Consider the following 57,671-nt stretch of genomic DNA (forward strand, 5'->3'; position numbering starts at 1 on the left):
GCATCCGGCCGGCGGTGCAGGCGCTGCAGGACCTCGGCATGCACCGCAAGGTGCAGCTGATCGTCTCCGGCGGCATCCGCAACGGCGCCGACGTCGCCAAGGCGCTGGCGCTCGGCGTCGACGCGGTGTCGATCGGCACCGCGGCGCTGGTCGCGCTCGGCGACAACGATCCGCGCTGGGAGGCCGACTACAACGCGCTCGGCAGCACGGCCGGCGCCTATGACGACTGGCATGAGGGCCGCGACCCGGCCGGCATCACCACGCAGGACCCCGAACTGATGAAACGGGTCGACCCGATCGCCGCCGGACGGCGGCTGGCGAACTACCTCAAGGTGATGACGCTCGAGGCGCAGACCATCGCCCGCGCCTGCGGCAAGAACAGCCTGCACAATCTCGAGCCCGAGGATCTCGTCGCGCTCTCCATCGAAGCCGCCGCCATGGCCGGCGTGCCGCTCGCCGGCACCAGCTGGATCCCGGGGAAGAACGGCTTCTAAGACACCAGACCACAGGCATCCCAATCCGCGAGGAACGACAAAATGGGGAACGATCTCGCCGCATTCGCCAGAGAAAAGGGCGTCAAATATTTCATGATCTCCTACACCGACCTGTTCGGTGGGCAGCGCGCCAAGCTGGTGCCGGCGCAGGCGATCGCCGACATGCAGAAGAACGGTGCCGGCTTTGCCGGCTTCGCCACCTGGCTCGACCTGACGCCGGCGCATCCCGACATGCTGGCGGTGCCGGATCCGGATTCCGTGATCCAGCTGCCCTGGAAGCCGGAAGTCGCCTGGGTCGCCGCCAATTGCATCATGGACGACAAGCTCGTCGGCCAGGCGCCGCGCAACACGCTTAAGCGGCTGATCGCGGAAGCGGCGAGCGACGGCATGCATGTCAAGACCGGCGTCGAGGCCGAATTCTTCCTGACCACGCCTGACGGCAGCGCGATCTCCGATCAGTACGACACCGCCTCCAAGCCCTGCTACGACCAGCAGGCGGTCATGCGCCGCTACGACGTGATCGCCGAGATCTGCGATCACATGCTGTCGCTGGGCTGGGGCGCCTACCAGAACGACCACGAGGACGCCAACGGCCAGTTCGAGATGAACTGGGCCTTCGACAACGTGCTGGCGACGGCCGACAAGCATTCCTTCTTCAAGTTCATGGTGCGCTCGATCGCCGAGAAACATGGCCTGCGCGCGACCTTCATGCCCAAGCCTTTCCCGGGGCTGACCGGCAATGGCTGCCACGCCCATATCTCGGTATGGGACGAGACCGGCAAGACGAACGTATTCGCCGACAAGTCGATGGAACTCGGCCTGTCGGCCAAGGGCAGGCACTTCCTTGGCGGCATCATGAAGCACGCCTCGGCGCTTGCCGCGATCACCAATCCGACGGTCAATTCCTACAAGCGCATCAATGCGCCGCGCACGATCTCGGGCGCGACCTGGGCGCCGAACACGGTGACCTGGACCGGCAACAACCGCACCCACATGGTGCGCGTGCCCGGCCCCGGCCGCTTCGAACTGCGCCTGCCGGACGGAGCCGCCAACCCCTATCTGCTGCAGGCGGTGATCATCGCCGCCGGTCTCGACGGCATCCGTTCCAAGGCCGATCCGGGCAGGCGCTACGACATCGACATGTACCAGCTCGGCCATACGGTGACCGACGCACCGAAACTGCCGCTCAACCTGCTCGACGCATTGCGCGAATTCGACAACGACAAATCGCTCAAGGCGGCGCTGGGCGAGGAATTTTCGTCGGCCTACCTAAAGCTGAAGCACCAGGAATGGAATTCCTATGCTTCGCATTTCACGCAGTGGGAACGCGACCACACGCTGGATATCTAGAGCATCGGACCAAAAAAGCGTGAAGCGAATGTCGGCACATACGGCGGTCCAGGAACAGTCCAGCGTGAGGCGAGCGGCCTCGGAATGACGTCATGAAATACTCGATCTTCTCGCTCGCCCGCGCCGCTTTCTCCGGCCACAAGAATTGGACGACCACCTGGCGGGATGCGGCGCCAAAAGACCGTTACGACGTCGTGATCATCGGCGGAGGCGGCCACGGGCTGGCGACGGCCTGGTTTCTCGCCAGCGAGTTCGGCATCCGCAACGTCGCGGTGCTGGAGAAGGGCTGGATCGGCTCCGGCAATGCCGGGCGCAACACCACCATCATCCGTTCCAATTACGGTCTGCCCGGCAACACCGGCTTCTACGAATTGTCGATGAAGCTGTGGGAAAGCATGGAGCAGGACCTCAACTACAACGCGATGGTCAGCCAGCGCGGCGTCCTCAACCTCTATCACTCCGACGCACAGCGCGACGCGTTCGCGCGGCGCGGCAACACGATGCGCATCAACGGCATCGACGCCGAGCTGCTCGACCAGGCGGCGCTCAGGAAGATGCTGCCCTTCCTTAACTTCGACAATGCGCGCTTCCCGGTGCAAGGCGGTCTCTTGCAGCGGCGCGGCGGCACGGCGCGGCACGACGCCGTGGTGTGGGGCTACGCGCATGCGGCGAGCGCGCTCGGCGTCGACATCATCCAGAACTGTGAGGTCACCGGCTTCCTGCGCGACGCCAACGGCAAGGTGACCGGCGTCGAGACCTCGCGCGGCCGCATCGGCGCCGGCAAGATCGGCATGGCGGTCGCCGGGTCATCCTCGCGCGTCGCGGCGATGGCGGGACTGCGCTTGCCGATCGAAAGCCACGTGCTGCAGGCCTTCGTCTCGGAGGCGATCAAGCCGCTGCTGCCCAACGTGATGACCTTCGGCGCCGGGCACTTCTATGTCAGTCAGTCCGACAAAGGCGGGCTTGTCTTCGGCGGCGACCTCGACGGCTACAATTCCTACGCCCAGCGCGGCAATTTGCCGGTCATGGAGGATGTCTGCGAAGGCGGCATGGCGCTGATCCCGATGATCGGCCGCGTGCGGCTCCTGCGCCAATGGGGCGGCATCATGGACATGTCGATGGACGGCACGCCGATCATCGACAAGAGCCCGGTCGATGGTCTCTATCTCAACGCCGGCTGGTGCTATGGCGGCTTCAAGGCGACGCCGGGTTCCGGCTTCGTCTTTGCCCATCTCATCGCCCGCGATCAATCGCACAAGGAAGCGGCGCTGTTCCGGCTCGACCGGTTCCAGCGCGGCGCCATGATCGACGAGAAGGGCCAGGGCGCCCAACCGAACCTGCACTAGAGATGAGCATGATGGCATCCAAAAACCGCTCCACACTTTTTGGCATCATGCTCTGAGGCCCTCGGAACCATGCGGATAGTCTGTCCCTTCTGCGGCGAACGCGAACTCGGCGAGTTCACCTATCTCGGCGACGCCAAGCCGAAACGCCCCGCGGCCCATGCCGGCGAGGACGCGGTCTACGAGTATGTCTACCTGCGCGACAACGTCGCCGGCGTGATGGACGAGCACTGGTATCATGGCGGCGGCTGCCGGGCGTGGCTGAAGGTCACCCGCAACACGCTGACGCATGAAATTTCTTCCGTTCAGCCGGCAGCGGGCGCCGGTGCGGCAAAGGTCGGTGCGTGATGATTGGCGGCGCGCAGACACACCGGCTGGCGGACGGCGGACTCATCGACCGGTCGGTTCCACTGAGCTTTAGCTTCGACGGCAAGACGCTTGTCGGCTTCCAGGGCGACACGTTGGCTTCGGCGCTGGTCGCCAACGGCATCAAGCTGGTCGGCCGCTCGTTCAAGTATCACCGCCCGCGCGGCATCCTGACGGCGGGTTCGGAGGAGCCCAACGCGCTGGTCGAACTGCGCAGCGGCGCCAGGCGCGAGCCGAACACCAAGGCGACGACGGCCGAACTCTATGAAGGCCTCGAAGCCGCCAGCCAGAACCGCTGGCCGTCACTCAATTTCGACCTGATGTCGGTCAACCAGCTGTTCGCGCCGATCTTCGTCGCCGGCTTCTACTACAAGACCTTCATGTGGCCGGCGAAGTTCTGGGAGTCGGTCTACGAGCCGATGATCCGCCGTGCCGCCGGCCTCGGGCGCGCGGCGGGCGTTTCCGATCCCGATCACTACGACAAGGCCTGGGCGCATTGCGACGTGGTGATCGCCGGTTCCGGCCCGGCCGGCCTGGCGGCGGCGCTTGCGGCAGGCCGCAGCGGCGCGCGCGTCATCTTGTGCGAAGAGGATTTCGTCCTCGGTGGCCGGCTGCTTGCCGATGGCGGCACGATCGACGGTCTGCCGGCGGCCGAGTGGATAGCGCGCGCGCTCGGCGAACTCGCGGCCATGCCGGATGTCCGCATCATGCCGCGCACGACGCTGTTCGGCGTCTATGACGGCGCCACCTATGGCGCGATCGAAAAGGTGAACGACCATCTGCCGGTCCCGCCGGAACACCAGGTGCGGCAGCGGCTGTGGCGCATTGTTGCGAAGCGGTGCGTGGTCGCTGCCGGCGCGATCGAACGGCCGATCGTCTTTGCCGGCAACGACACGCCGGGCGTGATGATGGCGTCGGCCATGCGCAGCTACATGAGCCGCTACGCGGCAACGCCGGCGCGACGCCTCGCGCTGTTCACCAACAATGCGGATGGCTGGCGCACGGTCGAAACGGCGCTCGGCGCGGGACTGCAGGTCGCAGCGGTGATTGATGCGAGGCCCGACGTTTCGCCCGCGCACCGCTCGCTTGCCGGCAAGGCAGGCTTCCCGGTGCTGCACGGCTCCGTCAGCAGCGTCGATGGCGGCAAGGACGGCGTGCGCAAGATCACCGTCTCGCTGACCGGCGGCGCGCGGGCCGAAGTCGAGGCGGACGGGCTTGCGGTCTCCGGCGGCTGGAACCCGGCGGTCGGGCTCACCTCCTATCATCGCGGGCGGCCTAAATGGCGCGACGACATCGCCGCCTTCGTGCCGGACGGCGCGCCGCCCGGCATGGTTGCCGCGGGCGCCGCCAACGGCGCTTTCGGCCTTGGGGCCTGTCTGCGCGAAGGCTTTGAAGCCGGTGCGGCTGCGGCCCGCGATACAGGACGCGGCGGCGATGCCGGATCCATGCCCGTCGCCAGTGACGAGGCTTTTTCGCTTACTCCGCTCTGGCACGTCGCCGGCAAGGGCAAGGCCTTCGTCGACCTGCAGCACGACGTCACCGCGTCCGACGTCGAACTGGCGCAGCGCGAGGGCTTTGAATCGGTCGAGCACCTGAAGCGCTACACCACGCTGGGCATGGCGACCGACCAGGGCAAGACTTCCAACGTCGCCGGTCTTGCCATCATGGCGGCGGTCACCGGCAAGTCCATTCCGGAGACCGGCACGACGATCTACCGGCCGCCTTATGTGCCGGTCGCCATCGGCGCTTTCGCCGGCCATCACCGCGACGAGAATTTCCATGCGATCAGGCTGACGCCGTCGCATCACTGGGCGGCAGAACAGGGCGCGGTGTTCGTCGACACCGGTCTCTGGAAACGCGCGCAATGGTACCCGCGCGCCGGCGAGAAGGACTGGCTGGAATCGGTGACCCGTGAGGTCAAGGCGGTGCGCGGCGGCGTCGGCTTCTGCGACGTCTCGACACTCGGCAAGATCGACGTGCACGGTCCTGATGCCGGCGCCTTCCTCGACCGCGTCTACATCAACAGTTTCTCGAACCTTGCCGTCGGCAAGGCGCGCTACGGGTTGATGCTGCGCGAAGACGGCATCGTCTATGACGACGGCACGACCTCGCGACTGGCCGATGACCACTATTTCCTCACCACCACCACCGCCAAAGCCGGGCTGGTGATGCAGCATCTCGAGTTCTGCCGCCAGGTGCTGTTCCCCGACCTCGACGTGCAGCTCACCTCGGTCTCCGACCAATGGGCGCAGTTCTCGATCGCCGGGCCGAAGACGCGCGATCTGCTGAAGGAGGTCGTCGATCCGGTCGAGGACCTGTCCAACGAAGGCTTTCCGTTCATGGGCGCGCGTGAAGTCGTGTTGCGCGGCGGCATCAAGGCGCGGCTGTTCCGCATCTCCTTCTCCGGCGAGATGGCCTTCGAGATCTCGGTGCCGGCGCGCTATGGCGAGGCGCTGGTGCGCAACCTGATGATTGCCGGCAAGCAGTTCGGCGTGACACCCTATGGCACCGAGGCGCTTGGCGTGATGCGCATCGAGAAGGGCCATGTCGCTGGGCCCGAGCTCAACGGCACCACCACGGCGGGCGACCTCGGCCTCGGCAAAATGATGTCGACCAAGAAGGATTTCGTCGGCCGCGTCATGGCCGGCCGCGAGGCGCTGATCGCGCCGAACCGGCAGGTGGTCGTCGGCATCAAGCCGACCGACAAGGCGCGGCGCCTGCGCTCCGGCGCGCACATCATTCCGAAGGGCGAAGTCCCCGGTCCCGGCAACGACCAGGGCTATGTCACCTCGGTGTGCTTCTCGCCGATGCTCGACCAGTGGATCGGGCTCGGACTGGTCGAGCGCGGCCGCGACCGTATCGGCGAGATCGTGCGCGCGCATGATCCGCTGCGCGGTGAGGACTACGATGTCGAGCTTTGCCATTCCGTCTTCTATGATCCGGATGGAGGGCGCCAGCGTGGCTGAGTTTTCCTGGGACGTTCATAGCCCCCTGGAGCGCGCGCTTGTTGCCGGCCCCTATGGCGCAAAGGGCGATGCGGGTGTGTCGCTGACCGACATCCGCAATTTCGAGCTCATCCAGGTGATGGCGCGGCGAGGCAAGGCGGCAGCGATGCTCAATGCTGCGAAGGCGCGCTTCGGTATCGCCGCGCCGGAAACGCCGAAGGCGGTCAGCACGCCCGACGCGACACTGATCTGGTCCGGGCCGGACCAGTTCTTTGTGCTGTCGAAAGGCGGCAGGCACAGTATGGACGCGCTCGTTCCAAGCTTTGCCGGTTCGGCCTCGCTGTCCGACCAGTCGCATGCGCGGGTACTGGTCGGCGTCTCCGGCGCGAAGGCCCGAACAATGCTGGCCAAGTTGGCGTCGATCGACCTGCACCCTGACGCGTTCCCCGTCGGCGCCGCAGCAGCAACATCGATCGACCATACGAGCGTGACGCTCTGGCGCGGCAAGGACCGGGACGACGGCCAGGCCGTCTTCAACCTGCTGGTGTTCGCGACCTTCGCCGAGAGCCTCTGGCACACAATGCTCGACTCCGCCGCCGAATATGGTGCGGCGGTGGCGCTTGCCGAAGAACTTGGCTGACGCCCGGCCAGCCGGGTTTCGCGCGCCTCTGTCCCCTTGGTACGGGATCATCCGCCACCGGCTTGCGCCGATGGCGGATGACACGACGTCGCCACCTTCTTATTCCGCGGCCAGCGCCAGCTGCGGCCTTTCAATGCCTTCAATATCGGCCGGCTCCGGTGTCTGCTCTTCGGCCTCAGCCTTCTTGGGCTCGCGGCCGAAGAACAGGGCATAGCCGGCCGGCAGCACCAGGATGGTGAGCACCGTGGCGACCAGGATGCCGCCCATCATGGCGTAGGCCAGCGGTCCCCAGAAGACGGCGCGCGAGATCGGGATCAGCGCCAGCACGGCGGTCAGCGCCGTCAGCATGATCGGCCGAAAGCGGCGCACGGCAGCACCCACGATCGCCTCCGATCGTTCCATGCCTGCTGCGATGTCCTGGTCGATCTGGTCGACCAGGATGATCGAGTTGCGCATGATGATGCCGAGCAGCGCGATGACGCCGAGAATGGCGACGAAGCCGAATGGCGCGCCGCTGATCAGAAGCGCTGCGGCGGCACCGATGATGCCGAGCGGGCCGGTGGCCAGCACCAGCATCGCCTTGCCGAAATGCTGCAACTGGACCATCAGCAAGATGACGATGATGGCCAGCATGATCGGCGCCTTGGCCGCGATCGAGGCCTGGCTTTCGGCCGAGTCTTCGGCGCCACCCTGGATCTCGATCTTGTAGCCGGGCGCCAGGCCTGCGCGCAGGTCCTTGATGTCGTTGTACATCTTGGTGACGACGTCGTTCGACTGCACGCCGTCGGGCAGCGTGCCGCGCACGGTGATCGTCGGTAGGCGGTCGCGCCGCCATTCGATGCCCTGCTCCATCACGGGCACGACCTTCGCCACCTGCGACAGCGGCACAGAGCCGCCGAAGTCGGTCGGGATGTAGACGGAGTCGACGGAGGACAGCAGATGGCGGGTGGCGTCCGGCTCGCGGGCGACGATCGAGACCGTCTCCTCCCCGTCGCGGAAGTCGTCGAGCGGCGCGCCGGCCATGGTGGCCTGCAGCATCTGGCGGATGCGTTGCGAGGTGACGCCCAGCGCGCGGGCGCGGTCCTGGTCGATCACCAGCTTCATCGCCGGCACCGGCTCCAGCCAGTCGTCATGAACGGCGCCGAGCAGCGGATTGGCCTGAAAGCGCTCCTTCACTTCGTCGGCGATGCGGCGCACTTCCTTGCGGTCCGGACCCATGACGCGCATCTGCACCGGCCAGCCGGTCGGCGGGCCGAGAAACAGGCGATCGACCTTGGCGCGGATCGAGGGGAAATCCTCGGCGAGAATGCCGCGCAGCTTGAGGATCAGCCGTTCGCGCGCCGGTTCGTCCTTGGCCATGACCAGGAGCTGGGCGAAGTTCGGATTCCTGAGCTGCTGGTCGAGCGGCAGGAAGAAGCGCGGCGCGCCCTCGCCGATATAGGTTGCGATGAAGCGCTTGTCCTGGTCGTCCATCATTTTGGCTTCCAGCGCCTTGGCCTGTTTTTCGACCTCCTTGATCGAGGTGCCTTCGGGCAGCCAGAGATCGACCAGGATCTCCGGTCGCGAGGACTGCGGGAAGAAGTTCTGCGGAATGAACTGGAAGGCCCAGAGGCTGGTGCCGAAGGTGACCAGCGTCATCAACAGCACGATAATGCGATGGCGCACGGCCCAGGTAACCGTCGCGCGCAGGCGGCGGTAGAAGCCGGTGTCGAAGACATCGTGATGCGAGCCGGCGTGCTTGCGCTGCTTCAGAATCATGTGGCCCAGCCACGGCGTGAAATAGACGGCGACGAACCAGGACACGACCAGCGCGATGCCGACGACGTAGAACAGCGTGCGCACATATTCCCCGGCGGTGGAGGCGGCGAAGCCGACCGGGATGAAGCCGGCGGTGGTGATCAGCGTGCCGGTGAGCATCGGGAAGGCGGTTGAGGAATAGGCGAAGCTCGCCGCCTCGATCTTGACCAGTCCCTCCTCCAGCTTCCGCTCCATCATCTCCACGACGATCATGGCGTCGTCGACCAGCAGGCCGAGCGCGATGATCAGCGCGCCGAGCGAGATGCGCTGCAGGTCGATGCCGATCTCGTACATGATGGCGAAGGTAGCGGCCAGCACCAGCGGAATGGCGATGGCGATCACCAGGCCGGAGCGCCAGCCGATCGACAGGAACGAGACGACGAGCACGATCAGCAGCGCCTCGCCGAGCGCCTCCATGAACTCGTTGACGGCATCCTTGACGACCTCGGGCTGGTCGGAGATCTGGTCGACAGCAACGCCATAAGGCAGCCCCTCCTCGAAGCGCTTGTAGGTCGCCTCGACATCCTTGCCGACGTCCCTGACATTGAAGCCCTTGGCCATGACGACGCCGACCTGGACGCTCTCGTGGCCGTTGAAGCGGTATTTGCGCTCGAACGGGTCCTCGAGGCCGGAGGTAACTGTGGCGATGTCGCCGAGCCGCGTCACCTGGTTGCCGGAGCGCAACCTCAGTTCTCGGATGTCGGCGGCTTTGGTGACGTCGCCCTCGACCGAGATGCGAACGGAGCGCAGGCCGGTATCGACCGAGCCCGCCGGGTCGACGGCGTTCTGGCCCTTGATCGCGTTCTGCAGGTCGAGGATGGTCAGGCCACGCTCGGCGAGCGCCTTGGACGAGACGTCGACATAGATCTTCTCCGGCTGGTCGCCGATGATGACCGCCTTCTCGACACCCGGCGTCGTCAGCAGCATGTCGCGCGCCTGAATGGCGAACTTCTTCAATTCCGGATAGGTGAAGCCGTCGCCGCTGATCGAATGCAGCGTGATGAACGTGTCGCCGAACTCGTCGTTGAAATAGGGACCAAGCAGGCCCTGCGGCAAGTCGCTGGCGATGTCGCCGACCTTCTTGCGCACCTGGTAGAAGGCGTCCTTCACCTCTTCAGGATTGGTGTCGCCCTTGACCTGCAAGGTGATGATGGCGCTGCCGGCGCGGGTGTAGGAGCGCACGAAGTCGAGATGCGGCGTTTCCTGCAGCTTGCGCTCGATCTTGTTGACGACCTGGTCTTCCATGTCCTGGATCGAGGCGCCCGGCCAGATCGCTTGCACCACCATGATGCGGAAGGTGAAATCCGGGTCTTCCTTCTGGCCCATGCGCATCAGGCCCAGCGCACCGGCAACGATGATCAGGCCGAACAGGAAGCGGGCGATGCTCGGATGTCCGATCGCCCAACGCGAGAGATTGAAGGGGCGCTTTTCAGTGCTGCTGTCGGTGGTCATGGCACAAGTCCAGTCCAATTGGTCGACAAGGCACGCTTGCCGTTTAGTCGTGATGTCTCTGTCGGGTTTCCGGGCGACAGGGCCCTGCGGCGGAGAGACGCGCAATCGCCCTGGAAGCGGCATGGACGCGGGGGAGCCATCATGCCGGCATCTTGGCGATCGGGCGCCTGTCGCCCGGAAACCGTGGCCTGCCCGGCCCTCGGCGAGGCAGGCATTTCTTCGTCGCTAGCGCACGCTGCTGGTTGCCGCGACGTCGTCGCTCGCCGAGGCGGATTGCTGCTCTGCATCGCCCGAGAGTTTGACCTTGAGATTTTCGGTCATGAACTGGGTACCGGCCGCCACCACCACGTCACCCTGCTTCAGGCCCTCCGCGACCGAGACACCGTCGGCGGTGAAATTGGCGACCCTGATCGGCCGCGGATGCACCGTCTCCGAGGCGCGGTCGACCGTCCAGACGATCTGCTTGCCGTCCTTTTCGGTCATCGCGGTCAGCGGGATCGACACCAACTGAGCCTTGCTGCCGACGGTCGCCTCGACATTGGCGGTCATGCCGAGCAGGACCCGCGGGTCGTTGGGCAGCGAGACACGAACCGCGAACGTGCGCGATTGCGGATCGGCGCTGCCGGCAACCTCGCGGACCTTGCCGTCGAGGACGAGCGCGTCGTCCGACCAGAAGCTCGCCTTGACCTCCTTGCCCGGCTTGAAACCAGCAATATCCATCTCCGGCACCGCGATCAGCACCTCCTTCTCACCGTCGACAGCCACCGTCATCACCGGCGTGCCGGCGCCGACCACCTGGCCGATATCGGCCGAGATGGTAGTGACGATGCCGTCTTCACTGGCCTTGAGATCGGTGTAGCGGACCTGGTTCTGCGCCTGGGCCAGGGTCGAACGGGCGGCATCGCGCGTCGCCACCGCCTGGTCGTAGGTGAGCACAGCCTGATCGAGCTGCGACTTCGGCGCGAAATTCTTGGCATAGAGCTGCTCGGCGCGCTTTCTGGCGAGATCGACGGTCTCGACCTGCCGTTCGGCCGCGTCGACGCTCGCCTTCGCGCTCTTCACCGACAGCTCGTAGTCGGACGGATCGACGCGGGCGAGCACGTCGCCGGCATTGACATGCTGGCCAATGTCGACGAGGCGCTCGGTGACCTTGCCGGCGATGCGGAAGCCGAGATTCATCTCGGTACGGGCGCGCACCGAGCCGGAATAGTCGAGCTGGCGGGTGGTCTGCGCCTCACCGATCTCGACGACCTTCACCGGCCGGATGACTTCCAGAACTTCCGCCTTCTTCTCTTGGCTGCAGCCGGCAAGCCCGAGCGCCGCTACGATGAGGCCGGCGACCGGCAGCCTGCGGAGGACGAAACTGGACAAAGACACCTTAGCACTCCCGAAGTGGAGATGATTGTCGAACCGGCACCCGGCGGGCGGCGGCTATTTCAAGGCTCTGATGGCAAAATCGATGAGGTCGTCGGGCATTGCCCGGTTGGTCTTGGCCAGGCATTGCGCGACCATCTGCGGATGGCACAGGATGACGGTGGAAGCGCCAAAGCAGCGGGAGGCAATGACCGGATCCTGCTCCCTGAACTCGCCGGCCGCGATGCCTTCGCGGATCACCTCGGCGAGGAGGTCGTGGATGCGGTCGACATGCTTGTCGATGACGCCCCAGTCGCGCTCCAGCGCGACGATGACCATCTCATGCACCTTCTGCTCGTCGAGCATGACCTCGAGCGTCATCTTGTACTGCGCGTGAACGTAGCGGCGCAGCCGCTCCTCGGCGCTGAGCGGCAGGCGCGAAATCTCGTAAGCCATGGCGTAGCTGGCGCCGAGCATACGGCCGCATACGGCCTGGTGGATTTCGACCTTGGAGGCGAAGAAACGGTAGATGTTGGCCGGCGACATGCCGAGCTCGCGGGCAATGTCGGCGACGTTGGTCTTGCCGTAGCCGTAATGCCTGAACAGGCGCTCGGCGCAGTCGAGAATGCGCGTCACATTCTCCTGTCTGGCAGGATCGGCCACGATGTTGGCGGCTTCTGACATCGCTCTCTGTCGTTTGATGAGTGACGAATTTAAATTTTCGTCACTCTTAAATCGAAAGAGGCGCGGAGTCAACGCGGATTCGACGTACGCGTATAATTGGTGACAGATGGTGACAGGCGGATGCGAAGGAGGAAGCTAATCTCTGGGCGCGGCGATCCTTCGCGCCCCCCTCTGTCCTGCCGGACATCTCCCCCGCTTGGGGGGAGATCAGCGGCCTCGATGCCGGCGCTATTTCCTCCGACGTTGGGGATTGGCGAAGACGGAGATGACTGCCAATCTCCCCACCTGTGGGGGAGATGTCCGGCAGGACAGAGGGGGGCGCTGGCCCGCCAACGTCGAAGCCCTTGGCATCGCGAAGCCTAGGCGCTCTTCGCCATTTCCCGCAGCCGGAACTTCTGAATCTTGCCCGTCGAGGTTTTCGGAATCTCAGCGAACACCACCGCCTTCGGCACCTTGAAGCGGGCGAGCAAGCCGCGGCAATGCTCGATGATCTCGGCCTCGCTCGCGGTCTTGCCGGGCTTCAGCTCGACATAGGCGAGCGGCACCTCGCCCCATTTCTCGTCGGCGCGCGCCACCACGCCGCAGGACGCGACGGAAGGATGTTTGTAGAGCGCATCCTCTACCTCGATGGACGAGATGTTTTCGCCGCCCGAGATGATGATGTCCTTGGAGCGGTCCTTGAGCTGGATATAACCGTCCGGGTGCATGACACCGAGGTCGCCGGAATGGAACCAGCCGCCGGCAAAGGCCTCGTCGGTTGCCTTGCGGTTCTTCAGGTAACCCTTCATGACGATGTTGCCGCGGAACATGACCTCGCCGATGGTCTCGCCGTCGGCAGGCGTCTCCGCCATCGTCTCGGGGTCCATCACCGTCAGACCCTCGAGCGCGGCATAGCGCACGCCCTGGCGCGCCTTTCTTGCCGTTCGGGGCCCTTTTTCCAGTTCGTCCCACTCGTTGTGCCATTCGTTGACGACCGCCGGCCCGTAGGTCTCGGTCAGCCCATAGAGATGGGTGACGGCAAAGCCGGCATCGGCCATGCCGGAGAGCACGGCTTCGGGCGGCGGCGCGGCGGCGGTGTTGAAGGTGACGGTCTGCGGGAACTGGCGCTTGTCCTCGTCCTTCGCATTGATCAGCACCGACATGACGATCGGTGCGCCGCAGAGATGGGTGACGCCATTGTCGGCGATGGCATCATACATCGGTTTCGCCCGCACCCAGCGCAGGCAGACATGGGTGCCGGCCTGCACGGCAAGCGTCCAGGGGAAGCACCAGCCGTTGCAGTGGAACATCGGCAACGTCCAGAGATAGACCGCGTGCTTGGCCATGCCGGCATGGATTGTGTTGGCATAGGCCATCAGCGCCGCGCCGCGATGATGGTAGACGACGCCTTTCGGATTGCCTGTTGTCCCGGAGGTGTAGTTCAGCGAGATGGCGTCCCACTCGTCGTCGGGCAGCGACCAGGCGAATGCTTCGTCACCTTCAGCGACGAATTCCTCGTAGTCGAGCGTGCCGATCCGCTCGCCTTTGGGATAGGGCGCATCGGCCGCGTAGTCGGGATCGTCGTAGTCGATGACCAATGGCTTGGCCTTGGCCAATGCCAGCGCCTGGCTGACGATGCCCGAGAACTCGCGGTCGACGATCAGCAGCTTGGTGTCGGCATGGTCGAGTTGGAAGGCGAGCACGGCAGCGTCGAGCCGGGTGTTCAGCGAATGCAGCACCGCCTTTGTCATCGGCACGCCGAAATGCGCTTCCAGCATGGGCGGGGTGTTCGACAGCATCACCGTCACGGTGTCGCCTTTGCCTATCCCACGTTTCGAAAGCGCCGAGGCGAGCTTCAGCGAACGGCGCCAGAAATCGCGATAGGAGATGCGCCGGCTGCCATGAATTATGGCGACATGATCGGGATAGGTCTTGGCCGCCCGCTCCAGATAGGTCAGCGGCGTCAGCGGCTGGTGGTTGGCGGCGTTGCGGTCGAGATCCTGTTCGTAGGGATTGGCCATCCCGTCCTCCCCAGAGTGCTTTTCGTGCTTTCTAGCCGCATGGCGGCAATCATGCCATCCCCCGCGAACGGCGGGAAAATGCTATGATATGGGCGTCTGGCAGAATGCCTCGTTTCGACCCAATCCTGCAGACCGACAAATCATGCCGATAACGCCGATTTGACTTTTGTCGAGAGCCGTGACTAATGTCAGCCGAGGAGACGGCATGGCGATCCGACCGGCAGAACAGCTCATCCACAAGGCCGCCTGGCTTTACTATGCCCACGGCCTTCGCCAGGACGAAGTGGCGACCCAGCTCAAGATTTCGCGGGCGTCCGTCGCCATGTATCTGCGCAAGGCGCGCGAGACCGGCATCGTCAACATCTCGACCTCGACGCAGCTGTTCACCGATGACGTGACCGCGCGTAGGCTGGAGGACGCCTTCGCGCTCGACGCCGTATGGATCGCGCCGGAAAATGCCTATGTCGCCGATCCCTCGACCGACATAGCAGTGCTGGCGGCGAGCGTCTTTCTGGAACTGGTGAAGAAAGGCGATCGCATCGGCGTCGCCTGGGGCCGCACCGTCTATACCATCGCCGACATCATGTCCTATGCCGATTTGCAGGACGTCACGGTGGTGCAGCTCTGCGGCAATCTCGGCGCGCCCTATTCCTACCGGCCTGACCAGTGCACGATGGAGATCGCGCGCCGGCTGAACGCCAAGGGCCTGAATTTCTACGCGCCCCTGGTGCTCTCGACCGAGGAACTGGCACAGGGCCTGCGCGCCGAGCCGGTGATCCGCGACCAGCTTGACGGCATCAGCAACTGCGACCTGGCGCTGTATTCCGTGGGCACGGTCGATTCGGACAGCCATGTCGTGAAATGCGGCGCGCTCAATCCCGCCGAAATGCGCGACTTGCGCAGCCGAGGTGCTGCCGGCGTCATCGCCGGGCAGATCATCGACCAGAAAGGCGAAGCGCTCGACTGCAGCTACAACCGACGCGTCATTTCCGCCGAGCTCGCGTCGCTGCGCGCCATCGAGAAGCGGCTGATGGTGGTGCAGGAGGACAGCAAGTTCGAGCCGCTGCTGGCAGCTATGACCGGTGGACTCTGCACGCATCTGGTGATCGGCGCCCGCATGGCCGAACGCCTTCTCGAGCACGCCGGAATGGCCAGCAAGAAGGCTTCCTAGAAGAATCACCCTCGCCGCTTCTGTCATCAGGACGTCGCGGCCTATGTTTCATGAGCAGCAAGAAGACGGACATCGGACGGAACGAAATGAAGAACCTTTGGAACGACGCCGACGCGGAAAAGATGGTTGCGGACTATGGCAGGAAGGGTGTCGGCCGCGACCTGGCTCTGCGCGTCTACACGACCCGCCTTCTTGGCGGCGAGCCGCGGCTGGTGCTGCATGGCGGCGGCAATACCTCGTGCAAGACCAGGGCCACCGACCTCATCGGCGACGAATGGGACGTGCTCTGCGTCAAAGGCAGCGGCTGGGACATGGCGGTCATCGAGCCACAGGGACTGCCGGCGGTGAAGATGGGCGCGCTGCTGAAAGCCCGCGCTCTTGCCAAGCTTTCGGACGAGGACATGGTGGCGCTGCAGCGCTCCAACCTCATCGACCCTTCCTCGCCAAACCCGTCGGTCGAGACGCTGCTCCACGCCTTCCTGCCGCACAAATTCGTCGATCACACGCATTCGACTGCCGTTCTCGCCATTGTCGACCAGGAAGACAGCAAGGCGCTGGTGAAGACGGTGTTCGGCGAGAAGATGGGCTATGTGCCCTACATCATGCCAGGCTTCGACCTGGCCAAGGCAGCCGGTGATGTCTTTGACGCCGACTCGAGCGTCGAGGGTCTGATCCTCGACAAGCACGGCATCTTCACCTTCGGCGACGATGCCAAACAGGCTTACGACCGGATGATCCACTATGTGACGGTCGCCGAGGACTATGTCGCGAAGAACGGCAAGGCCAAGGCGGCAAAGGCGGCGCTGCCGGCGAAACTGGCCAGGCCGAGCGATATCGCGCCGATGCTGCGCGGCGCGGTGGCTGTTGCGCGCGGCGAAGGCCGCTTCGACCGCATGATCAGCGATTTCCGCACATCCGATGCGATCGTCGATTTCATCAATTCGGCCGGGATCGCCGAGCTGGCCGCACGCGGCGTGTCGACGCCGGATCTTTCGATCCGCATCAAGACCGGGCCGATGGCCGTGCCGGCGCCAGACGCCGACGCGCTCGGCGACTACAAGGCCGTCATCCGAAGCCATGTCGAGGCTTTCGCCAAGGATTACCGCGCCTATTTCGAGACCAATGACGCGCTCGACAACGTCAAGCGCACCATGCTCGACCCGATGCCGCGGCTGACGCTGGTCCCGGGCCTCGGCATGTTCGGTCATGGCCGCACATTGAAGGATGCCAAGATCGCCTCCGACATCGGCGAGATGTGGATCGAGGCGGTGCGCGGTGCGGAGGCCATCGGCAATTTCCAGCCGCTCTCCAAGGCCGACCTCTTCCCGCTCGAATACTGGTCGCTGGAGCAGGCCAAGCTCGCCTCCAACAAGCCGAAGCCGCTGACCGGCCAGGTCGTGCTGATCACCGGCGGCGGCGGCGCGATCGGCGCCGCGACGGCCAAGCTCTTCGCCGCCAACGGCGCGCATGCGGTCGTCGTCGACCTCGATCCCGCCAAGGCCGCGGAGGCGGCAAAGGCGGCCGGAAACAATTCGATCGGCGTCGGCGCCGACATCACCAATCCGGCCGAGATGCGGGCTGCCTTCGACAAAGCGGTCGCGGTCTATGGCGGCGTCGACATCCTGGTCTCCAACGCCGGGGCTGCCTGGGAAGGACGGATCGGCGAGCTCGACGACGCCACCCTGCGCAAGAGCTTCGAGCTCAATTTCTTCGCCCATCAGTCGGCGGCGCAGAATGCGGTGCGCATCATGCTGGAACAGGGCACCGGCGGCGTGCTGCTTTTCAACACCTCCAAGCAGGCGATCAATCCCGGGCCGAAATTCGGCGCCTACGGCCTGCCGAAGGCCGCAACGCTGTTTTTGTCCAGGCAATATGCGCTGGACTATGGCGCGCATGGCATCCGCTCCAACGCGGTCAACGCCGATCGCATCCGCTCGGGTCTGCTGACCGACGCCATGATTGCCAGCCGCTCCGGCGCGCGCGGCGTGTCTGAGAAGGAATACATGTCCGGCAACCTGCTCGGACAGGAGGTGACGGCCGAGGACGTGGCGCAGGCCTTCCTGCATCAGGCGCTCGCCGATCGCACCACCGCCGACGTGACGACGGTGGACGGCGGGAATATTGCGGCGGCGCTGCGGTAGGCGTCGAAGCAGCACCCCAGCAAAAGAGCGGCCTCGAGCCGCTCTTTTCTTTTGCCTGCCTCATTCGACAGCATTGTGCTGCCTACCCTGCGCTGGCCAGGTCAAAATCCCGCTTCAATCTTTTCCTTGGGTTCTTCGGCTTGAAGGCTCAACGGAATCTCGTATACGAGTATACGAGATCGATCGATTCGATTTCCAGCCCATCAACGTGACTACTGTGGAGATATCGATGGCGGCGAAAAGACTGCGGATTGGCGTGCTCTTTGGTGGCCGGTCCGCCGAGCACGACGTGTCGGTGCTTTCAGCGACCAATGTCATGCGCGCGCTGGAGCCCGCCAGATATGATGCCGTTCCGATCTTCGTCACCCGTGAAGGGCAATGGCTGCTGAGCCGCTTCGAAGACGGAGTGCTGGCGAAACCTTCGAGCGGCTCGGAGGTCTGTCTTGTGCCGGGCGGGCATGGACGGATGCTGGAGATCCCGGCCGACGGGCCGCCTCACGAACTGCCCAGCATCGACATCCTGTTTCCGGTCCTGCACGGTCTTCATGGCGAGGATGGTGCGGCTCAGGGGCTGGCGGAAGTGGCGCGCGTGCCGCTTGCCGGCTGCGGCATCCTGGGATCGGCCACGGCGCTCGACAAGGACATCGCCAAGCGGCTGCTGATGGCAGCGGGCCTGCCTGTCGCCCGGTCGATCACGATCCTGCCCGAAGCCACGCCGGCCTTCGCCGAAATCGCCAACGCGCTCGGCACGCCGATGTTCATCAAGCCGGCGCGCCAGGGCTCATCCGTCGGCGTCAGCAAGGTTGCGAGCGACAAGGACTACGAGGCGGCGCTGGCCGAGGGGTTGAGGCATGACGGCAAGCTGCTGGCGGAGGAGTTCATCCGCGGCCGCGAGATCGAATGCAGCGTGCTGGAAGACACGCAAGGCGGTCTCTTCGTCTCCCGTCCCGGCGAGATCGTGCCGGCCGAAAGCCACGGCTTCTACAGCTACGACGCCAAATACATCGACAAGGACGGCGCGGCACTGAAGGTGCCTGCCGAACTGCCCGGCGCAATCGAAGCAGAGATCCGCGAGACGGCGGCAAAAGCGTTCCGGGCGCTCGGCTGCGATGCAATGGCTCGCGTCGACTTTTTCGTGAGGCCAGACATGACGTTCCTGATCAACGAACTCAACACCATTCCCGGCTTCACAGACATCAGCATGTACGCCAAGGCAATGGCGGCAAGCGGCGTCAGCTATCCGGAGGTCATCGACCGGCTGGTGGCCCATGGACTGGTGCGGGCCGGGCGGACGGGCTGAGAGCAGGACGTGGCTCAGGCCTTCCTACGCTTCAGGCAATTGGCCGAGCGTATGACTTGCGGTGCCCAGCGGCTACAACATAGCGGCGTCGTTTGGGGCGCCAAACCTGCCCGAAAGTACCGGCACGCGTAGGAGAAATTGTACCTATTTTGCGATCTAAGCGATTTGTGTTTTTGGGTAGCGCCCGTATGTAGCCTGTAGGCACTTTTGATAAAGACTGAATATCTCGTCCTGCGTCATCCCTTTGACATCTGAACTGGTCGAAAAGATGAATTTCGCCAGATCGAGAGCTACGCGCTGATGTGTCCCGACACCTGTTTCGACGATGGTTGCCTCGGCCATTGATTCTCTCCGCCTTAATTTTGATCACCATAATCAAACGTGGGGCCTAGTTACAAGAGAACGCTGCAGACCACTCGAGAATTCAGTACTAGCTGTCAGCCTTCTCAGGCACATGGCGAGGGATAATCCGCATCTGATCGGCGATATCGGGCTGACAAAGAAAGAGGTCGAGGCCGAGATCGCGAAACTGCCCTTCTGGCAGCAATGAGGCCGCAACATTCGCCTTAGAAAGACAGAGAGCGGCCCGCGGGACCGCTCTCTTCATTTGCGACTGCCCGAACTTTACTTGGTGTTCGGGTTCGGCATCCAGGCCGGCATGGCGACATCAGCATGGGCGAACTGCGGCAGCTTGGCCGACAGATCCTCCATGTTCTTGATGTCCTTGTCGATCAGCTCCTTCTGGGTGATCAGCGTCGGCGGCACGATGACATTGTGGCCGGGATCCTCACCGGCGAGCAGCTGCGCCAGCGCGCGCACCGAGACCTGGCCGACGACGGCCGGGTTGGTGGCGGCGGTGGCGGCCCAGGCGCTGTCGGGCTCGCGCATCGCGGCAATATCTGATGTCGAGATGTCGGCCGAGTAGATCTTGATGTCCTTGTTCAGGCTGGCCTCGTCGACGGCGATCTTCACACCCTTTGCGAACTCGTCATAGGGCGCGAACATCACCTTGATGTCGGGATGCGCCTGCAGCACCGAACGCGCCTGGTTGGCGACGGAATTGGCGATCGGGTTGTCGAGCGTGCCGAACATGGCGACCTCGCTGATGCCCGAGTGCTTCTTCTTCACGTCCACCCAGGTCTCGTTGCGGCGGTCGAGCGGCGCGATGCCTGCCACGTAGACGTAGCCCGCCTTCCAGCTCTCGCCATTGTCCTTGACCGCCTGCTCCAGCGCCAGGCGCGCGAGGTCGCGGTCGGACTGCTCGATCTGCGGGATCTTCGGGTTCTCGACATTGACGTCGAAGGCCACGACCTTGATGCCGGCATCAACGGCGCGCTGGGCGGCGTCCTTCATCGATTCCGTCAGGCCGTGCTGGATGATGATGCCCTGCACGCCGAGTGCGATGGCCTGGTCGACCATGTCGGCCTGGAGCGCCGCGTCCTGGCGGCTGTCCAGCACGCGCAGATCGATGCCGAGCGCCTTGGCCTGCGCCTCGACGCCGGAGAGGTAGGCCTGGAAGAAGTCGCCGGTCGAGAGATAGCGCACCAGGGCGATCTTGACGCCGGGCTTGTCGAAGGGCGCCGGACGATCCGCTGCCAATGCGGTGCCCTGCATCAGCAGTGCCGCGCCTGCAAGGCCGAGTGCGGCCTTCCCGAAAAGTCTTCTTGTGATGCTCACTTCGTTTTCCTCCGTTGTTTTGTTCAATCTGCCCCGGTCGAAAACTATCTCTTGCCCCTGCCGGAAAGGGCGAAGGTGAAGACAAGGGCGACGACGAGAACCGCGCCCTTGACGAAATCCTGCGTGTAGTAAGGGGCGTTCATCATCGTCAGGCCTTGCAGGAGGACGCCGACGAAGACCGCGCCGACGGCCGTGCCGAAGGCGTTGGGCTTGGCGGCGCCGAGCACCGCGTAGCCGATGAGTGCGGCGGCGACAGCGTCGAGCAAGAGATTATTACCCGAGGCGATATCGCCGCGTCCAAGCCGGGCGGCGAGCAAAATCCCGCCGATCGAGGCAAAAACTCCCGAAATGACATAGGCCCAGATCTTGTATGCCTTGACAGGCGCGCCGGCGAGTTCGGCCGCGCGCTCGTTGGACCCGACCGCGTACATCATGCGGCCGAAACGGGTGTATTCGAGGAAGAACCAGATCACCACCGCAAGCATGATCAGCACCACCACCGAGACCGGGATGAGGTTCGGGATGAAGAAGTCGACGCGGTGACGGCCGAGCGCCAGGAAGGCCTCGCTGAACTTGCCATTGGCGACCGAGCCGTCGGGCATGGTCATCCCGGTGGCGATCGAACGGCCCTCGGTCGGGATGCGCTGCAGGCCAAGCAGCAGGAACATCATGCCGAGCGTCGCGAGCAGGTCCGGCACGCGCATGTAGACGATCAGCCAGCCATTGATCAGGCCGACGGCGACGCCAATGACTAGGCAGGCAATGACGGCGACGATGGCGTTCTGCTCCAGCACCACCATGGCGTAGGAGGCCGCCATCATGGCGCTGGTGGCGACCGATCCGATCGACAGGTCGAAACCGCCGACGACCAGCGTGGCGGTGACGCCGAGCGCCAAAATGCCGGTGATCGCCACCGACTGGAAGATGAAGACGGCGCTCTGCGGCGAGACGAAACCGTCGGCGGCGATCGCGAAATAGGCGATCAGCCCGAAGAGCAGGATGATGAAGCCATAGCGGATGGCATAGTCGCGCAATGTCATCGAACGCTCCCGCGCAGTTGCCCTCTCCGCCAAACTGGAACTCATGCCTGCACTCCAAATCTCGTCATCCGGCGATGTCACGCGGCGCTGTGAAGCGGCCCGCCGGCCACCTCCGCCAGTAGGCGGTCGAGGTCGATATCGGCATTCCTGTGCTCGCCGACAATCGTGTGTTCGGACATCACCAGGATGCGGTCGGCGGTCTCCAGCGCCTCGTCGAGCTCGGTGACGAAGAGAAGCGTAGCGCGGCCGTCGGCGCTTGCCCGCAACTTCGCGGCGATGTCGCGCCTGGCCGAAATGTCGACGCCCTGGAACGGCTCGTCGAGGATGAACAGCCGCGAGGCCTGCGACATCCAGCGCGCCACCATCACCTTCTGCTGGTTGCCGCCCGAAAGCGCCGAGAGCTCGTCCTTCTCGGAGCGGCAGACGATGCCGAGCTCGACGATCTGGCGGCGCGCCACAGCCCGTTCGGCGCGCTTCTTCATGACTCCGAGGCCCGACATGCGCTTGAGGAACGGCAGGCTGATGTTGCGCTCGATGTTGAAGCCGCTGACGATGCCGCTGGCTGCGCGATCCTTGGCGACGAGGTAGACGCCGGCGGCGATCGCCTCGCGCGCCGACTGAGGCGCGTAGGACTTGCCGTCCATATGCATGGCGCCGGCAAGCGGGCTGCGCACGCCGAACAAGGTTTCGGCAAGCGCTGTCTTGCCGACGCCGACCAGGCCGGTGATCGCCACCACCTCGCCGGCGCCGAGCGTCATCGAGATCGGCTTCGATCCTTGCGCGATCTGCAGGCCTTCGGCGCGGAAAACTGCGCGCGCCGAGCTTCTGGCAACGACCCGGTCGAGATGGATCTTGCGGCCGAGCATGGCGTTGACGGCGCCTTCATAGTCGAGCGGCTTCGTGTCGAAGACGCCGGAGATGACGCCGTCGCGCATCGAGACGATGCGGTCGGCAAGGCGCCTGATGTCCGACATGCGATGCGAGATGTAGAGAATGGCGACGCCCTGCCCGCGCAGCCGGTCGATCAGCGAAAACAGCCGGTCGGCTTCGGCGCTCGACAGCGAGGAGGTCGGTTCGTCGAGGATCAGCACCTTGGGCCGATGCGCCATCGCCCGGGCGATCGCCACCATCTGGCGGTCAGCCAGCGAAAGGTCGGCAACGCGTGCCCTGAGATCGATCGCCAGTCCCATGCGGTCGGCAACGGCCCTGGCCTCAGCACGAACATTGGCGGGCTTGAACAACAGCGAGGCGCCCTTGCCGCTCAGCCTGTCCAGCGTCAGATTGGTGGCGACGTCGAGATCGGCCACCACGCCGTCATTGATGTTCTGATGCACGGTGACGACGCCCGCGCGGATGGCCTCTGCCGGCGTCTTCGGGTCAAAGGCCATACCGGCGAGCCGCATCGTGCCGCCGTCGCGGTCGTAGACGCCGCTGACGATCTTGACCAGGGTGGATTTGCCGGCGCCGTTGGCGCCCATCAGCACGATCACCTGACCGGCAAAGATCTCGAGCGAGACGCCGCCAAGCACCTCGTTGTGGCCGAAGGATTTCCTCAAGCCCTCCACACGGAACACGGCGTCTGCGCCCATTCGTTCCTCCCTGACGTCGACGCTATGGGCTCGCTCGTCAATTGTCAACACGATTGACAATTGACAAAGCGCTACCTAGCTTGGCCCCGCCGCCATGGCTCCGCTATCGTTGGAAAAGATGAGCAGGAGGGTGAGGATGACCGAGACGAAGCCTTTTGAAGCATTGTCGGTGGAGACGCTGGCGAGCCGCCTTGGCGAGAACGAAGCGCTGACCGAGCGGATCGGTAGCGATGCCGGCCAGTGGAAGGTGCGCGAAGTCGGCGACGGCAATCTGAACCTCGTTTTCATCGTCGAGGGCGACAAGGGCGCCGCCGTGGTCAAGCAGGCGCTGCCCTATGTACGGCTGGTCGGCGACAGCTGGCCGTTGCCGTTGAAGCGCTCCTTCTTCGAATATCATGCGCTGACCAGGCAGGAGGCGCGGGCGCCGGGCTCGGTACCGGCGATCTACCATTTCGACGAGACCCAGGCGCTGATCGTCATGGAGTATCTGTCGCCGCACATCATTCTCAGGCGCGCGCTGATCGAAGGACGCGAGCTGCCGAACATCGCGCTCGACATCGGCTTGTTCATGGCCCGCACGCTGTTTCGCGGCTCCGACCTGTCGATGGCGGCAAAGGAGCGCAAGGCCGATCTCGCTTTGTTCGCCGACAATGTCGAGCTCTGCGACATCACCGAGAACCTGGTGTTCTCCGACCCCTATTGCGATGCCAGCATGAACCGGCACACCAGCCCGCAGCTTGACGGCCTGGTGGCCGAGCTGCGCGCCGACCGCAACCTCAAGGTCGAAGCGCAGCGGCTGAAGCACCTTTTCGCCGCCAATGCCGAGACGCTGCTGCACGGCGACCTGCATTCCGGTTCGATCATGGTCACCGACAACGAGACCCGTATGATCGATCCGGAATTCGCCTTCTACGGCCCGATCGCCTTCGACGTCGGCATGCTGCTCGCCAATTTCTGGATGGCCTTCTTCTCTCAGCGCGGTCATGAGGAAAAAGGCAGCCGGGACTCGATGCGAGCCTACCTGCTCAAGGTCACCGCCGAGACCTGGGCCATTTTCCGCGCCGAGTTCTCGCATCTGTGGCGGACAGAGCGCACCGGGATGCTCTACCAGAGGAGCCTGTTCGAGGATCAGGGCGACCGGCTCGGCTCGGAGCAGGCGCTCGACCACATGCTGTCGGGCATCTGGACCGACCTGCTCGGCTTTGCCGGCATCGAGGTGCACAGGCGCATACTCGGCCTCGCGCACAACGCCGATTTCGAGACCATTGCCGAGCCGGATCTGCGCGCCACATGTGAGGCCAAGGCGCTGCGCTTCGGCCGCCATATCGCCGTCAACCGGCGCCGGATCCACAGCATCGACGAGGTCAACAATCTGGCCGCGCTGATCGAACAGGAGAGCGGAATTTGAACGTCGGCGACCGCCACTACCGCACGATCTGGCTGAGCGACGACAAACGCTCGGTCGAGATCATCGACCAGCGCTGGCTGCCGCATGAGTTCCGCATCGAGAGGATCGGAACCGTCGCCGGGATCGCCACGGCCATCCGTGACATGTGGGTGCGCGGCGCCCCGCTGATCGGCGTCACCGCCGCCTATGGCGTCGCCATCCAGATGAGGGACGATGCGTCGGACGAAGCACTCGACGCGGCGTGGGAAACCCTGCACGAGACGCGGCCGACGGCGATCAACCTGCGCTGGGCGCTGGACGAGATGAAACGCTTTTTGAAACCGCTCGCGCCCGAACAGCGCGCCGAGGCCGCCTATCGGCGCGCCGCCGAGATCGCCGACGAGGATGTCGGGCTGAACCGCGCCATCGGCGAGAACGGGCTTGCCATCATCAAGGAGATCGCCGCGCGCAAGCAGCCGGGCGAGACCGTCAACATCCTGACCCATTGCAATGCCGGCTGGCTGGCGACGGTCGACTACGGCACTGCTACCGCGCCGATCTATCTGGCGACCGAGGCCGGCATTCCCGTGCATGTCTATGTCGACGAGACCAGGCCGCGCAACCAGGGCGCCCAGTTGACGGCCTGGGAGATGGCCGGCCACGGGGTGCCGCACACGTTGATCGTCGACAATGCCGGCGGCCACCTGATGCAGCATGGCGACATCGACATGGTGATCGTCGGCACCGACCGCACCACCGCCAATGGCGACGTCTGCAACAAGATCGGCACCTATCTCAAAGCGCTCGCCGCCGCTGACAACGACGTCCCCTTCTACGTCGCGCTCCCCTCGCCCACCATCGACTGGACGGTCGGCGACGGGCTTGCCGAGATTCCGATCGAGCAGCGCTCCGGCGACGAAGTCTCGCTGGTCTGGGGCAAGACGGCCGACGGCAAGGTCGCGCAGGTGCGCGTCTCGCCCGACGCGACGCCGGCGGCCAACCCCGCCTTCGACGTGACCCCGGCGCGGCTGGTGACCGGCCTGATCACCGAGCGCGGCGTGGCGAACGCCTCGCGCGAGGCCCTGAAGGCGATGTTTCCCGAGCGCGGCTGAGCGTTTTCGGCGAAATTTGTCACCGGTTACCGGGCAAACGCGCGGCAACGCGCCTCATGGCCGGCATTTCCATCATTCCGTAACAAGAGTTGCTTCGGCGAAGGTTGTGGTCCAGCGGGATTCCGGCCAGAAGCATCCGGCCGGCCGACGAGCGGACGGCCTATGGAACACAGGCTCGAAACCAGCTTACGGGAGACTACTGGGTGGCTCGCATCACATTGAGACAATTGCTCGACCATGCCGCCGAACACGGCTATGGCGTGCCTGCCTTCAACATGAACAACATGGAACAGGGGCTCGCCATCATGGAGGCGGCCGAGGAGACCAAGTCGCCGGTCATCCTGCAGGCCAGCCGCGGCGCGCGCGCCTATGCCAATGACGTGGTGCTGGCCAAGCTGATCGATGCGCTGGTCGAGATCCACCCCGACATTCCGGTCTGCATGCACCTCGACCATGGCAACAACGAAGCGACCTGCGTCACCGCGATCCAGTACGGCTTCACCTCGGTGATGATGGATGGCTCGCTCAAGGAAGACGGCAAGTCGCCGGCCGACTATGCCTATAATTCCGGCATCACCCGGCGCGTCGTCGACATGGCGCATTGGGGCGGCGTCTCGGTGGAAGGCGAGATCGGCGTTCTCGGCTCGCTGGAGAGCGGCGGCGGCGAGCAGGAAGACGGCCATGGCGTCGAAGGCGAAATCAGCCACGATCAGTTGCTCACCGACCCGGTGCAGGCCGAGCAGTTCGTGCGCGACACGCATGTCGACGCGCTGGCGGTCGCCATGGGCACCAGCCACGGCGCCTACAAATTCTCGCGCAAGCCGGACGGCGCGGTGCTGGCCATGAACGTGATCGAGGAGATCCACCGCCGCCTGCCCAACATGCATCTGGTCATGCACGGCTCGTCGTCGGTGCCGGAAGAGCTGCAGGAGATCATCAACAAGTATGGCGGCCAGATGAAGCCGACCTGGGGCGTGCCGGTCGAAGAAATCCAGCGCGGCATCAAGCACGGCGTGCGCAAGATCAACATAGACACCGACAACCGCATGGCGCTGACCGGCGCGATCCGCAAAGTGCTGACCGAGAACCCCAGCGAGTTCGACCCGCGCAAATATCTGACGCCGGCCATGGCCGCGATGAAGAAGCTCTGCAAGGAGCGCTTCGAGCAGTTCGGCACCGCCGGCAACGCGCCGAAGATCAAACCGATTCCGCTGTCGGACATGGCCAAGCGCTACAAGTCGGGCAGCCTCGATCCGAAATTCGGCTAGGCGACCATCTCCCGCGACCGGCTGACCTCGGTCGCGGGAAGCCTATCCGCTTCCTTGGCGGCGCGCATCGCTGCCCGGTGAAGAGGCGTTTGCGAAGTCGAAGGACGTCGCAGCGGAACCATCGGCGGTCAAGCTAAGTTGAACAGTCCAGACGCAACGGAGGGCGCGGCTGCGCTGCCCTGACGGACGATGTTCGACCCGCTTTGCTGCGACATGCCGCTTCACCCGACCTGGCCGGACCTCGTCGCGCGGCTGCTGCTGACATTGCTGGCCGGTTTCCTGATCGGCCTGAACCGCGAGGCGCGCGGCCATTCGGCAGGGCTGCGGACGACCATTCTCGTCGGCCTTGCCGCCGCCGTTGCCATGGTGCAGGCCAACATGCTGCTCGACGTCGTCGGCAAGGGTCCGGATTCGTTCGTGCGCATGGATGTGATGCGCTTTGCGCTCGGCGTGCTCACGGGCGTCGGCTTCATCGGCGGCGGCGCCATCCTGCGCCGCGGCGACCTCGTCACCGGCGTCACCACCGCCGCGACCATGTGGATCATGACGATGATCGGGCTCGCCTTCGGTGGCGGCCAGTACGGCCTCGGCGCGACCGCGACGGTGCTGACGCTGGTGACGCTGCAGGCGTTGAAATGGGTCGATCTGCAGATTTCCCGCGACCACAAGGCGATCGTCTCGGTCTCTTGGCCGAAGAGTTCACCACCCGATCTTCAAGAAATGGTGCAGCCACTCGGTTACACCGCCCGCTTCGTCGGCATGGAGCACAATGCCAGCCGCGACAGCTTCGTATATTCCTTCAAGCTCGAGTGGAAGCAGCCCGATGCGCTCGAACCGGCGACGGCCGTGCTCGCAGTGATCGGCCAACATTGCGCGGTCGAGCGGTTCGAAATGATCGGCGAGAAGCCGTCCTGAGCCAGCCCCAAATTCGCCCAAGCTACTCGGCCGGGTTTGGCGTTTCGGCGTCGGCGCGAACGAGCTTGATATCCGCGCCAGCCGCCCAGGCACCGATATCCTCGCGGCGCAGTGCGGCCGCCATCATGTCGGGGAAATGGTCCGGCGTGCAGGCAAAGACCGGGATGCCGAGCGCCGCCACCGAACCGGCCATGGAAGGATCGTATCCGGGCCGGCCCTGGTCGGTGAGCGCCAGCAGCACCACGACATTGACGCCCGACCGCACCAGCGTGGCCAGTCGGCGAAGCAGTTCCTGGCCGTTGCCGCCTTCGTAGAGATCGGTGATCAGTATGAAATGAGCCTTGGTCGGCCGCTCGATGCGCTCGGCGCAATAGGCCACCGCCTGGTTGATGTCCGTGCCGCCGCCGAGCTGGACGCCGAACAGCACCTCGACCGGATCGCTGAGCTCTTCCGTCAGGTCGACGATGGCGGTGTCGAAGCAGACCAGCTTGGTGCGCACCACCGGCAGCGAGGCCATGACGGCAGCAAAAATCGAGGCGTAGATGACCGAGCTCGCCATCGAGCCTGACTGGTCAACGCAGAGCGTCACTTCGTCGAGATCGACCAACCGGCGCTGGCGGCGCATGAAGCCGACCAGCTTTTCCGGCACCACGGTCTTGTGCTCCGGCTGGTAGTGGCGAAGGTTCGCGGCGATGGTGCGCGGCCAGTCGATGTCGCGTTGCCGCGGCCGGTTGGTTGCGCTTGGAGCGGTCGAGAGCGTCGCGTATCGCCTCGGCTGTCTTCTGCTCGAGCCGCTGCATCAGCTTGGCGACAATGTCGGAAATGATCGAGCGGGCGATGTCCTTGGTCTTGTCCGGCATGGCCGAGCGCAGCGAGACCAGATCGGCAACGAGATTGACGTCGGCCTCGATCGCCTTGAGGAATTCCGGCTCCATCAGCATCTGCTTCAGGTTCAGCCGCTCGAAGGCGTCCTTCTGGACGATCTGGACGACCTGCTCGGGGAAGAAAGAGCGAATGTCGCCCATCCATTGCGCAACACGCGGCGCCGAGCGGCCAAGCCCCCCGCGCCGCTTGCGCGGGTCGCCGGCGGTGTCGCCGCTGCCGTCGCCGTAAAGCGCATCGAGTGCCGCCGAAAGCTCGCGGTCTTCCGCCGACAGCGCCGACGAAGTCTCATCGTCGGCACCGATTGCCAGCCGCCAGCGGCGCTCCCGCGGCCCTTCCGTCGGATCCAGTTCCGGCCCGATCGTTTCCTCATCCATTGTGGGCCTCCCCTGCAAGCAGCCTGCCCAGGAGACCAAAATGCCGGCGCCAGGCTTCACCACCATCCGGCGCCGGGGTCAGCCCGGCGGGCAGGCTTGCTCTTTTGCCAAGCACGGCTTCGATCAGGCGCCGGCGCTCCATGCTGTCCAGGTTGGAAAAGACGCGGCGCAGCAACGGCAAATGCGCTACGAATGCCTCCTCGTCCAGCGAAGCCAGCCAGGCATCGACGGCGCCGCGCAGGCCTTCGTCATAGATCAGTCTCTGGCCGGCACCGCTGAAAAAGCCCTCAAAGAAGGCGGCGGCATCGGCGATCGGCGTTCCGGGCGACAGGCGCATCCCCAGCAGGTCGGCCGCGGCTTCAGCGGACAGCAGACCGGCCTCGTAGAGCAGATGCGCGGCGCAGCCGGCGACGAGCGCCGTCGAGCGCGACGAATCGAGCACGGCCGCCAGGCCAGTGCGCCAAGCCTCCAGGACATGCTCGTCCGGCTCCACCAGCCTGATCGCCTCGTCGGCCTTGCGCATCGCCCCCATGAGCGCGCCGGCAGCCTGCGCGTCGAGATCGCGGGCGGCGTAGGGCAGCGCGATCGAACCCTCGATGATCAGCCGCTCCAGCAGGCCGGCGAGGCGCTCCGTCTCTGTCTTGCGCGCTTCGCCGTAGCGGATGATGTCGGCGAGCGGCGGCACCGAGGCCAGGAGTTCCAGACATTCGCTGCTGTGCGCCGCTTTTTCCTCGAGCGCAGCGAGGCCGGCCGCGGAGGCCTCGCTCAGCGCGGCGGTGATGGCGCCCTGGACCAGCGTGGCAAGCGTATCGAGCGTCAAAGCAGCGCCGATCATCTGGACGAGGCGGCCGTTGGCGGCCTTCTCGATCGTCGGGCCATAAACCAGGTTCTCCACCAGGCGAACGGCATATTCCGGCTGCCAGGCCAGCATCCAGCGCTCGCGGAAGGTGCCACGGCTGCGGCCGGTATCCGTCAGCCTGCCCCAGTTCACGCCAAGCACGTTCAGCCGGTGCAGCAGCGTCGATCGGAAGAGCCCGCTTTCGCTGCGCAGGTCGACGGAGAGTTCCCGCTCCAGCGCTTCGGGTTTCAGCCGGGCCGCTTTCTGGCTCCTCTGCAAATCGTCGATCAGCGGCGCGAGCGGCGTATCGGGCGGAATCTCGCCGACATCGGCGCGAAGCAGCAGTTCCGCCTCGACCATCTTCCACAGCAAGGCTTCGCCGTTGAAGAGGGCGGCGATCGATGCGTCCCGCAGTTCCTCGAAACCCGGCTTCGGCCGTTCGCGGATGGCGGCCAGCGCCCGCGCCAGGCGCTCGGCTTCGATCAGTGAGGCCGTCGAGATCATATGGCCCTTGGCCCGGAGCACCGCGGCGATCCGCGCGAGCCACAGGACCGAGGCGTCGTCCTGCCCCCGCGTCTGCCACAGGTGCTTGCACCAGCCGGGGGCGACGACGCCGGCGCCGTAACCATAGCCCAGCGCCAGGCGCGGTCCCGTCCATGGCGCGAAGGTCATCATGGTCTTGCGCCGGCCGATGCCCTTGAGCAGCGCCTGGTCGCTTTTTTGCGTATGCGCCGTCTGCAAGGCCGGCACATGCCAGGCGCCGCAGACGACCGCCAGCGGGCCTTCGAATTCCTTGCGCGCGGCGGCGATCTCCAGCCGCATATGCGCTTCACGCATGGCCTCGAATTTGCCGATCGAGGCCTCGCCCTCGCGCAGCGTCGTCATCGCATCGGCGATGGCCGCGAAGATCGGGCCGGGCTCCGGATTCTGCTCGATGATGTCCGACCACCAGCTTTCGCCGTCTTCATAGCCAGCGGCGCGCGCCAACATGCCGATCGGATCATGGACGGGCGATATTTCTTCGCCCGGTGCCGTGCCATCAGCTTCGGCCGCATCGGCATCTGCCGGATTGTCAGGCGCCATCTCGGCCAGGCGCGCCGCCGACGGCAGGTCGATGAAGCGCAACGCTGCCTTGTTGGCGACGGCCCAAAGCGCTGCCTGATACTCCGGCGAGAATTCGGCGAAGGGCCAAAAGCTGGTCGCGGCGGGATCGTCCTCCGGATAACAGAGCAGCGCCACCGGCGGCTTCATGTCGGGGCTGGCGAGCAGCGGCAGCAGCGGCGAAGCGTCCGTCGGCCCTTCGATCAGCACGGCGACCGGCTGCAATTCCTGCAACGCCTTGACCAGGCTATCGGCGGAGCCTGGCCCATGATGGCGGATGCCGAAATAGCTGATGCCGGCTTGCGTCATGCTCAGATGGCCGCATTGAGCGCCGCATAATAGCCGGCATAGTCCGGCCGCTTCTTCAGCACCGTCTCGAGATATTCCTCCAGCACTACCTTGTCCTGGACCGGATCCTTGACGATCGCGCCGACGAGGCTGGGCGCAAGGCCCTCCGCGTTGAGCTTGCCGCCGTCGAACCACGCTGCCTGGCTGAGGCCGCCGATCATGGTGGCAATCGCCTCGGCGGTGGAGAGCGAGCCTGACGGCGTCTTCAACGTCACCTTGCCGTCTGATGTCGCGCCGGAGCGCAGCTCGCGGAAGATGGTGAGCACGCGGGCGATCTCCTCGCCGACATTCTTCGGCACCGGCAGATCCAGCCCCCCTGCCATCTCGCCAACGCGCCTGGAGACGATGGAGACTTCTTCCGCCATGTCGTCCGGCAGCGGCAGCACCACGACGTTGAACCGCCGCTTCAGCGCCGAGGACAGTTCGTTGACGCCCTTGTCGCGGTTGTTGGCGGTGGCGATGATGTTGAAGCCGCGCTGCGCATAAATCGAGGTGTTCAGCTCCGGTACCGGCATCATCTTTTCGGACAGCACGGTGATCAGCGTATCCTGGACGTCGGAGCCCATGCGCGTCAGCTCTTCGAGGCGGCAGAGCTTGCCTTCCTGCATGGCGCGGTAGAGCGGCGTCGGCACCAGCGCCTCCTGGCTCGGGCCCTTCGCCAGCAGTTGGGCATAGTTCCAGCCGTAGCGGATCTGGTTCTCGTCGGTGCCGGCGGTGCATTGCACGATCAGCGTCGAGTTTCCCATGATGGCGCCGGCGAGATGTTCCGAGACCCAGGATTTTGCCGTTCCGGGAACGCCGAGCAGGAGCAGCGCCCGGTCGGTCGCGAGCGTCGCGACCGCCGTTTCCATCAATTGCCGGCGGCCGACATATTTCGGGGTGATAAGCGTGCCGTCGCTCGCCTTGCCGCCCATCAGATAGGTCAACACGGCTCTCGGCGACAGGCTCCAGCCGGCAGGCTTCTGGCGGTCGTCGCCGCGGGCGAGCGCCTGCAGTTCGGAGGCGTAGAGCTGCTCGGCCGGAAGGCGGATGGCTGCGTTCATGCGATCTTCTCCGGGTTGATCATCTGACGATTTGGGAAGGATTTTCGGCCAGTGCCGCATTGAGGCGCAGCAGGCCAAGCGATGGCGAGGCGGGCGGCAGGCCGGCTGCAACTAAATCTTCGATCAGTCTCGTCGCAGCTGTTGCGGTAGCAAGAAAGCCCATTATCTCGAGGAAGTCGTGAACTCCTTGCCGCATGGCATCGTCGTTTCCACCAATGATGGAACGCAACGCTGGGAGCACTTGCCCATTCGTCAGGTCGTCCCAGTCCAGCCAGCCAGCGTCGAGGTTTTCCGCCAGATTGAGCATTCCGAGGTAGTTCGCCTGCTTAAGGATCAACCGGACCAGCACACGTTTTCGGCGATTGTCCAAGCGCGGCGTCAATTGAAGCGCGCGAAACACATGCTTGCCACCTTCGGCGACAAGCATGTCGGCCATATGCGCCACCGCAGTGTCGCTGCCGGAGGCGGCTACCATGCGCGAGAGCAGGATATCGGCATTGTGGTCGGTGCCGAACTGCCAGCCCGTGATGAAGTCGACCTCCGTGACCCCGAACCGGGCAGCGAGATCGACCAGATTGCAGAGCTCGAACAACTCGGCGCGCCGCTGCTCCTGCGCGTGCGATTTGGTCTTCACCGGGCCGAATGTGGTGCGGCGGCGGATGAAGCCGGCCTTGCCTTCCTCAATGAAGCCGGCAAGTTCGGTGACTGGAACGTCAGGCCCAGCCTCGCCATGTTCGCCCAGCATCGCCAACATGCGGCCCGCCAGTTCGCGGACTTTGCCGGAGCGGTCGGTCGCAAGGCTTTTCAGGAATGGCGCATCGTCGGGACCGAGGCCGATGCGGATGAGCTCGACCAGCGACAGCCTGACTTCGGCCGATTCAGCCGATGCCTTGGCTTCGATCAGCAGCCGGGCGGCGGCCGGATCGCTCCGGCGCATCGCGGCCAGCGCGACGCGCCGAGCGGCGGGGTAGAAGTCGGCCCAGTTTCCGGCGCTCAGCTTCTCATGCGAGCCTTGCCGTTCCTGTTCGGCGCTTGTCTGCCAATCGATCCACGGCGCATAGACGTCCGGGGCGTTCTGATCAGATGCCGCGGGTATCCAGTCCATCGGATGCGTGACGTAGCCGCGGCTGGCCACTAGCTTGATCACCAGCGTCTTGCGCCTGGCATCCGCTGCTTGCCTCAGCGCCGCCCGCAGCAACGGGCGCAGCCGATCGGGAAGCATCGGCAGCGCGAGCACGGGCAATGGCGGGCGACGCTTCAAGGTCTTGGGCGCGGCCGGCCGAAGCGCGACGTCCAGCGCCTGCGCGGCGATCGCCAGAAGCCGCCGCTCCTGTTCGTCCGAAGTCGAGGCGGCGGCGACATGCTTCCATTCGACCGGGGCCAGTTCGAAAACGGCGCCACCCGAAATCCAGCCGTCGCGCAGCCTCGCCAGCCCTGCCTGCTCCAGCTCGTTCATGACAGATCGAGCCTCCCGATGTTGCTTTGCGATGCCAGCAACTCGAGCCTGGCGCCATTCCAGAGTGCGGCGGTGGCTGTGAGTTCGATGCCGAGCAGGGTCTGGTTGACCGTGCCCTCCACGGGCAGGGCGATGGCGCTCGGACCGCTTCCCGCCTGCCACCAGGCACCGTCTCTTTCATCCGTCAGAATGGCGCCAGCCGGCAGGATGACCGGGCAGTCGGAGAGCCAGGGCGCATTGTCCTGGAAGGTCGAATACGCCTCCAGCGGATCGCCGGCAGCGCCCTGGCTAAAAACGGGCCACGCTGCCCCTGAGGTCACATCCCCCAGTCGTTCCGCCACCAGCGCCCGCAGCGGATTGCGGGAGGGATAGAACACGAGCCTCGCCTTGAACCGATCACCGGGCGCAAAAGCGCCAGACCGCCGGCCGGCCGAGGCTGGGAAGAAGTCGAGCAGGACGGCGAAGCGCGGCGTCAGGCTCTGCAGATCGAGCAGCCAGGTCGCGTGGCTGACCAGACCATCGCGGCGGGTCTCGATCTTCTCGCCGAGCACCTCCCAGTCGCTCTCGACCTGCACGGCATCCGGATTGGCGAGGATCTGCTCGCGGGTCTCCGACGTTGAAACCAGGCGTTTCAGCTCGGCGTCGTCGGGCGCGGCGCGCCATGCCTTGGCAAGCAGCACCAGTTTGCCGAGCTCACGGATCGCGGCATCGGGCCGTTCCTCGCTGCGCAGCGCCATCAGCCGCGCCGGCAGCTCGTCGATGCGGCCCGCAAGCGCGGTCGCCTTGAGGTCGACAAGCCGTGCGGCGATGCGACGGCAGCGCTCGCTGCACGCCTCGACAAACCCGGCAAGGCCGAGCCGAAGCTGGTCGGCAATCCACTGGTCGAGCTCGTCGAGCGCGGCCGAGACCGCGCTGCGCGTGTCCTCGGCCCGCTTGCGCTGAGCTGCCTCGCGGCGTTCGGCAGCTGCGGCGTCTTCAACGGGATCGCTCTGCTCGGGCCGCGACGCCTCGTCGATGCTTTTGACTTGCGAATCGGCCGCCGTCTGCGTCGGCTGCGGACTGGGCTTGCGACGCCGGCCAAGCCAGTCAGTTACCCACTCCGGCGTCTGATCAACACGATCGAAGCTGACGGGCGCCGTGGCGCAGATCCACGCCAATGCAAGAATGTGCTTGCACGGAAACTTTCTCGACGGACAGGTGCATTTGTTGCCGTGATCGCGGAGGTCGAACACGACGCGGTAGGGATTGGACCCCGAGCCCTGGCATTCGCCCCAGACGAGCCCCAGCTGTTCGTTCGTCTCGAGCCGGGGCCAGTTCGATCGCTTGGTCAGCTTGGCCGCGGCGGCGAGCGATGCCTGGTCGGGCGCGAGCGCCTCGATCGTTTTCAAGTCCAGCTGCAAGCCGCGCCCTCACCCCCGAAGCATGACGTCGCAAGATAGATAACTGTTTGCGGCGCGCTGGTGTAGCTCCAGCAACGGCAAAGTTGGCACGTTGTCTAACGTTTCGTTGCCGTGGCGAACTGACGGGCCAACCGATGATACGCCTTCACGCGCTAGCAGCCGTCGACCGAGCGGGGCTGGCTGATGAGGAATTTTCTGACTCAAAGAAAAAGGCCGGGCGCGAAAAGCGGCCCGGCCAAAAATGAAGGTCATAACCTTCAGAGGGGAACATCGTCCGGCGCAATGGGAGGAGAACGCCAGACGATGCCCTCTATTTGGGGCGTGAGCGGTGTATTTTCCACGAACGAAATTCCAAAAACTGACGCGAAGGTGAAAAAAAATCGCTCGCAGGAAGCAAATCTTCAGCCGGCGGCCGCGGCGCTCTCGAGGAGATCGGCATAGTGCCGCCGCGCCACGTCGGGATGGGATCTCAGCCGGCTCTTCAGCACATTGGTGCCGACATTGCGAAACAGCGGGTTGTCCGGATCACTTGCCGGGCCGCGCGCTTCAGCCGCCAGTTCCTCCGGCAAATCGAGCAGCGGGATCGTCGCGTCGAGCCGGGCGCTGAAGAAGAACGGAACCGAAATCCGCTCCACCCCGGCCGGCGGCGTGATGACGCGGTGGACCGTTGCCCTCAGATAGCCGTTGGACGCCAGTTCGAGCAGTTCGCCGATATTGACCACCAGCGTCTGCGGGATCGGATCGACGTCCACCCAGCGCCCGTCATACTCGACCTGCAGGCCCTTGTTCTCGTCCTGCAGAAGCAGGGTCAAGAAGCCGCCGTCCTTGTGCGCGCCGACGCCCTGGTCGTCGCCGTTGGCATCGCGGCCTGGGTAGCGAACGATCTTCATGCGGTGATTGGGCTCGCCGCGGTAGATCGGATCGAAGGCATCCTCCGCCTGGTCGAGGGAGAGCGCAAAAGCCTTGAGCAGGCGGATTGCCACCTCCGTTGCCTTGGCCTGCCAGGCAAGCAGCGCCGGCTTCAGGTCGGGAAGTGCTGCCGGCCACTGGTTCGGGCCCTGCAGGCGCGTCCAGGCAGGCACGCCGGGCCCTTGCGGGATCGGCGCGCGCTCGACGCCTATGTCAAGCTGCTCACGCCAGTCCGCCTTGCCCTTGGTCAGTTCGCCGCCGGCGCGCGTATAGCCGCGGAACTGCGACGACTTCACCATTTCAATGGCGAGCTTGTCTGCCTCCGGCAAGGCAAAGAAGCGCCGCGCGGCGCCGAGCACGGCATCGATGTCCGGCTGCGTTATGCCGTGACCGCTGAGATAGAAAAAGCCGACGTCGCGGGCAGCGGTGCGCAGGTCGACGAGAAAGGTTCGCCGTTCCGACTCGCCCTGGTCGAGACGATCGAGATCAAGCACCGGGACTATTCGCGCCATGGCCAGGCTCCTTTGCGGGACTTATCCTGCACGATGACATGGGCACCACCGCAGTCCAAGCGACGCGCCGACCAAACTCGATGCCGATGGCGCAAAGTCGGCATTCTATTTCGGCTCATCGAGCAAATTGCGTTCGAAATCGCCCTGGCCGGGCGCCAGCAGGTTCAGAACGTCTCCACCCATGGCCTGAGCTCGACCTCGAAGCTCCAAGCGCTGCGATGCTGGCGATGGACCGAGAGATAAGTCTCGGCGATCGCGTCCGGCGAGAGGCGGCGATCCGGCCGGTCCGGCTCGGCAGCCTGCCCGCGCGGCTCGATCTGGCCATCGATGATGAAATGCGCAACGTGGATGTTCTTCGGGGCGAGTTCACGCGCCATCGACTGCGCCAGCCCGCGCAAGCCGAATTTCGGCATGGCAAAACCGGCCGAGCCGGAAAAGCCCTTGAGGCTTGCGGTAGCGCCGGTGAACAGGATCGAACCGGAGCCGCGCGTCAAGAGCCGGCGCGCCGCCTGTTGGCCAACCAGGAAGCCGCCATAGCCGCCGACGAGCAGCGCCTGCTTCACCGCCTCGGGGTCGAGCTCGGCGATCGGGCCGCGCGTACGCCCGCTGGCGTTGAAGACGGCGATTTCCAGCGGACCGGCTTTGTCCGCAGCCTCGAACAGGCGTGCGACGGAGGCGGCGTCCGCCACATCGGTCTCGACCGCCTGCGCGCCGGTCTCATCGACCAGCGCGGCAAGCTTGTCGACATTGCGTGCGGCAAGGACGACGCGAAAGCCTTGCTTGCTGAGGAGCCGTGCCAGCGAAGCGCTGAGGCCCTGCCCGGCGCCTGCAATCACTGCAACATTGGCTGCCATGGGTTTCCTCCTTGCGATGACATTGCGGGCGGTGCCGACCTTCACAAGCTCGCGCCTTGCGCGACAGGAAGCAAGAAAGGCGCCAATCCATTTCCGGTATCTGGCGCAAAAGAGCCGCCGACCCATGCGACGATCGCCGGCGATCGCGAAGGACTTGCCTGTCGGACCGATCCGTCCGACATCTGCTCCAGCGGCGATTCGAGGAAGCGATCATGGAAGCAATCTGGGCCGTCGGCCTGATGACCGGCACGGTGCTTGACGGCAATATCGACGTAGCGCTGATCAAGACCGACGGCGAGCGCATCGCCGATTTCGGCACCTATACTCTAGCCCCCTACCCGCAACCGATCCGCAGCCTGCTCGAGGAGACGCTGCGCCAGGCGCGCGCCTGGAATTTCGACGGCCCGGAACCGGCGATCTTTCGTGAGGCGGAAGAAGCGCTCACACGCGCGCAGTCGGCGGCGGTCAAGAGCCTCGTCGCGAGCTATGGGCTGACCACGGCCGATATCGGCGTGGTCGGCTTCCATGGCCAGACCGTGCTGCATCGCGCCCCCCAGCCGGGACGCATCGGCCGCACGCGCCAGTTGGGCGACGGCGAGCTGATGGCCGCCCTGCTCGGCACCAAGGTCGCCTATGACTTTCGTTCGGCCGATGTGGCGGCCGGTGGGCAAGGCGCGCCACTCGCCGCTTCCTATCACAGGGCGCTTCTGCGGGAGGCGGACGCCAGCGGCGATACCGCCGTGCTCAATCTCGGCGGCGTCGCCAACATTACCTGGTGGGATGGAAAGGACAACATCGTCGCCTTCGATACCGGGCCGGCCAACGCGCCGGTCAACGATTTCGTCAAGTCGAAGGGTCTCGGCGAGATGGACCGCGACGGCAAGCTTGCGGCGGTCGGCACGGTCGACGAGGCAAGACTTGGGCGGCTGCTGCAGCATCCCTATCTCACGGCACCCTATCCGAAATCCCTCGACCGCTTCGACTTCACGGCAGCCATGGCCGAGGGACTGGGCGTGGAGGATGGCGCCGCGACGCTGACGGCCTTCACCACCTCCGCCGTCGGCAAAGCGCTCGACCTGTTGCCGCGCCGGCCCAAGCGGCTGGCGGTCAGCGGCGGCGGCCGCCACAATCCGACGATGATGGCGATGCTCGGCCGCCGTGCCGGCGTCGAGGTGGTGCAGGCCGAGGCGCTCGGCTGGAAGGGCGACGCGGTGGAGGCCGAGTGCTTCGCATTCCTCGCGGTCCGGGTGCTGCGGGGCCTGCCAATCAGTTTCCCGAGCACGACCGGCGTGCCGCGGCCGATGAGCGGGGGAAGGCTCGCAGGTTAATCAGACAGTCTCTTCTGCAGGAAGATGCGGCTGCGGCCGACGGGAAAATCGGCGAGCGTGCCAAAGGGCTGGTAACCCTGGCGCTGATAGGCCTTGGCGGCGATCGGGTTGAAGGTGTCGATCCAGGCGCCCTGGCAGCCACGCGCCAGCGCTTCGCGTTCGGCTGCCTCCAGCATGGTGGCCGCCATGCGCCGGCCGCGCAGCTCTTCGTCAACCCAGAGCCACTGCACGAAGAGCCAGCCCCAGGCGGTGTAGCCGGAGACGCCGGCGACGATCGCCCCATCAGCGTCGCGCACGAAGATCGCCAGCGCTTTCCGGTCCGAGGCGCCGACATCGCCATCGTTGAAAGCCGTCAGCCTCTCGGCAAGAAAGGCGAGGTCCTGCGGCAAGGGCTCGGCGGTGATTTCGAGCGTCGTCTTCATCGGGCTTCGGTCCGGTTCGCAAACCAGCCTTAGCCAAGGAGCGAATGGGGGCGCAAGCCTATTGCCGGGCACCCGCTGAGCGCCATGCCGCGGCCGACGCCGCCACCAGCATCAGCAGGGCGGCGATGAGGGCGCAATTGGCGAAGCCGAGGCTCGTATAGAGAGGGCCGAAGCCGGCAGTGCCGACGGTCACGGCGAGATAGGTGACCGCGCTGTTCAGGCCCATGATGGTGCCGCGCCGTGCCGGATCGAGCGCCGTCAGCCGCATGACCAGAACGTTGAGCCCGAAATGGTTGGCAAGACCCCAGACCGCTATCGTTGCCATGAGCAGGCCGAAGCTGCCGCTGAGCAAAGCCATCGCGACATAGACGGCTCCGACCAGCAGATAGGCAAAGGGCATGACTCGGCGAGCGCCCAAACGGTCGATGACGCTATCGAGCAGTGCCGCCGCGCCGAAGCCAAGACCATAGGCGACTGCCGCCAGGCCGTTGGCGCTGACAGGTTCGCCGAGACGTTCGTGCAGATGGTCGCCGAGATAGCCATAGACGCCGTAAAAGGCGGTCATGAAGGCGCCGCAAGCAATCAGCAGCGGCAGGATGCCGGGCACGGCCAAGGCGCCGAGGGGTGAAGGGGCCGGGCCGCTTTTTCTGGCGTCGCGCAGCGAGCTGACGGTCAGGCCGGCGACAGCGGTTCCGGCCAGCAGCGCAACGGCAGCGAACACAGCGCGCCAATGGATGAGATCGGCAAGCACCGCCGATAGCGAGACGCCGGCGACCATCGACAGCGTCCAGCCGGTCAGCACGACGCCGATCGTGCCGCTTTCGCGGCCGGGCGGCGCGATCGCCGCGGAGCTGGCATAGATGGCAGGCATGGCGATGCCGGCGGCAACGCCGGCGACGAGCTGAGCCGCGACCAGCGCCGCCACGGTCGGCGCCAGCGCGCAGGCGACCAGCGCCAGTCCGAGCAACAGCAATGCACCCTGCAGCATGCGCCGCGCGCCGATCCTGTCGATGTAGCGGGCAAGGAACAGCGCGCTTGCCGAGGTGCCGAGACCGAATGCGGCAGAGGCGGTCATCACCGCCGGCACGCTCGCTCCGAACGATGCCGCGACGGCAGGCGAAATGGGCCCGAGAACCAGCGAGTTTGAGCCGATGACGGCGATGCAGCCGGTCAGGAGATAGGCTGCCGCTGGGATCGGCGCGCGCGGGGTGACCGAGAGAATTGCTGATTGATCACTGTTCGACATATCGTCATAATGGCCGAATTTCATTAGGTCTCAATGAGGAATTTGGCGATGGACGAAGAAACAGATGGCATTCAGCGGAACAGGCTCGCAGCCCGCGACATCGACCCTATCGACCGAAAAATATTAGGTGTGCTCGTCGATGACGCCACCATCAGCTATGCCGAACTCGGCGATCGCGTCGGCCTGTCGCCGCCTGCGGCGCATGAACGGGTCAAGCGGCTCAAGCGCAGCGGCGCCATCCGCGCCACCTCGGCGATCATCGATCCTCGGGCGGTGAAGAAGCCGCTGCTCGCCTTCGTGCATATCGACACCAGGGGCTGGGGCAAGACGCCGGAGCTGATGGCGGTCTCGGAATATCCTGAAGTCGAGGAGATCCATACGGTGGCCGGCGACACCTGCATGCTGCTCAAGGTGCGCACTGAGGACACACGGGCGCTCGAAGGTCTGCTCGCTCGGCTCTACGAGACGCCCGGCGTCACCTCGACGCGAAGCTATGTCGTGCTGTCGACCTATCTCGAACGGCCGGTGCAGCCGGAGATCACGGCAGATTGGCCAGCGCCACGTCACATGGCGACGCCGGTTTACTGAGATCGCGTCGATATTCAGGCGATGCCGGCGCCGCTTCCTGCGCCTGGCGCCCCGAGCCAGCTTGGCCTGTGCACGCACAAGCAGCCAGACTGCAGCGACATGCGTGATCATCAGCAGCGGCACATAAAGCATCGGGATTGCATAGGCGGCGCCCAGCTGGCCGGCCAGTTCCGGCAGGCCGAGTTGACTGCCGTGAAAATAGTCGACCGCAATGTCGACCATCCCGACGAGATTGAAGGCGACGACCGAGGGCCAGAAGATCGACGGTCTTCTCACGCAAGCCAACGCCAGCATGGCTAGGAGCCCGGTTGCGAAATCGCCGTAGGCGGCGAAGACGGCGAAACCGGCGGGCAGGTTCGGACCGACCACGCCCGGAAGCAGGAAGACCAGCCCGAAGAAGCGGAAGCTGTGCAGCGTCGCGATCGCCCGCTGCGCCTGGATGGGCTCCATCGATCGGAGTCTCGGCCAGGCATACACGCCGAAACCGAGGAGCCACGGCACATAGCCAAGAACGAGATGGATCATAAATATCGTCGCCGGTGACATTTTGCTTTCTCCCGGATGAGCGTGATTCCTGCAACATAGGAGTGCTTCCTCCCGACAACTATCCGCGATAATGTAGATTGGTCATGAAGCAGAACTTCACAGTCAGGCATGGCGCTCTGGATGGCGTCGAGGCGTTCCTGAGCGTCGCCAGGCACCGGAATTTCCGCAAGACAGCCGCGGAACTGCGGGTGACGCCGTCCGCGATCAGCCAGGCAATAAGAACGCTCGAGGCCCGCATCGGCGTCGCGCTCTTTCTCCGCACGACGCGCAGCGTCGGCCTGACCGAAGCCGGCGAGCGCTTTTTTGCGCGCGCACGACCCGCCTTCGAGGAACTGGTCGCCGCAGCCGAGATCGCGCGCGAATTCGGCCAGCGACCGACCGGGCTGTTGCGCTTATCGGTGCCACGTGCGGTGCTCCCGGTGTTGCTGGAGCCGCTCGTCGTCTCCTTTTGCCAGGCCTATCCCGAGATCGAGCTGGAGATTGTCGCAAGCGGAGAACTGGTCGACCTCGCCGCGGAGGGATTCGACGCCGGCATCAGGATGGGCGAACTAATCGCCCCCGACATGGTGGCAGTGCGGTTGACGCCGTCATTCCCGCTCGTGGTGGTCGGCAGCCCGGATTACCTGCGTGGACGGGGTCGACCGGAACGGATAGAGGATCTGCGCGGTCACGCCTGCCTGCGCATGCGCCGTACCGACGGCTCGGTCGCGCCCTGGCGCTTTGTCGACGGCAACAAGGCGATCGAGGCAATCGTGTCGGGACCGCTCATCGCGCATGACTATTCCACGCTTCTTGGCGCTGCGATCCGGAGCGTGGGCCTGGCGCAAGTGCCCAGTCCGGTGGCCGGTTCAGCGATCGCCGAGCGGCGCTTGGACGCGCTTCTGAGGCCGTTCGCCGTCACCTCACCAGGCGTTTTTCTCTATTACCCGCAAAAGCATCAGGTCTTACCCAAGCTGCGGGCTTTCATCGATCACGTCAGGCAACGCGGCGACACTCCGGAAAGGCGGACGCGCAACGGGAAGTCGCGGCGGCCAGCAACGGAGTAGAATTCATTGCGGTGCGCGCCATGGACGCCCGCGCAACCGGCTGCAAGCGGCTCACCAGGCGGCGGTCCGGCGCCAGTGCTCCTCAGGGCGCGCCCTGCGCAACGGGCCGGCTACTTGCCGCAGTGATGGTCGTTGATCTTGTTGATGGCGTTCGCGTCCGGTCCCGTTCGCTGATAGGAGCAGGGTTCGCCGCCTGTCGTGAACAGCTGCTGGTCGTAGTAGCGCGGGCCGCCGAACAGGATGTCGATCAGGTCGCCCTCCGCGGGAACATAGCGCTCGGATTGAAGGCGATGGTCGCGGCTTCCAGCTGAGGACGGTGCCGATACACCGCAGCCGATCCCCACAGTGAGGGCGGCGATCACGACGGATTTGGTCATCATAGGCAGTGCCTCCCGGCCATACAGATATCCGCACAATATCCAAAGCGCGACAAAGGTTCCCTGATGATGCCTGTCTACTCGAAGGAATAGGTGAAGCCTTCCGCCGAAGCGCCAACGGTAACCTTCGTCATCTTCTGACCCTCGAGCGAACGATTGAGGACGCCGCGGCTCAGCTCCGGCAGCAGCGTGTTGGTGAGGATGGCGTCGATCATGCGCCCGCCGGACTCGATCTCGGTGCAGCGCGCCTTGACCAGGTCCATGACGCCGTCGCCGATGACCAGCTCGGCATCGTTGGTGACCTTGAGGCGCCGCGCGATCTTGCCGAACTGGTGCCTCGTGATCGCCTCGATCATGGAATCCGACAGCGGATAGTAGGGAATGGTGACGACGCGGCCGAGAAAGGCCGCTGGAAACACTTTCAGCAGCGGGGCGCGCAAGGCGGAATCCAGATCGTCGATGCCGGTCCGCACGGTGCCGTTCTTGGTGCGGTCCATGATCACCTCGGAGCCGACATTCGAGGTGAGCAGGATCAGCGTGTTCTTGAAGTCGATGCGGCGGCCCTCGCTGTCGTCCATCATGCCTTTGTCGAAGACCTGGAAGAAGATCTCGTGCACGTCCGGATGCGCCTTCTCGACCTCGTCGAGCAGGATCACCGAATAGGGTTTCCTGCGCACCGCCTCGGTCAGGATGCCGCCCTTGCCGTAACCGACATAGCCGGGCGGCGCGCCTTTCAGCGTGGAGACGGTATGCGCCTCCTGGAATTCGGACATGTTGATCGAGATCAGATTCTGCTCGCCGCCATAGAGCGTCTCGGCCAGCGCCAGCGCGGTCTCGGTCTTGCCGACGCCGGAAGGGCCGCAGAGCAGGAAGACGCCGACCGGCTTTTCCGGGGCGCCGAGGCCGGCGCGGCTGGTCTGCACGCGCTTGGCAATCATCTCCATCGCGTGATCCTGGCCGACCACGCGTTCGGACAACGTAGCGGCGAGCCTAAGTGCCTTCTCGGTCTGGCTTGACAGCATGCGTCCGGTCGGGATGCCGGTCCAGTCCTGGACGACCGCGGCGACGGCGTTGCGGTCCACCGAAGGCAGGATCAGCGGCGTCTCGCCCTGCGCCGCGGCAAGCTCGGCCATCAGTTCGCGCAACCGCGCCAGATCGGCGGCCGAGTCCGGCGTCGAACCACCGGCGATTGCCTCGGCAGCAGGTGCTTCGACCTTGGCCGCTGCAGCCTTTGTCGCTTCAGCCTTTGTCGCTTCAGCCTTGGATTTCTTGGCCTTGTCAGCCTTGACCTTAGGCGGCTTGGCGTCCTTGCTTTCGGCGGCTTTCTGCTCCGGCGCCTTCACTTCGGCCACTTCCGCGCCTTCCGCTGCCACGGCGGCATCCTCGCTCGCGGCCGCATCGAGCGGCACACCCTCGCCGCGCAATTTTGCGCGCAGATCGAGAATCTCGCTCACCAGCGCCTTTTCACGGTCCCAGCGCTCCTGCGCGGCGGCCAAAGTCGTCTCGGCTTCCGCCAGCCCGGCTTCGACCCTGGCCTGCCGGTCGGCCACCTCGATGCCGATCGCCGCCTCGCGGCCGATGATGCCCTGCTCGACCTCGAGCGCCTGGCGGCGGCGCAAAATGTCCTCGACTTCGGCCGGCGTCGCATGCTGCGAGATGGCGACGCGGGCGCAGGCGGTATCGAGCAGGCTGACCGCCTTGTCAGGGAGCTGCCGCGCCGGGATATAGCGGTGCGACAGCGAGACCGCCGCCTCGATCGCCTCGTCCAGGATCTGCACCTTGTGGTGCTGCTCCAGAACGCCGGCGACGCCGCGCAGCATGAGCACGGCCACCGCTTCCGACGGCTCGTCGATCTTGACCACCTGGAAGCGCCGCGTCAGCGCCGGGTCTTTCTCGATATGCTGCTTGTATTCGGCCCAGGTGGTCGCCGCGACGGTGCGCAGCTCGCCGCGCGCCAGCGCCGGCTTCAAGAGATTGGCCGCGTCGCCGGTCCCGGCCGCGCCGCCGGCGCCGATCAGCGTATGCGCCTCGTCGATGAACAGAATGATGGGAACCTCGGACGCCTGCACCTCGTCGATAACCGCCTTCAGCCGCTTCTCGAACTCGCCCTTGACGCTGGCGCCCGCCTGCATCAGCCCGACATCGAGCATGCGGACACTGACGTTCTGCAAGGTCGGCGGGACGTCGCCCTGGGAAATGCGCAGGGCAAATCCTTCCACCACCGCCGTCTTGCCGACGCCGGCCTCGCCGGTCAGGATCGGGTTGTTTTGCCGGCGTCGCATGAGGATGTCGACGATCTGCCGGATCTCGGGATCGCGGCCGACGACCGGGTCGATCTTGCCGTCGCGGGCGCGCTGGGTGAGGTCGGTGGCGTATTTCGCCAGCGCCGAATCCCCGCCCGGACCACGCTTCATCGGCTTCTCGTCGGGAGCTGCGGCGGCAGGCGAGCCGGCTTCCAGAGAACCTTCGGTGACATCGGCGAAGCGGGCAATGACGCCGTCGGCATCGATCTTGTCGAACTCGGCGCTGATCTTGGACAGCAGACCTTCCAGCACCGGGGTCTTCAGGCAGGCGAGCAGGATATGGGCGCTGCGCACCTCTTCCGCCCCGAACTCCAGCGTCGCCAGGTTCCAGCCTTCCTGGATGGCGTGAAATATGTGGTCGGAAAATTCCTCGATGGAGGTCGCGCCATAGGGCAGCTTGTCGACCGCGCGGGTCAGGTCGGCAGTCAGTCGGCTGGGATCGATGCCGGCGTCAGCGACGATCATCTGCACGTCCGAACGCTCGGACAGCACAAGTTGCTCGATGAAATGGACGAGTTCGACATAGGGGTTGCCGCGCAGCTTGGCCGTGTCCGCCGCCGCCTTGAAGGCGCGCACCCCGGTGGGATTGAGCTTGGCGACCAGTTCCTTGCGCTTGAAGCCCTGCGATGCCCGGCGCTGTTCCATCGAACCTGCTCCCGAAAATCTGCCCACCGATACCCTGCCATATATGCGGCGGCTTGACAAAGCGTGTGACGAACAAGGCGACCGGATGCGGTCCGGGCCGCGCTTCCCGGACACGCAGCCTCGCCTGTCCTGCAGCAAACACCGGATTGCCGTGCCCGCTATGCGAGGCATTTCACATACCGGGTCCGGCAATCGCGCGATGGGTTTCCGGCAGAGAAACCGGGCGTTTAGGTTCCGTTAGTTTTTGGACAGCTGGTCAATTGTGGTAGAGTGAGGCCGTGTGATAACGTTGCGTCACATAGGGGTCTCAGGGCCGCTGGCTGGGGGTAGGTGTGATCGATCTCGCACTCTGGCTGAATCCTCTGAACGGTGAGAATCCGTCGGGAGAGGACTTGCGCAATGACCCGGCCTTTCATGAGCTGGAGCGCCTGACCGAACAGCAGAAGAAGGTCGAATACGAAGGAAACAACAAATCGGAAGTCGATGTTCCGGTCGACTGGTCCGTCATAATCACCAAGGCTGAGGAATTGCGTTCGCACGGCCGGGACCTGCGCCTTCTCGTCCTGGTGGTGCGTGCCCTTGCCAACGAAGACCAGTTGGGCGGGCTCGCTGAAGGCCTGACGCTGATTGCCCAAACCTTTGACAGGCATTGGGATACGATGCATCCGGCGCTGCGCTCAGGCGCGACGCCGCGCGAGGCTGCCTTGCGGCGCATCAATGCGCTGATCGACCTGCAAAACAGCCAGGACGGGCTGCTCAAGGATCTGCGCGGCATGGTCTTCTTTGCCCCGCGCACGGTTGGGCCGATCAAAGGCGAGGATCTGGAAAAGGGCAGCCTCGAAGAACAGGTCATGCTGCAGGAGGCGGCTTCGGGACTGAGCGCGGCCGAAAAGGCGGCGCTGACCAGCACCCACAGCCAATTGGTCAACCGGGTGCGCACCGGATGCAAGGCACAGATGGACCAGGCCGGCGAGGCGATGACGTCGCTGATCGCCGATGCCCGCGCGGCGATCGCGGCGCTCGAGGCAGTGGAGATCGCGCTCAACGCCCGCATCGAAGGCAGCGGATCCACCGTTCCGGAATTAAAGCGATTCCTGCAGCGCCTGCTGACGACGCTGGAGCGGAACTCAGTCGCCGGCGCCGCGGCGAATGGAGCCGCAAAGCCCTCTCCGCAGCCGGTGGAAGCGGCAGCGCCGGCCCGAAACGGAGCCGCAGCGATGGGAGCCGAAAGGATGGCAAGTGTGGCCAGCTCTATGGAAGCGAGCACCGGACTGCCCGACCGGATCACCTCGCGCGACGACGTCGTCAAATGCCTCGACCTGGTCGTCGCCTTCTACGACCGCACCGAGCCGTCGAGCCCGATCCCGCATCTCGCCCGCCGCGTGCGGCGCATGGTGCACATGGATTTCGTTGAACTGATGGAAGATCTCGCCCCGTCGGGGCTGAAGGAATTCCGGCTGCTTGCCGGTGTCCCCGATCCCAAGAAGCCGGCCTAGAAGGATGAAAGGTAAAAAGCATGCCTGCAGAGAGCAAAGCCAAGGTCATCGAAAGAAACCGCGCCCCGCGCGTGCAGATCGCCTACGACGTTGAAACCTACGGCAGCCCGACGACCATCGAACTGCCGTTCGTCATGGCCGTGATGGCCGATCTTGCCGGGGCCTCACAGACCAAGGAAGCGTCAAGGTCGGTGCTCGACCGCAAATTCGTCGAAACCGACGCCAATCGTTTTCCCAAGTTCATGGAGGCAATGGGGCCGCGCGTGAAGGCGCGGGTGAAGAACACGCTGCCGCAAGCCGAGGGCGCCGAGCGCGACGAGGAGCTGGCGGTCGATCTCACCTTCTCCAAGATGGGCGATTTTGCTCCGGACAAGGTCGCCGAGCAGGTCCCGCAACTGGCCGAGATCCTCAAGATGCGCCGTCAGCTCGAAGAGTTGCTCGGCTTCATGGACGGCCGCGTCGACGCCGAAAAGCGTATCGCGCAGCTTCTGAACAACGAGCCGCTGCTGAGCAAGATCGCCAGCCAGGCGATGGATGACGGCAAGGGCGAGGAGTAAGTCATGGCTGAACAGCAAAAGACCGCAGCCGCCACAGCCGAAGCGGAAGCGATAGACCTCGGCGAATTCAGCGGACTGCTGGAAAAGGATTTCAAGGTCAAGAAGGACGACAGCGAAAAGCTGCAGCAGCTGGTGCGAAACCTGGCGCTCGCGGCGCAGTCGCGCTCGGAGACCACGACCATCTCTTCCAATGCGATCAAGTCGATCAAGTCGCTGATCGCCGGCATCGACAAGATGCTGACGACGCAGGTCAACGAGATCATGCATGCGCCGGAAGTGCGGGAGATGGAAGGCACCTGGCGCGGCCTCTGGTATCTGGTCAACAACACCGAGACGGATACGAAGCTCAAGATCCGGGTGATGAACATCTCCAAGGAGCAGCTGGCCGACACGCTCGAAGACTATGAAGGCCAGATGTGGGACCAGAGCCCGATCTTCAAGAAGGTCTACACGGACGAGTATTCGATGCTGGGCGGCGAGCCGATCGGCTGCATCATCGGCGCCTACGAATTCTCCAACCATCCGCGCGACGTCGGGCTGCTGCGCAACATCTCCGGTGTCTGCGCCTCGGCGCACACGCCCTTCATCGCCGCCGCGTCGCCGCGCCTGTTCCGCATGGACAGCTGGCAGGAACTGCCGAACCCGCAGGACCTGCAGATGATCGTGAACAACCCGGCCTATGCCTCGTGGCAGTCGCTGCGCGAGAGCGAGGACGCCCGCTATATCGGTCTCACCATGCCGCGCGTCCTGGCACGCCTGCCCTACGGCACGGAAACTGTTCCGGTGAAAGGCTTCACCTTCGAGGAGGAAGTGGGCGGCGACCACAACAAATATGTCTGGATGAACGCCGCCTTCCCGATGGGGGTGAACATCAACCGCAGCCACAAGCTCTATGGCTGGGGCACGCAGATCCGCGGCGTCGAAAATGGCGGCACGGTGCTCAACCTGCCGGTGCACGCCTTCCCGACCGACGACGGCTCGATCGCGATGAAATGCCCGACCGAGGTCGCCATCGACGACCGGCGCGAGGCGGAACTGGCCAAGCTCGGCCTGATGCCGATCCTGCACCGGAAGAACACCGACCTTGCGGCCTTCATCGGCGCCCATTCCCTGCAGGACGACGAGACCCGCGCCGGCCGCCTCGTCGATCCCGACGCGCAGGCGAATGAGCGGCTCAGCGCCAACCTGCCCTACCTGTTCCCGGTGTCGCGCTTCGCGCACTACCTCAAGGCGATTGCGCGCGACAAGATCGGCTCGTTCAAGGAACGCACCGACATGCAGATCTGGTTGACCGAGTGGATCAACCGATACGTGCTGGCCAACCCCGCCTTCGCCGACGACAAGGCGCGCGCCAAGCGCCCGCTTGCCGCGGCAGAGGTCCAGGTCGACAGCGTCGAAGGCCGGCCCGGTTACTACAATGCCCGGTTCTATCTGCGTCCGCACTACCAGCTGGAAGGCATCAATGCCTCGCTCCGGCTGGTATCGGAACTGCCGTCAGTGAAGGGCTGAAATTGCAGCAGAGTCATCTTTGTTTCGTGTGAAAGCGGTGGAGAAAGACAATGGCTTCAATGAAAATCGATGGTTTTTTGAAAGTTCCGGACATCAAGGGTCCGAGCGTACGCGACGGCCATGAGGACGAGATCGAAGTCCATGGCGTCGACTACAAGATGGTCGCGCCCTACGATCCGAATTCGCTTTCGCGCCGCGGGCGCGTGGCCCTGGGAATGATCAAGTTCACCAAGCACTACGACAAGGCCTCGCCTTATCTGAAGAAGGCGCTGTTCGACAACAAGGCCCTCGATGAAGTGGTGTTTTCGGCACGCCGCACCATCGACGGCGAGACCAGCGACTATCTGGTCGTCACCCTGACCGATGCCTCGATCATGGAGTACGACATGAAACAGGCCGACGACGAAGCCGACCTGATCGAGGAGGAAGTGAGCTTCGCCTACAAGAAGATCAAGTTCGTCTACAACAAGGACGACGAAATCGAAATGGATGTCTATGTCGGCAAGTGAGGTCCGGCGGGCCGGCGCGAGCAAGGCGCAGCTTGCCGGCAGTTCGCGGGCGAAGCGCGAGGCGGTCCAGCCTTCCCTCTGGGACCGCCTGATCAACGACTTGCCCGGCCTGACCTCCGAGATAGAGGGGCTGCGCCGACTGCTGCAGGAAGAACTCGGCGCCGAGGGCGTCGAGGCTCTTCTTGCCGGCAGCGCACGCGCCATCGACGCCGACGCCGAACTGACGGCCGAACAGAAGCGGCGGCTGCACCGGCTGGCCTTCCAGACCGAGCACCGCGCCGAGATCGAAAGCCGCGGCGTGGTGGTGTCGGCGCGCGTGCTGAGGGAGGCGGTGCGGCGCGATATCGAGGCCTTGTTCAACACCGAGCGCTTCGAGTCCATGCCGCTCCTTTCAGACGCGGAACAGGAGCAGGCATTGGACGAGCTGCCCTCGCTGGCGGATTTCCCGGAAGTGCGGCGAAGCGTCGTCAACTATGGAGTGCCTTCCTTTTCCGGCCGTTCCTCGCGCGATTTCGACCGCGATGCGCTGGCGCGCGAGATCCGTGCGGTGCTCGGAACCTTCGAGCCGCGCCTCAAGGAGAGTGCCACCACGGTCAATGTCACCCTCGGCGACAAGAGCTTCGGCCTGAAGATCGAGATCGACGCCGTGCTGATCATGACGCCGACGCCGGAACGCATGCGGCTGCGCACCACGATCAATCTCGACAACGGCCTGGCACGAACCGAACTCAGGGAGACCTGAGATGGACCGGGTGTTCCTGGAGTATTACGAAGAGGAACTGACCCACATCCGCGCGCTGGCCGCGGAATTCGCCGACATGCATCCGGCGGTCGCCCGCAATCTTTCGCTCGACACGGTTCCCTGCCCCGACCCCTACGTCGAACGGCTGCTCGACGGCGTCGCCTTCCTTGCCGCGCGCACGCGGCTGAAGGTTGATGCGGAGCGCTCGCGCTTCTCGCGCGCCGTGCTCGAGGTGCTTTATCCGGACCTGGTCACACCGGCACCGGCAACGGCGATGGCGGCGTTCAAGCCCGGCCAGCAGGTGCAGTCGATGATCGCCGGCCATGCCGTCGGACGCGGGACGCGCCTGGTTTCCAGCCTGCATCCCGGCCTGTCGACGCGTTCGACCTTCACCACGGCGCAAGAGGTCACGCTGTGGCCGATCGCGATCACATCGGTCAGCTATTTTCAGGATCGCAGCGGACTGGCTGCGGCCGGCATAGGCCCAGTCGGCGGCGTGCGCGGCGAAGCAGCATTTCGCATCGCGCTCGCCATCACCGGAAAGGCCAAGCTCAGCGAATTGTCGCTCGATCGGCTCGATCTCTATTTCGCTGGGCGCACGAAGGCCCCGCTGCTTTTCGACGCGATCTTCGGCGCCTGCTCGGCGCTCGGCGCGCGGCCGGAAGGCAAGAGCAACCCGCTCACGGCTCTGCCGGAGCCTGAAATGGTCGGCATTGGCGACGACGAGGCGCTGATGCCCCGCACCCGGCCGACCTTCGAGGGATACCGGCTGCTGCGCGAATATTTCATGATCCCCGAACGCTTCCACTATGTGCGCGTCCGCGGGTTGCAGCCGGTGGTGCGCAAGTGCGAGGCGGGGATCGAGATCATCTTCCTGTTCAGGCGCCCGGTGCCCGAGCTCGCCGATGTGACGCCGGCGGATTTCGAGCTCTTCGTGACGCCGGTCATCAATCTCTTCGAACGGGAATGCAACGTCATCGAGATCGACCCGCGCCGCACGCGGCAGGTGGTGCATGCCGACCGGACGCGGGCGCGGGATTTCGAGATCTTCCGGGTCACCCGGGTGGAAGACGCCGATGCGGAAGGCAGCGAGGCCGCGATCCCCGAGCTTTTCAGCCTGGGGCAGAATCGCGGCAGCGGCTGGGTCTATTCGACGGAACGGCGCCCGCGCCGGGCGACCGAGGACGAACGGCGCGATGGCCTGACCCGCACCTCCTACACGGGCGACGATGTCTTCCTGGCGATCTCGCGCCCGGCCGGAAGCCCGGCGAACCGCACGCCCAAGCGCCTCGACGTGATGGCGCTCTGCACCAACCGCGACCTGCCGATCCTGGACGACACCCCGACTTTGACGCTGGAGACGGCCGACCCGGTCGAAACGGTGAGGCTGCTCGGCGCCCTGCGGCCGCCGCAGCCGGCGATCCCGGCCTCGCTGCCGGCTGGCGCCGAAGGTGAATCGCGGGCCGACAATCTCGCCTGGCGGCTGGTGTCGCAACTGGCGCTCAACTTCCTGAGCCTCGCCAAGGAGGGTCGTGGGGTCGACCCGCTGCATGCGCTGCTCGACCTCTATGCCGACCGCGGCGACCCCAGCCTTGCCCGAAACGTCCACTCGATCACCCGTATCGACTCGCGCCCCGTCATCGAGCGGCTGCAGATCGACGGGCCGATGTGCTTCGGACGGGGCACGGAGATTACGCTGCATGTCGACCAGTCGGTGCTGGCGGGGCAAAGCACGCTGCTGCTTTCGGCTCTGCTTGCGCGGCTGTTTGCCCGGCACGCCGGGATAAACGGCTTCGTGCGGACCCGCACGCGGCTGCTGCAGAAGCAGGAGGATGTGCCATGGCCGATGACGCCCGGCAATCGCTACCTGATCTAGGCAGATCCGCCGCGGACGGGGCCGGCACACCGGAAAAGGCCGAGGTGCTGTCCGAGGGGTTCGACTTCTTCGAGCTGCTGCGCAGGCTGGAGCAGAGGGGAGGACTGTTCGGCTATTCCGGCCAGCCGAACCACGAGCCGGCAAGGCTCGGGCAGCACGTGCGACTGAGCTTCTCGGCCAAGGACGTGGTCAAGCTTCAACAGGCAAGCGACAAGGCTCCGGCGCGGATAACGGTCGCCAATCTCGGGCTGCTCGGGCCGGAAGGGCCGATGCCGCTGCATCTGACGCGCTGGGTGCTCGACCGGCTGTCGCAGCGCTGGTTCAGCGGCGCCGAGGCGGAGCAGACCAGCGACACGACGTTCGTCGATTTCATCAACATCCTCCAGCACCGCCTGATTGCCCTCTACTACCGCGCCTGGGCGGATGCGCATCCGGCAGTGCAGGTCGAGCGCTCGGTCGGCGGCCGCGTCCGCGCCATGCTCGAAGCCATGGCCGGCATCGGGCTGCCAGGCACACAGGATCCCGAGCTCGACACGGTGAGGCTACGCCAGGCCGGATCGCTCGCCAACCAGGTGGACAGTCCGGAGCGGCTGACGCTGTTCCTTGCCACGGCCTTCAAGGTGCCGGTGCAGATCAAGGAATTCGTCGCCGCCTGGATCGGCATCCCCACAGCACTGCAGAGCCAAGTCGGCAAGGCCTATGCGGCGCTCGGGCGCGGGGCAACGATCGGCCCACGCGTCTTCAGCCGCCAGAGCCGCATCGAATTGCGCGTCGGTCCGCTTTCCTTCGACGATTTCAAGGCGTTCCTGCCCGGCGGACGGCGCCTGGCGCTGTTCAAGAAGGCGGTCCGCGACATGATCGGGGAAGCGCTCGATATCGATCTTCGCATCGTGCTCGCGCGCGAAGCCGTGCCGCCGCCGCAGATCGGGACCGTCCAGCTCGGCCGCACCGCCTGGCTGGCACGGCCTGCCGAATGGGGCGATGCCGACGATCTCAAGCTGCGCACGATCGTCGGCTGGCGACCGGAACCGGCAGGGGTGGCGGCATGAGCCTCTTGCTGACGCTCGAACAGGGTCCGCGCTCCCAGGTGGTCAGACAGACCCGCCTGGACGAGGGCGAACTGGTGATCGGGCGCAGCGCCGATGCCGGCTGGCAGATCGAGGATCCGGACATGTTCGTCTCGCGGGCCCATTGCAAGATCAGCGGCGGCCGCGACGGCTACTTCGTCACCGACACCTCGAGCAGCGGGCTGTTCATCGACGATTCCGACAGCCCGCTCGGCGCCGGCCGCTCCGCGCGCCTGCAGAACGGCATGCGGCTGAGGCTGGGTGACTATGTCGTCTATGTCGAGATCCAGGCTGCGGCGAGCCAGCCGGCAGCCATGCAGGTGCCTGTCGCCAACCAGGAGCGCTCACAGGCGCAGTCGCGAGCGCCGGTCAGCATCGGCGGCGACGATTTCTTCTCGGCCAAGGTGGAGGAAGAGCCGCGGCGGCCGCGGCCGGCCGATCTGCCGGATCCGTTCGAACAGCCGGTGCCGGGCGCCTATGAGCGCGCCTCGGACCAGCACAGCTCGCCCGCCTTCGACGATCCGTTCAGTCTCGATCCCGTAGCCACACCGGCATCCAGCGAGGTTCCACCTCCCGGCCGCTCCGATCCGTTCGGTTTCGACGAGATGCCGTCCCGCAGAAGCACGGCGGAGCCCGCACCGAGATCGACCAGCTTCGACGACGATTTCGGGTTTGGGCCGAGCGCAACCCCTGCCTCGGGGAAGAGCAACGGTCAGGCCGGGCCGGCCGAGCCCCAGCGCCAACAGCCTGCCCATCCATGGGACGCGCCTGCGCAAGCTGCGGAAGCCCCTCCTGCGCGACGCCCCATCCCCGTCCCCAGGCCCGCCCGGGCCGCGCAAGCCGTGCAGGCGGCGCCGGCCGAGATGGCGCTTCGGGCGGCGTTCCTGCGCGGCATGGGCGTCGAGCAAGCCGATTTTCCCGGCCGCGACGCGATCGCCGAAATGGAAAAGTTCGGGCGCGAATATCGGCTGATGCTGGAAGGCCTGATGCAGCTCCTGCGCAAACGCGCCGAGGAGAAGGGGAGCGCGCGCGTCGCCCAGACGGTGGTCGGGGCCTCCGAAGTCAACCCGCTCAAATTCCTGCCGACCGCCGAGGATGTCATCGTCACCATCATCTCGGAGCGCAGCCCCGGCTTCCTGTCCGGCGAGGCGGCGATCGCCGACGCGGTGCGCGATCTTGCGCAGCACCATGTGCGCGCCTGGCGCGGCGTGCAAGCAGCGCTGCGCCGCATGATCGACCGCTTCGATCCGGCGGCGATCGAGGAAGAGCTCAAGTCCAATTCCGCGCTCGGCAACCTGCTTTCCGGCGGGCGCAACGCCAAGCTGTGGGAGCTCTACCAGAAACGCCACCGCGACATCGCCCAAAGCGCGGAGTCGAGCTTCCTGGGCGAAATCGGCGCCGATTTCAGGGATGCATATGAAGAGGAGTGAGACATGATCGACAGACGCGAATTCATCGTTGCCATCGGCGCGACGGGGCTGCTTGCGGCATGCCAGAGCGGCCCGCCGAAACCATCGGTCATCTCCGTCAATGTGACCGGTGGCGCCGGCATGAATCCGGGACCGGGCGGCGGCGACCGGCCGGTAACTGTCCTGGTGATGCGTCTGAGCAGCACCGGCAAGTTCAATTCAGCCGACTATTTCGCGCTGCAGGGCGATGCGGGCTCCGCGCTTGGCGCCGACCTCATCGGATCCGACACCATCTCCGTGGCGCCGGGAAAGACCGCCGCCAAGACAATCACGGTCGAGCCCAACGCGACGGCGCTGGGCTTCGTCGCTCTCATCCGCGAGCCTGGCGGGCGCAATTGGCGTACAACCAAGTCTGTATCGCCAGGGTCGAAATTCACCGTCAATGTCACGCTCGGCAGCGGCGGCATTTCCGCCTGACAGGCGGTCAACGATGGTTCCGTGCAGAGAGTAGCGGCATGAGCGACGCAAACAGGGTGCTGTGGTCCGAGGGTCTGTTCTTGAGGACCCAGCACTTCCAGCAGCAGGACCGGTTCTTCGAGGGGATGGTGCGCGGTGCGTTGCAGGCCGGGCAGTTGCATACCTTCGGCTTCCAGCAACTGACGCTCGACCAGTCGCTGCTCGATGCCGGCCAGGTCTCCATCGTGTCGGCCAGGGGGATATTCCCGGACGGCACGCCTTTCTCCATTCCCGAGATCATGGATGCGCCGAAACCCTTGCCGGTGACGGCGGACACCGGCGCCGGATCGGTGCTGGTCGCGCTGCCGCTCGAGCCACCCGGCGGCATCGGTTTCGATCCGGCGCATGCCGCCTCCACCGGCGCCCGCTATCACGGCAAGATCGTTTCGGTGCGCGACGCCGTGCAGGGCGGCTCGGACCCGGAAGAGATCGAAATCGCCAGGCCGCAAGCAGTGCTGCTTGCCCCTGGCAAATCGGTCGGCGGCTACACCGCGCTGCCGGTCGCCGACATTAAGGGCATTCGCGCCGACGGCGGCGTCTCGCTCGACGAGACGTTTTTGCCGCCGACGCTGATCACCGGCGCAGTCGCCTGGTACCGGCAGCTGCTGCAGGAGGTGGTCACCGGCCTCGACCAGATCGCCGAGGCGCATGGCAAGATGGTGATGGGCGGCCCTGGCCGCAGCGTTGAGGACCTGTTGATGCTGCATCTGGCCAATGCGGCGCGGCCGCGGCTTGCCCACATGCTGGCGCAGGACGTCTTCCATCCGGCCGAACTCTATCTCGAGCTTGCCGGCCTCGCCGGCGAGATGGCGACCTACGGGTCCAGCTCGCGCCGGCTCGGCGAGTTGCCGGCCTACGACCACATGGCGCCCGGGCCGGCCTACATGGCGCTTGCCGATGCGCTCCGCTCGCTGATCCTCAGCCTGCGCTACATCGAGCCGAAATCGCGCGCGCTGCCGGTCATGCGGCATTCGACCAATGTCTGGAAGGTGCGCATCGACAATCCGAAGCTCCTGGTCGCCAGCCGAATCGTGATCCGAGTCGGATCCGAACTGTCGGAGGACGCGCTGCGCAAGATCTTCGTCAACCAGGCCACCGTCGGCTCGGCGGACCAGTTCGAAGGCCTGTGGAAGTCGCGCCTGCCCGGCATTCCGCTGAAGCCGCTTCATTCGCAGCCGCGCGAGATTCCCTATGACGGCGACCGGCTGTGCCTGGAGCTGGACCAGAAGAGCGAGCACTGGGCCTCGCTGCTCGATGCACCCGGTTTCGTCATCGGCGTTTCCGGTGTGCTGCCGAGCGAGCCGCAGGTCGACTGCTATTCGGTGAACAGGTGAGGCCATGAGCCGGGATGATCCTTTCGGACTGTCGGAGGATCGTGAACGCACACGCATCCGGCTGACCGGCGCGGCGCCGCGGCCGATGGCGCCGCTGGCGCCGGGCGCGCCGGTGAAGCGGTCGCGCGCCCATCCCAACACGCTCGTCAACGCATTCGCCCCGCTGCTCGAATTCGCACCTGAGCTCGAAAGCGCGCTGGCGCCGGAAAACCCGGAAGTGCTGCGCACGCGCCTGCTCGACGAGCTGGTCCGGGCACGCGATGCGGCGATGCAGTCCGGCGCTTCGCTGGAGCGCGCCGATCAGGCCGCATGGGTGGTGGCGGCGCTGCTCGACGACCTAGCGCTCAACACGCCCTGGGGCGGGGCCAGCGCATGGCCGCGCCAGCCGCTGGTCGTCATGCTGCGCGGCGA

At 65.2% G+C, this 57,671-nt stretch carries 45 protein-coding genes and 3 pseudogenes (1 of these 48 running past the window's edge); 28 read left to right on the forward strand and 20 right to left on the reverse strand.

Features of this window, described 5'->3' with window-relative positions; translation table 11 throughout:
- The 6 genes from EN818_RS25845 to EN818_RS25870 all read left to right on the forward strand — a co-directional run.
- A partial coding sequence (locus EN818_RS25845; protein ID WP_189523975.1) for a glutamate synthase-related protein occupies nt 1–494 on the forward strand: 494 nt, incomplete at its 5' end.
- Between the two features lie 42 nt (nt 495–536).
- Nucleotides 537–1,844, forward strand: coding sequence for a type III glutamate--ammonia ligase (glnT, locus tag EN818_RS25850; RefSeq protein WP_135905773.1), 1,308 nt, complete (start codon nt 537–539; stop codon nt 1,842–1,844).
- A gap of 92 nt (nt 1,845–1,936) precedes the next feature.
- Nucleotides 1,937–3,190: a sarcosine oxidase subunit beta family protein gene (locus EN818_RS25855; protein WP_135905775.1), complete on the forward strand. Its 1,254-nt coding sequence runs from the start codon at nt 1,937–1,939 to the stop codon at nt 3,188–3,190.
- Between the two features lie 69 nt (nt 3,191–3,259).
- Nucleotides 3,260–3,535 carry a sarcosine oxidase subunit delta gene (locus EN818_RS25860; RefSeq protein ID WP_135905776.1) on the forward strand — a complete coding sequence of 92 codons (276 nt, stop codon included), beginning with the start codon at nt 3,260–3,262 and terminating at the stop codon, nt 3,533–3,535.
- Nucleotides 3,535–6,519: a sarcosine oxidase subunit alpha gene (locus EN818_RS25865; protein ID WP_281036015.1), complete on the forward strand. Its 2,985-nt coding sequence runs from the start codon at nt 3,535–3,537 to the stop codon at nt 6,517–6,519. The genes EN818_RS25860 and EN818_RS25865 overlap by 1 nt, the downstream gene beginning before the upstream one ends.
- The gene (locus tag EN818_RS25870) at nt 6,512–7,138 is read left to right on the forward strand and encodes a sarcosine oxidase subunit gamma family protein (protein WP_135905778.1); all 627 of its coding nucleotides are present in this window, start codon (nt 6,512–6,514) and stop codon (nt 7,136–7,138) included. The genes EN818_RS25865 and EN818_RS25870 overlap by 8 nt, the downstream gene beginning before the upstream one ends.
- Before the next feature lie 99 nt (nt 7,139–7,237).
- Here EN818_RS25870 and EN818_RS25875 read toward each other — a convergent pair whose 3' ends face one another.
- The 4 genes from EN818_RS25875 to EN818_RS25895 form a co-directional block, all read right to left on the reverse strand.
- Nucleotides 7,238–10,387 carry an efflux RND transporter permease subunit gene (locus tag EN818_RS25875; RefSeq protein WP_135905780.1) on the reverse strand — a complete coding sequence of 1,050 codons (3,150 nt, stop codon included), beginning with the start codon at nt 10,385–10,387 and terminating at the stop codon, nt 7,238–7,240.
- A gap of 225 nt (nt 10,388–10,612) precedes the next feature.
- Nucleotides 10,613–11,764: an efflux RND transporter periplasmic adaptor subunit gene (locus EN818_RS25880; protein ID WP_189523843.1), complete on the reverse strand. Its 1,152-nt coding sequence runs from the start codon at nt 11,762–11,764 to the stop codon at nt 10,613–10,615.
- Nucleotides 11,765–11,818: 54 nt separating this feature from the next.
- Nucleotides 11,819–12,424 (reverse strand): TetR family transcriptional regulator, encoded by a 606-nt coding sequence (locus EN818_RS25885; RefSeq protein WP_135905782.1) that lies wholly within the window; start codon nt 12,422–12,424, stop codon nt 11,819–11,821.
- A gap of 359 nt (nt 12,425–12,783) precedes the next feature.
- On the reverse strand, nt 12,784–14,424 hold the full coding sequence (locus EN818_RS25895; protein WP_135905784.1) for an acyl-CoA synthetase: 1,641 nt from the start codon (nt 14,422–14,424) through the stop codon (nt 12,784–12,786).
- A 205-nt stretch (nt 14,425–14,629) separates the two neighbouring features.
- On the opposite strand from EN818_RS25895, the gene EN818_RS25900 reads away from it, so the two are divergent.
- The 3 genes from EN818_RS25900 to EN818_RS25910 all read left to right on the forward strand — a co-directional run bounded on the left by EN818_RS25900 (nt 14,630) and on the right by EN818_RS25910 (nt 19,036).
- Nucleotides 14,630–15,595, forward strand: coding sequence for a sugar-binding transcriptional regulator (locus EN818_RS25900; RefSeq protein WP_135905786.1), 966 nt, complete (start codon nt 14,630–14,632; stop codon nt 15,593–15,595).
- Between the two features lie 86 nt (nt 15,596–15,681).
- Nucleotides 15,682–17,736 carry a bifunctional aldolase/short-chain dehydrogenase gene (locus EN818_RS25905; RefSeq protein WP_135905788.1) on the forward strand — a complete coding sequence of 685 codons (2,055 nt, stop codon included), beginning with the start codon at nt 15,682–15,684 and terminating at the stop codon, nt 17,734–17,736.
- Between the two features lie 223 nt (nt 17,737–17,959).
- Nucleotides 17,960–19,036, forward strand: coding sequence for a D-alanine--D-alanine ligase family protein (locus EN818_RS25910; RefSeq protein WP_135905930.1), 1,077 nt, complete (start codon nt 17,960–17,962; stop codon nt 19,034–19,036).
- Nucleotides 19,037–19,192: 156 nt separating this feature from the next.
- Here the strand turns inward: EN818_RS25910 and EN818_RS25915 are convergent, their stop codons facing one another.
- A complete protein-coding gene (locus EN818_RS25915; RefSeq protein ID WP_135905790.1) occupies nt 19,193–19,378 on the reverse strand; it encodes a hypothetical protein in 186 nt (61 codons plus the stop codon).
- Between the two features lie 118 nt (nt 19,379–19,496).
- On the opposite strand from EN818_RS25915, the pseudogene EN818_RS33815 reads away from it, so the two are divergent.
- Nucleotides 19,497–19,586: pseudogene (locus tag EN818_RS33815) on the forward strand (DUF1127 domain-containing protein); the annotation flags it as partial.
- Between the two features lie 74 nt (nt 19,587–19,660).
- Here the strand turns inward: EN818_RS33815 and EN818_RS25925 are convergent.
- From EN818_RS25925 to EN818_RS25935, 3 genes are all read right to left on the reverse strand, one after another.
- Complete coding sequence (locus EN818_RS25925) at nt 19,661–20,713, reverse strand: substrate-binding domain-containing protein (protein WP_135905792.1); 1,053 nt, start codon at nt 20,711–20,713, stop codon at nt 19,661–19,663.
- A 44-nt stretch (nt 20,714–20,757) separates the two neighbouring features.
- Nucleotides 20,758–21,753 (reverse strand): ABC transporter permease, encoded by a 996-nt coding sequence (locus tag EN818_RS25930; protein ID WP_135905932.1) that lies wholly within the window; start codon nt 21,751–21,753, stop codon nt 20,758–20,760.
- 77 nt (nt 21,754–21,830) lie between these two features.
- The gene (locus EN818_RS25935; RefSeq protein WP_135905794.1) at nt 21,831–23,342 is read right to left on the reverse strand and encodes a sugar ABC transporter ATP-binding protein; all 1,512 of its coding nucleotides are present in this window, start codon (nt 23,340–23,342) and stop codon (nt 21,831–21,833) included.
- A 136-nt stretch (nt 23,343–23,478) separates the two neighbouring features.
- Between EN818_RS25935 and mtnK the strand changes: the two genes are divergently transcribed.
- The 4 genes from mtnK (at nt 23,479) to EN818_RS25955 (ending at nt 28,024) form a co-directional block, all read left to right on the forward strand.
- Nucleotides 23,479–24,750 (forward strand): S-methyl-5-thioribose kinase, encoded by a 1,272-nt coding sequence (gene mtnK / locus EN818_RS25940; protein WP_135905796.1) that lies wholly within the window; start codon nt 23,479–23,481, stop codon nt 24,748–24,750.
- A complete protein-coding gene (mtnA, locus tag EN818_RS25945; RefSeq protein WP_135905798.1) occupies nt 24,747–25,841 on the forward strand; it encodes an S-methyl-5-thioribose-1-phosphate isomerase in 1,095 nt (364 codons plus the stop codon). The genes mtnK and mtnA overlap by 4 nt, the downstream gene beginning before the upstream one ends.
- Before the next feature lie 203 nt (nt 25,842–26,044).
- Nucleotides 26,045–27,109: a class II fructose-bisphosphate aldolase gene (fba, locus tag EN818_RS25950; RefSeq protein WP_129553147.1), complete on the forward strand. Its 1,065-nt coding sequence runs from the start codon at nt 26,045–26,047 to the stop codon at nt 27,107–27,109.
- A gap of 189 nt (nt 27,110–27,298) precedes the next feature.
- Complete coding sequence (locus EN818_RS25955) at nt 27,299–28,024, forward strand: MgtC/SapB family protein (RefSeq protein WP_135905800.1); 726 nt, start codon at nt 27,299–27,301, stop codon at nt 28,022–28,024.
- Nucleotides 28,025–28,046: 22 nt separating this feature from the next.
- Here the strand turns inward: EN818_RS25955 and EN818_RS25960 are convergent.
- The 7 genes and pseudogenes from EN818_RS25960 to EN818_RS25990 all read right to left on the reverse strand — a co-directional run bounded on the left by EN818_RS25960 (nt 28,047) and on the right by EN818_RS25990 (nt 37,744).
- A pseudogene (locus tag EN818_RS25960) lies at nt 28,047–29,283 on the reverse strand (VWA domain-containing protein).
- Complete coding sequence (locus EN818_RS25965) at nt 29,276–31,531, reverse strand: DUF5682 family protein (RefSeq protein WP_135905802.1); 2,256 nt, start codon at nt 31,529–31,531, stop codon at nt 29,276–29,278. The pseudogene EN818_RS25960 and the gene EN818_RS25965 overlap by 8 nt, the downstream one beginning before the upstream one ends.
- 2 nt (nt 31,532–31,533) lie before the next feature.
- Nucleotides 31,534–32,613 (reverse strand): AAA family ATPase, encoded by a 1,080-nt coding sequence (locus EN818_RS25970; protein ID WP_135905804.1) that lies wholly within the window; start codon nt 32,611–32,613, stop codon nt 31,534–31,536.
- Between the two features lie 19 nt (nt 32,614–32,632).
- Nucleotides 32,633–34,069 (reverse strand): DUF5691 domain-containing protein, encoded by a 1,437-nt coding sequence (locus tag EN818_RS25975; RefSeq protein ID WP_135905806.1) that lies wholly within the window; start codon nt 34,067–34,069, stop codon nt 32,633–32,635.
- Complete coding sequence (locus EN818_RS25980) at nt 34,066–35,457, reverse strand: SWIM zinc finger family protein (RefSeq protein ID WP_245518876.1); 1,392 nt, start codon at nt 35,455–35,457, stop codon at nt 34,066–34,068. The genes EN818_RS25975 and EN818_RS25980 overlap by 4 nt, the downstream gene beginning before the upstream one ends.
- A gap of 413 nt (nt 35,458–35,870) precedes the next feature.
- The gene (locus EN818_RS25985; protein WP_135905810.1) at nt 35,871–36,890 is read right to left on the reverse strand and encodes an isopenicillin N synthase family oxygenase; all 1,020 of its coding nucleotides are present in this window, start codon (nt 36,888–36,890) and stop codon (nt 35,871–35,873) included.
- Nucleotides 36,891–37,054: 164 nt separating this feature from the next.
- Nucleotides 37,055–37,744: an SDR family NAD(P)-dependent oxidoreductase gene (locus EN818_RS25990; RefSeq protein WP_135905812.1), complete on the reverse strand. Its 690-nt coding sequence runs from the start codon at nt 37,742–37,744 to the stop codon at nt 37,055–37,057.
- A 212-nt stretch (nt 37,745–37,956) separates the two neighbouring features.
- Between EN818_RS25990 and EN818_RS25995 the strand changes: the two genes are divergently transcribed.
- Nucleotides 37,957–39,072 carry an anhydro-N-acetylmuramic acid kinase gene (locus EN818_RS25995; RefSeq protein WP_135905814.1) on the forward strand — a complete coding sequence of 372 codons (1,116 nt, stop codon included), beginning with the start codon at nt 37,957–37,959 and terminating at the stop codon, nt 39,070–39,072.
- On the opposite strand, the gene EN818_RS26000 is transcribed toward EN818_RS25995, so the two are convergent.
- On the reverse strand, nt 39,069–39,494 hold the full coding sequence (locus tag EN818_RS26000) for a GNAT family N-acetyltransferase (RefSeq protein WP_135905816.1): 426 nt from the start codon (nt 39,492–39,494) through the stop codon (nt 39,069–39,071). The two genes, EN818_RS25995 and EN818_RS26000, sit on opposite strands and share 4 nt — an antisense overlap.
- A 58-nt stretch (nt 39,495–39,552) precedes the next feature.
- Nucleotides 39,553–40,740, reverse strand: a complete 1,188-nt coding sequence (locus EN818_RS26005; RefSeq protein WP_135905934.1) for an MFS transporter — start codon at nt 40,738–40,740, stop codon at nt 39,553–39,555.
- A gap of 48 nt (nt 40,741–40,788) precedes the next feature.
- Between EN818_RS26005 and EN818_RS26010 the strand changes: the two genes are divergently transcribed.
- Nucleotides 40,789–41,328: an Lrp/AsnC family transcriptional regulator gene (locus EN818_RS26010; RefSeq protein WP_135905818.1), complete on the forward strand. Its 540-nt coding sequence runs from the start codon at nt 40,789–40,791 to the stop codon at nt 41,326–41,328.
- Between the two features lie 51 nt (nt 41,329–41,379).
- Here EN818_RS26010 and EN818_RS33820 read toward each other — a convergent pair.
- Nucleotides 41,380–41,874, reverse strand: a pseudogene (locus EN818_RS33820) (hypothetical protein); the annotation flags it as partial.
- An 83-nt stretch (nt 41,875–41,957) separates the two neighbouring features.
- Between EN818_RS33820 and EN818_RS26020 the strand changes: the two are divergent.
- Nucleotides 41,958–42,920: a LysR family transcriptional regulator gene (locus EN818_RS26020; protein ID WP_135905820.1), complete on the forward strand. Its 963-nt coding sequence runs from the start codon at nt 41,958–41,960 to the stop codon at nt 42,918–42,920.
- A 110-nt stretch (nt 42,921–43,030) separates the two neighbouring features.
- On the opposite strand, the gene EN818_RS26025 is transcribed toward EN818_RS26020, so the two are convergent.
- Both EN818_RS26025 and EN818_RS26030 read right to left on the reverse strand, forming a co-directional pair.
- Nucleotides 43,031–43,300, reverse strand: a complete 270-nt coding sequence (locus EN818_RS26025) for a hypothetical protein (RefSeq protein WP_135905822.1) — start codon at nt 43,298–43,300, stop codon at nt 43,031–43,033.
- A gap of 74 nt (nt 43,301–43,374) precedes the next feature.
- Nucleotides 43,375–46,245, reverse strand: coding sequence for an ATP-dependent Clp protease ATP-binding subunit (locus EN818_RS26030; RefSeq protein ID WP_135905824.1), 2,871 nt, complete (start codon nt 46,243–46,245; stop codon nt 43,375–43,377).
- 332 nt (nt 46,246–46,577) lie between these two features.
- Between EN818_RS26030 and tssA the strand changes: the two genes are divergently transcribed.
- The 11 genes in view from tssA to tssL are tightly spaced (at most 59 nt apart) and all read left to right on the forward strand, a layout consistent with a single transcriptional unit that may run on beyond the window.
- Nucleotides 46,578–47,741 (forward strand): type VI secretion system protein TssA, encoded by a 1,164-nt coding sequence (gene tssA, locus EN818_RS26035; RefSeq protein ID WP_135905826.1) that lies wholly within the window; start codon nt 46,578–46,580, stop codon nt 47,739–47,741.
- Nucleotides 47,742–47,761: 20 nt separating this feature from the next.
- Nucleotides 47,762–48,298 (forward strand): type VI secretion system contractile sheath small subunit, encoded by a 537-nt coding sequence (tssB, locus tag EN818_RS26040; protein ID WP_095808056.1) that lies wholly within the window; start codon nt 47,762–47,764, stop codon nt 48,296–48,298.
- 3 nt (nt 48,299–48,301) lie between these two features.
- Complete coding sequence (tssC, locus tag EN818_RS26045; protein ID WP_135905827.1) at nt 48,302–49,807, forward strand: type VI secretion system contractile sheath large subunit; 1,506 nt, start codon at nt 48,302–48,304, stop codon at nt 49,805–49,807.
- 59 nt (nt 49,808–49,866) lie between these two features.
- Complete coding sequence (locus EN818_RS26050; protein WP_165350064.1) at nt 49,867–50,316, forward strand: Hcp family type VI secretion system effector; 450 nt, start codon at nt 49,867–49,869, stop codon at nt 50,314–50,316.
- A complete protein-coding gene (tssE, locus tag EN818_RS26055) occupies nt 50,303–51,058 on the forward strand; it encodes a type VI secretion system baseplate subunit TssE (protein ID WP_135905936.1) in 756 nt (251 codons plus the stop codon). Before EN818_RS26050 ends, tssE begins: the two co-directional genes overlap by 14 nt.
- A gap of 1 nt (nt 51,059) precedes the next feature.
- Nucleotides 51,060–52,934, forward strand: coding sequence for a type VI secretion system baseplate subunit TssF (gene tssF / locus EN818_RS26060; protein WP_135905829.1), 1,875 nt, complete (start codon nt 51,060–51,062; stop codon nt 52,932–52,934).
- A complete protein-coding gene (tssG, locus tag EN818_RS26065; RefSeq protein WP_135905831.1) occupies nt 52,898–53,983 on the forward strand; it encodes a type VI secretion system baseplate subunit TssG in 1,086 nt (361 codons plus the stop codon). The genes tssF and tssG overlap by 37 nt, the downstream gene beginning before the upstream one ends.
- Complete coding sequence (tagH, locus tag EN818_RS26070; RefSeq protein ID WP_135905833.1) at nt 53,980–55,431, forward strand: type VI secretion system-associated FHA domain protein TagH; 1,452 nt, start codon at nt 53,980–53,982, stop codon at nt 55,429–55,431. Before tssG ends, tagH begins: the two co-directional genes overlap by 4 nt.
- A 3-nt stretch (nt 55,432–55,434) precedes the next feature.
- Nucleotides 55,435–55,887 carry a type VI secretion system lipoprotein TssJ gene (gene tssJ / locus EN818_RS26075; protein WP_095808049.1) on the forward strand — a complete coding sequence of 151 codons (453 nt, stop codon included), beginning with the start codon at nt 55,435–55,437 and terminating at the stop codon, nt 55,885–55,887.
- Between the two features lie 38 nt (nt 55,888–55,925).
- Nucleotides 55,926–57,260 carry a type VI secretion system baseplate subunit TssK gene (gene tssK, locus EN818_RS26080; protein ID WP_095808048.1) on the forward strand — a complete coding sequence of 445 codons (1,335 nt, stop codon included), beginning with the start codon at nt 55,926–55,928 and terminating at the stop codon, nt 57,258–57,260.
- A gap of 4 nt (nt 57,261–57,264) precedes the next feature.
- Nucleotides 57,265–57,671, forward strand: partial view of a type VI secretion system protein TssL, long form gene (gene tssL, locus EN818_RS26085; protein ID WP_095808047.1) — the 5' end (the start) only. Its footprint extends 928 nt past the window's final position; only the first 407 of its 1,335 coding nucleotides appear in the window; the start codon lies at nt 57,265–57,267; its stop codon lies off the right edge, out of view.

It is taken from the genome of Mesorhizobium sp. M3A.F.Ca.ET.175.01.1.1, assembly GCF_004791945.1.
Taxonomy (GTDB): Bacteria; Pseudomonadota; Alphaproteobacteria; order Rhizobiales; family Rhizobiaceae; genus Mesorhizobium.

What these genes read in the sequence shown, in the direction of transcription:
- glnT (WP_135905773.1), top strand. Translation starts at nt 537, where the DNA reads ATGGGGAACGATCTCGCCGCATTCGCCAGAGAAAAGGGCGTCAAATAT.
- EN818_RS25855 (WP_135905775.1), top strand. Translation starts at nt 1,937, where the DNA reads ATGAAATACTCGATCTTCTCGCTCGCCCGCGCCGCTTTCTCCGGCCAC.
- EN818_RS25860 (WP_135905776.1), top strand. Translation starts at nt 3,260, where the DNA reads ATGCGGATAGTCTGTCCCTTCTGCGGCGAACGCGAACTCGGCGAGTTC.
- EN818_RS25865 (WP_281036015.1), top strand. Translation starts at nt 3,535, where the DNA reads ATGATTGGCGGCGCGCAGACACACCGGCTGGCGGACGGCGGACTCATC.
- EN818_RS25875 (WP_135905780.1), bottom strand. Translation starts at nt 10,387, where the DNA reads ATGACCACCGACAGCAGCACTGAAAAGCGCCCCTTCAATCTCTCGCGT.
- EN818_RS25885 (WP_135905782.1), bottom strand. Translation starts at nt 12,424, where the DNA reads ATGTCAGAAGCCGCCAACATCGTGGCCGATCCTGCCAGACAGGAGAAT.
- EN818_RS25895 (WP_135905784.1), bottom strand. Translation starts at nt 14,424, where the DNA reads ATGGCCAATCCCTACGAACAGGATCTCGACCGCAACGCCGCCAACCAC.
- EN818_RS25900 (WP_135905786.1), top strand. Translation starts at nt 14,630, where the DNA reads ATGGCGATCCGACCGGCAGAACAGCTCATCCACAAGGCCGCCTGGCTT.
- EN818_RS25905 (WP_135905788.1), top strand. Translation starts at nt 15,682, where the DNA reads ATGAAGAACCTTTGGAACGACGCCGACGCGGAAAAGATGGTTGCGGAC.
- EN818_RS25915 (WP_135905790.1), bottom strand. Translation starts at nt 19,378, where the DNA reads ATGGCCGAGGCAACCATCGTCGAAACAGGTGTCGGGACACATCAGCGC.
- EN818_RS25930 (WP_135905932.1), bottom strand. Translation starts at nt 21,753, where the DNA reads ATGACATTGCGCGACTATGCCATCCGCTATGGCTTCATCATCCTGCTC.
- EN818_RS25935 (WP_135905794.1), bottom strand. Translation starts at nt 23,342, where the DNA reads ATGGGCGCAGACGCCGTGTTCCGTGTGGAGGGCTTGAGGAAATCCTTC.
- mtnK (WP_135905796.1), top strand. Translation starts at nt 23,479, where the DNA reads ATGACCGAGACGAAGCCTTTTGAAGCATTGTCGGTGGAGACGCTGGCG.
- EN818_RS25955 (WP_135905800.1), top strand. Translation starts at nt 27,299, where the DNA reads ATGTTCGACCCGCTTTGCTGCGACATGCCGCTTCACCCGACCTGGCCG.
- EN818_RS25965 (WP_135905802.1), bottom strand. Translation starts at nt 31,531, where the DNA reads ATGACGCAAGCCGGCATCAGCTATTTCGGCATCCGCCATCATGGGCCA.
- EN818_RS25970 (WP_135905804.1), bottom strand. Translation starts at nt 32,613, where the DNA reads ATGAACGCAGCCATCCGCCTTCCGGCCGAGCAGCTCTACGCCTCCGAA.
- EN818_RS25975 (WP_135905806.1), bottom strand. Translation starts at nt 34,069, where the DNA reads ATGAACGAGCTGGAGCAGGCAGGGCTGGCGAGGCTGCGCGACGGCTGG.
- EN818_RS25985 (WP_135905810.1), bottom strand. Translation starts at nt 36,890, where the DNA reads ATGGCGCGAATAGTCCCGGTGCTTGATCTCGATCGTCTCGACCAGGGC.
- EN818_RS25990 (WP_135905812.1), bottom strand. Translation starts at nt 37,744, where the DNA reads ATGGCAGCCAATGTTGCAGTGATTGCAGGCGCCGGGCAGGGCCTCAGC.
- EN818_RS25995 (WP_135905814.1), top strand. Translation starts at nt 37,957, where the DNA reads ATGGAAGCAATCTGGGCCGTCGGCCTGATGACCGGCACGGTGCTTGAC.
- EN818_RS26000 (WP_135905816.1), bottom strand. Translation starts at nt 39,494, where the DNA reads ATGAAGACGACGCTCGAAATCACCGCCGAGCCCTTGCCGCAGGACCTC.
- EN818_RS26005 (WP_135905934.1), bottom strand. Translation starts at nt 40,740, where the DNA reads ATGTCGAACAGTGATCAATCAGCAATTCTCTCGGTCACCCCGCGCGCG.
- EN818_RS26010 (WP_135905818.1), top strand. Translation starts at nt 40,789, where the DNA reads ATGGACGAAGAAACAGATGGCATTCAGCGGAACAGGCTCGCAGCCCGC.
- EN818_RS26020 (WP_135905820.1), top strand. Translation starts at nt 41,958, where the DNA reads ATGAAGCAGAACTTCACAGTCAGGCATGGCGCTCTGGATGGCGTCGAG.
- EN818_RS26025 (WP_135905822.1), bottom strand. Translation starts at nt 43,300, where the DNA reads ATGATGACCAAATCCGTCGTGATCGCCGCCCTCACTGTGGGGATCGGC.
- EN818_RS26030 (WP_135905824.1), bottom strand. Translation starts at nt 46,245, where the DNA reads ATGGAACAGCGCCGGGCATCGCAGGGCTTCAAGCGCAAGGAACTGGTC.
- tssB (WP_095808056.1), top strand. Translation starts at nt 47,762, where the DNA reads ATGCCTGCAGAGAGCAAAGCCAAGGTCATCGAAAGAAACCGCGCCCCG.
- tssC (WP_135905827.1), top strand. Translation starts at nt 48,302, where the DNA reads ATGGCTGAACAGCAAAAGACCGCAGCCGCCACAGCCGAAGCGGAAGCG.
- EN818_RS26050 (WP_165350064.1), top strand. Translation starts at nt 49,867, where the DNA reads ATGAAAATCGATGGTTTTTTGAAAGTTCCGGACATCAAGGGTCCGAGC.
- tssE (WP_135905936.1), top strand. Translation starts at nt 50,303, where the DNA reads ATGTCGGCAAGTGAGGTCCGGCGGGCCGGCGCGAGCAAGGCGCAGCTT.
- tssF (WP_135905829.1), top strand. Translation starts at nt 51,060, where the DNA reads ATGGACCGGGTGTTCCTGGAGTATTACGAAGAGGAACTGACCCACATC.
- tssG (WP_135905831.1), top strand. Translation starts at nt 52,898, where the DNA reads ATGGCCGATGACGCCCGGCAATCGCTACCTGATCTAGGCAGATCCGCC.
- tagH (WP_135905833.1), top strand. Translation starts at nt 53,980, where the DNA reads ATGAGCCTCTTGCTGACGCTCGAACAGGGTCCGCGCTCCCAGGTGGTC.
- tssJ (WP_095808049.1), top strand. Translation starts at nt 55,435, where the DNA reads ATGATCGACAGACGCGAATTCATCGTTGCCATCGGCGCGACGGGGCTG.
- tssK (WP_095808048.1), top strand. Translation starts at nt 55,926, where the DNA reads ATGAGCGACGCAAACAGGGTGCTGTGGTCCGAGGGTCTGTTCTTGAGG.